This is a genomic window from Nocardioides stalactiti, from assembly GCF_014180715.1.
Classification (GTDB): Bacteria; Actinomycetota; Actinomycetes; order Propionibacteriales; family Nocardioidaceae; genus Nocardioides; species Nocardioides stalactiti.
In genome coordinates this window covers 1-47,649 of the sequence record NZ_JACEFC010000022.1, presented here as the reverse complement: position 1 = coordinate 47,649, position 47,649 = coordinate 1, and the positions used below count along the sequence as shown (strand labels likewise).

Genomic DNA, 47,649 nt, shown 5'->3' with positions numbered 1-47,649 from the left:
TCGGGTCTCCGCCCGTAGAGGAACGACCTCGTCGAGGTCCTCGTCACCGACGTCGTCGTCACCCCCGTCGTCGTCACCCCTGTCTGCGTCCCTGACGCCGCCGGCGGCACCGTCCTCGAACGTGCGGAGCTCGAGCGGCTCGCCCAGGCGCAGCCGCAGCGCGGCCGCGACCTCCTCCTCACCGGGCCGGACGTCGACACCGGTCCGGACCGAGCGCAGGTCGGCGACCGTCCAGGCGAGCCGCTGCACCCGGACCGCGCCGCGCACGCTGAGCCGACCGCCGTAGGTCTGGGTGTCGATCAGCCGCTGCCCGGCCGCGCTGACCGGCCACTCACGCTTGAGCAGCGGGCTCGGCACCTGACTGTTGAGCCGCCAGCTGCGGCCGGCGAAGCGGCGGTGCTGGCGCTCACGCGCCGCGGCGACACGCCGCCGGATCTCGGCCGAGGACTCCGCCGGCCGGAACCGGTCGATCTGCGAGCCCCGCGCCGGGACCACCAGGCGGGTGATGTCGATGCGGTCGGCGATCGGTCCGGACAGGCGCCGACGGTAGTCGCGCCGGACCCGCTCGAGGCACTGGCAGTCGTTGGCACCGGGGGCGGTCGAGTACTCGCCACAGGGACACGGGTTGGCTGCCAGCACCAGCAGGGTCCGGGCCGGCAGGGTCACCGCCTCCTCCTGGCGGGCGACGGTGATGTCACCGCTCTCCAGCGGTTGACGGAGCGCCTCGATGACGTCGATCCGGAAGAGCGGGAACTCGTCGAGGAACAGCACTCCGAGGTGGGCCCGGCTGATCTCGCCGGGACGGACCTGGCCCTGTCCGCCGCCGACGATGCTGGCCTTGCTCGCGTCGTGGTGGGGGGCGGCGTACGGCGGACGGGTCACCATGCCGCGCGCAGGGTCGAGCACGCCGGCCAGCGAGTGGACCGCGGTCAGCTCGAGGGACTCCTCGGCCGTGAGGTCGGGCAGGATCGTCGGGATCCGCTCGGCGATGCTCGTCTTGCCCGCGCCCTTCGCCCCGGACATCAGGATCGCGTGGCCGCCGGCGGCAGCGACCTCGACGGCGTACTTCACGTCGCGCAGCCCGTGGAGGTCGGCGAAGTCGAGCTCGTCGAGGCGTGCCTCGCCCCGCCAGGTGAGCAGGTGGGTGCCGGAGGCAGCGACCACGGGCGGCGCCGCCGGGACCTCCTCGTCCTTGAGGACGGCGACCACCTGGGCCAGGGAGCGGACCCCGATGACCTCGAGGCCGGGCACCATCCGCGCCTCGGCCAGCTGGGGCTCCGGCACGAACACCCGCCGGACGCCGCGCTCGACCGCGGCCAGCACCATCGGGAGCACCCCGGTCGCGGGGCGGAGCCCACCGGTCAGGGTCAGCTCACCGATGAACACGGTGCCGCGCAGTGCCGCCGCCGGCAGCGCCTCGTCGGCCGCGAGCAGCGCGACGGCGATGGCGACGTCGAAGTGGGTGCCCGACTTGGGGAGGTCGGCCGGCGACAGCAGGATCGTGGTGCGCTTGGACGCCGGCCACGTCAGACCGCTGTTGGTCACCGCCATCCGCACCCGGTCCTGCCCCTCGCGCAGGGCGGCGTCGGCCCGGCCGACGAGGGTGATGCCGGCCTGGCCGGTCGAGACGTCGGCCTGCACGTCGATGAGGTGGCCGCGGGCCGCGTTGACGGCCACGGACAGTGCGGTCGAGACCGGCATCAGAACAGCCCTGCCACGTGGTCGACGATCGCGGGACCGCGGCGCGGTCGCAGGACCGCGACCAGGTCGACCCGGATCCCGTCAGGCCGCACGCCCCGCTCCGTGGCCCACCGCTCACCGAGCCGCTTGAGCCGCGCGAGCTTGGCGTCGGTGATCGCCTCGTGGGGCGTCCCCGCCTCCAGGCTGCTGCGGGTCTTGACCTCGCACACCACGAGCGTCGCTCCGTCGCGGAGCAGGACGTCGATCTCACCCTCGTCGCACCGCCAGTTGCGCTCCACCAGCACCATGCCCTGGTCGAGGAGGTGACGAGTCGCCACTGCCTCCCCGTAGGCGCCGAGGGCCTGCCGGGCCTGGGCGGTCGTGCCGGACGGGGTGCCTGCCGTTGCCTCTGTCATGCCCGCCAGCGTCGCCGCGACGGCCGACGGACGACCCAGGCCCGGGGCGGCGTTGTGGAGACGGACCGCCCCGGGCGGGACTGTGGACGCTGACCGGGCTTGCTAGCCGACCAGCAGAGGGTTGCTGCAGTACGGCCGCTGGCCGTAGACGTCGGCGCCGCCGACGTTGAGGCCGAGCAGGTCGAACAGCGGGGAGAGGATCGAGTCGTTGACCGCTGTCAGCACCGGCTGGAGGACGGTGTTGGTCACCCCGGTCACGACGTTGGTGAGCAGGGTCGTCAGCTGGTTGGCGTTGAGCGTGATCGGGATGCCGAGCACCCGCACGGTGACCGTCGGCCCGGTCACCCAGGTGGCCGTCACGTTCGCGGTGTTGAGGCCGAGGTCGCCCGATCCGAGCGGATAGGCCTCGCCCCAGTCCGAGGGGTTGTTCGGCACCCGGATCTGGGCGTTCCGCACCGTCGACGGGTCGCCGGTGCTCGCCGTGAGCTCGAGCCGGCCGGCGAGGGTGATCTGGGCCAGTGCGCTGAGGCCGGGCAGGGTCTGCCCGAGCACGCTGCCGGACAGGTTGACGGAGACCTTGGTCGAGGCACCGACGACCCCGCTGGTCACCTGGACGTCCTCCCCGCTGGGGTCGGCCGCGGTCTCGCTGCCGCACACGATGTCGGTCAGGATCCCGCGGGCGGAGGCGACGTTGACCGCGATGTCGGCGGTCGCGGAGGCGGTCAGGCCGAGGATGTTGGGCAGCGCGGCGACGGGGCCGGAGATGCCGAGCGCGACCTGGGCCGTGTCGGCCTGCGAGCCGATCTTGCCGCACCGCTGCCGCGCCTTCTCGATGAGCGTGAGGCTGGTCGTCAGCCCGGTCCCGGTCAGTGGCAGGTTGGCCGCGAGCGAGGGGATGCTGAGCGCATTGGTCCCGTTGGCGATGAGGACGGTGCCGGCGAGCAGGTCGAACACGTTGATCGTCGCCGTCTCGGCCGCGCCGGCGCCGGGCTCGGCCGTCACCAGGTCGCCCAGCGAGATCGCGATGCCGCCCAGCTGGGCCCCGACCAGGTTGAGGACGTTGAGGTCCGAGGTGCCGTCCGCCTGCAGCACGTTGGCGGCCGCGATGAGCAGCGAGCCCGCGTTGACGTCGGCCGCGAGCAGCTCGTCGACGGACCCCAGCCCGAGCTCGACGGCGAGGTCGAGCAGGCTCACGTCGGCAGCCACGAGACCGTTGTAGCTGAGCGCGTCGAGGTCGATGCCGCCGCCGAGGATGCCCTCGAGGATCGGGTTGAGCAGCGCGGAGCTGCTCGTGTCGAGGCGCGCGGCGTAGGACCCCACGCTGAAGCACGCCGACTCCTCGGCCGTCGCCACGGCGGAGCGCTGGACGTCGCCGCTCGCGACCCCGGTCACCCCGCCGAACGAGAAGCCGAGGTCGGTGCCGGCGATGATGACGACCCCGTTGGGCACCTGCGCGGAGCCGACCTGCACGGGGATGCCCCCGGCCTCGGGGTACGTGCCGTCGGCAGCGACCTGGACCCAGTACGCCGTGACGTCCGGGGGTTCGCCGATGGTCTCGCCGGAGTTGTTGGCGACGCTCCAGTTGAGCTGCGCCGCGGCCGCCGGGTCGTTCGCTCCCCCGGCCTCGATCTGGGCGCGGGTCCGGCCGTCGATGAGCCGACCCATGTCGAGGGCCACCATGTCGGCCACGGTCTGCATGTCACGGCGACCGGCGCGCTGCATGCCGAGGTCGATGGCGAACGCCGCCGTCGCCAGCAGGACCAGGCTCACCAGGACCGCGACGAAGATGCCCGTCGCGCCCCGCTCGTCGCGGTCAGGCCGGTGCACGAGCCGGGCGACCCGCGACCGGATGCTCAACTGACCCTCACCTCGGTGGAGTACTCGAGGTCGTCGGGAAGGATCGCGTTGATCCCCAGGCCGGGGATCAGCGAGTTGTCGCTGTAGGGGTAGTGCAGGGTGACCTTGGCGCACTCCGCACCCGCCGGACCCGAGGAACAGGCACCGATGACGATCGTGCAGGTCCCGCTCGGACCACCGGAGTGGGTGAGACCGCCACCCGCCGTGCAGGCGACGCCGTACGCGCTGAGCGCATCGTTGACCGCGGCTCGCGCAGCGGCGTAGCGCTCGTCGTTGGGCGTGCCGGCCGGCTTCACCGCGGCCGCTCGGCCGCCCTCGGCTGCCGCCTGGCTCATGGCCTGACGGAAGCTCAGCATGTAGCCGAACGCGATGATGCCGAAGACCAGCATCACCAGGATCGGAAGGATCAGGGCGAACTCCAGTGCGGCCGCTCCCTCGTCGTCACGTCGCCGACGAGATCGGCGTCCGCTGGCTCCCCATAGCAGCGCTCGACGCATCGTCCCTCCACTCGCTCCCCGGCGCTCCCTCAAGCGCCGGCTGGGCATCTCCCTTGCCCACCAGCGGAGCGTAACGCCGTCCTTGGTGCGCCGTCACCGGGTCCCGACCAAGTCCACCCGCTCGGGGCCGGGGTCCTAGTCCGTTGGGACTAGGCAGCGCACGAACGGGTCATCCCCACAGGTCGGGCTCCCCGCAGACCGCTCCCACGGCCCACACGTCGGCTCCTCCGAACCGGAGCCCGACCATCCGCGCGACGGGACCGACGAAGGTGTTGTTGATGTTGTCGATGAGCGGCACGAGCGTCTTGCCCATGAACGCGTTGTTGGCGGTCGTCAGGTCGTTGACGATCATGTTCGTCAGCACCAGGACCTGGTTGAGCGGGGCGAGCTTGCCGCCGATCGAGACCTCGGTGACCGTCGGCACGACGTTGCGAGGATCGAGATAGACGGTGCTGCCCGTCTCGTACGGCGTCGTGTCGTTCGGCGGCAGGCCGAGGTTGGCGATCGAGGTGCCCCCCGCGTAGTTGGTCGCGATGTCGAACCGGACCTTGATGTCCAGGGTGACCTTCGCATTCGGCAGCAGGATCCCCAGCAGTCCGGACAGGAGGCCGCCCAGCCCCAAGGCGTTGAGCTCGGATGCCTTGACGTCCCCGGTGACCTCGATGTCCGAGCGCAGCGAGTAGGACGCGGGCTGCGTCTGCACCGCCACCGAGTAGGTGTGCGGATCACTTGCCGTGCCGTCGCCGCAATGAACGTCGGGTGGGGCGACGAGCTGTCCAGTCCCGTCGGCGAGGTTGACGTGCAGGCTCCCCGTGCCCTTGGTGGTCTGCAAGGTCGCCAGGCCCGGGATGCTCAGGCTCGGCAGGTTGACGAAGGTGATCCCGAGATCACCCTCGAGCTGGGCATTGTCAGCGACGCTCTCCGGGGTGTTCGGCTTGCCGCACGCCAGCTGGGCGGCCGAGATCAGCTTGATGCCGCCCGTGAACTGGAAACCGACGCCGGGCACTCCCGCTTGGATGTTCTCCACCTCGATGAAGTGGTCGCCGTTGGCGAGCCGCGCCGAGCCCACGATGTCGAGCACGTTGAGGTCCATGCCGAGCGCCGCGGTGTCGGTGGGCGCCACGTGGAGGACGTTGCCGAGGCTGATCGCTCCCACGACGGCCGAGACCCCCAGGATCTTGTCGAGCGCACTGATCGCGACCGAGTTGGCCGTGCTGTCCTTGGACAGCACCGAGATGAGGGCACTGATCAGGTTCGAGTACGTGATCGTGCCGGTCAGCAGGGCCGTGGGGCTGCCGATCGTGGGGGCGGCGGCCAGGTCGGCCAGGTTCACCTCGGCCGCCGCGAGCGCCTTGTAGCTGACGAGGTCGAGCTTGACCCCGAACAGGTCCTCGAGCGGCTCGAGGACGGTGCTGTCGTCGCTGTTGATCGCGGCGACGAACGAGCCGAGCTTGTAGCAGGCGGACGACGACGCGACGGCGTACGCCGTACGGGTGACCTCACCCTCACCGCCGAAGACCGCGTAGTCGGTGTCGGCGTTCGCGACGACCTTGACCGCTGTCGGCGGGTCCGGCGCGGTGTTCCACACCTCGTTGTCGTAGGAGCCCCAGTCGATCTGGAGGTCGACGTTCTTGCCGAGCGTGTCCGCGTTGCGGTTCAGGCTCTCGCGGACCGCGCTGCCCGGGTTCGCGAGGTTGCCCTCGGCCGTCAGCTGCGCCTGGGTCCGGCCGGTGATCTCCCTCGCCAGGTCGAGGGCGACCGTGTCGGCGAGCGCCTGGAGGTCGGCACGGGTCACCCTCTCCATGCCGAGGTCGACGACGACGGCGGTGATGCCGAGGACCACGACCAGCACCGCGGCCAGGAACACGGCGACGGCTCCGCGCTCGTCCTGGCGACGTGCGCGAACGTTCCGGCGGCTCTCGTCTCCCCAGCGACGGAGCCGACCTCGACGGCACAGCTCCCGGTCCACGTGCGGCCCTCCCTAGCCTCGCTCTCCACCGATCCTTCGGCGAGCGCTTAGTCGACGGTAAGCACTGTTGTCGACTCTTTGCCCCGCATGGACCCAGGTCGTGACCGACAACAGGACCAAAGACCCAGACGACACCGTCCGGGTCCTAGTCCGCGCGCGTCACCAAGGGACGTCGCTCAGCCCCAGAGGTCCGCCTCGCCGCAGACGGCGCCGACGGCGTAGACGTCGGCCCCGCCGAACCGGAGGCCCACCATCCGCGCCACCGGACCGACGTAGTCGGTGTTGAGGTGGTCGATGAGCGGAGCGAGCGTCTTGTTCTTGAAGGCGTTGTTGCCGACCAGGAGCTCGGTGATGATCGGGTTGGTCAGTGCCGTCACGGCGCCGAGCGCCGGGGTCGAGCTCCCGATGCTCACCGCGGTCACCGTCGGGACGATGCTGTTGACGTCGAGGGCGACGGTGCTGCCCGTCTCGACCGGCGTCACGTCGTTCGGCGGGATGCGGAGGTTCGCGACGGAGGTCGTGCCTCCTCCGGTCGAGGCCACGTCGAGGCGGACCTTGATGTTGAGGTTGAGGGTCGAGCTGGGGAGCAGGAAGCCCAGCAGCCCGCTGACCAGGTTGCCGAGCCCGAGCGTCTGGAGCACCGAGAAGCGGACGCTCCCGATGATCTCCAGGTCGGTCCGCAGCGAGTACGTCGCCGGCTGGGTGGAGACCGCGACCGAGTAGGTGTGCGGGTCGGCGGCGGTGCCGGTGCCGCAGTGGACCTCCGGCGGCGCGATCAGCCGGCCCTCGCCGTCGGCGAGGTTCACGATGAGGCTGGCGTCGCCCTTGAGCGTCTGCAGGGTGCCGATGGGATTGCCCAGGTTGAGGCTCGGCAGGTTCACGAACTCGATGCCGAGGGTCCCCGAGAGCTGCGCGTTGCGGGCGACCGACTGGTTCGAGTTCGGCTGGCCGCACGCGAGCTGGGCGGCCGAGATGAGGCTGAGGCCGCCGGTGAAGTGGCTGCCGACGCCCGGCACCTGGGCCTGGAGGTTGGGCACCTCGAGGAAGTGCTGACCGGTCGCCAGCCGTGCCGACCCGACGATGTCGAGGATGTTGAGGCTCATCCCGAGGGCAGCGGTGTCCGTCGGCGCCACGTGGAGGACGTCGCCGAGCGCGATCGCACCGACCGGGCCGGCCACCGCGCGGATCGTGTTGAGCGCCGTGATCGCCGCCGCGTTGGAGCCCGGGCTGTTGGACAGCACCTGGGTCATCGCCAGCAGCAGGTCGGAGTAGGTCACGGTCCCTGTCAGCAGCGCGGTGGGGCTGCCGATCGCCGAGGTCGCCGCGAGCTGGGCAAGGGTGATGTTGGTGTTCGCCAGCGCCTGGTAGCTCACGAGGGAGAGGTTGACGCCGAGCACGTGGTTGAGCGGCGCGAGGACCGTGCTGTCGCCGCTACGGATGGCAGCCACGAAGGTGCCGAGGCGGTAGCACGCCGAGCTCGACGCCACGGCGTACGCCTCCCGGCTGACCTCGCCGGCACCGCCCACGACGGAGTAGTCGGTGTCGGCGCTCGCCACCACCCGCACCGCGCTCGGCGGGTTGGTCGTGGTGTCCCACACCCCGCCGACGTAGGAGCCCCAGTCGACGGACACGTTGAGCTCGCTGCCGAAGACGTCGGGGTTGCGCGCCGCGCTCTTGCGGACCGCGCTGCCGGGGTTGCTGAAGTCGCCCGCCCCCGCGAGCGACGCCTGGGACTGACCGTGGATCTCGTGCGCCAGGTCCATCGCCGTCATGTCGGCGAGCGCCTGCAGGTCGGCCGCGGTCACCCGCTCCAGGCCGAGGTCGATGACCATCGCCGTGATGCCGAGGAGCACGACCAGCACGGCCGCCATGAAGACGGCGACAGCGCCGCGCTCGTCGCGCGCGGAAGCACCCGGGGTGCTCCTTCGCTGACGGCGCACGGCGGACCTCCCTGTCCCTCGACATCGACCCGTTGATCGACGGACAGGCGAAGCGGCAGAGGCAACCCGGCGCTCAGAGCGCTAAACGGGACCCCTGGATCCGGGCGGCATGGTCCGGAAGGACCAGCAGGCGTCAGCCCTTCGGAGGATCGATGTCGGAGGTGGCGAGCTCCTCGACGTTGACGTCCTTGAACGTCAGCACCTTCACGTTCTTGGCGAAGCGGGCCGGCCGGTACATGTCCCAGACCCAGGCGTCGCTGATGGTCACCTCGAAGAAGACCTCGCCGGCCTCGGTGCGCGCCTTCACGTCGACGGAGTTGCAGAGGTAGAAGCGACGATCGGTCTCCACGACGTACTTGAAGATCTTCACGACGTCGCGGTACTCGCGGTAGAGCGTCAGCTCCTGCTCGGTCTCGTACTTCTCGAGCTCCTCGGCACTCACGGGGCCGACTCTAGCGCCGGTCCGTCAGCCGGCTCCTCCAGGCCCGCCGCGCGCCGCACGTTGACGAACCGCATCCGGTGGACGGGCGAGGGCCCGTGCTCGTCGAGGGCGGCGGTGTGGGTCGGCGTGATGTAGCCCTTGTGGGTCTTGAAGTCGTACGCCGGCCAGTCGCCGTCGAGCTCGTCCATGAGCCGGTCCCGGGTCACCTTGGCCAGCACCGACGCGGCCGCGACGCAGGCCGCGACCCGGTCGCCCTTCCACACCGCGAGCCCCGGCGCGCCGAGGCCGTCGACGGGGAACCCGTCGGTGAGGACGTACGACGGCGCGACGTCGAGCTTGGCGACCGCCCGGCGCAGCGCCTCGATGTTGGCGACGTGCATCCCCAACCGGTCGCACTCCTCGTGCGAGATCACCACCACCGACCAGGCGACCGCGCGCCGGACGACCTGGTCGTAGCAGCGCTCCCGCGCCTTGGCGGTGAGGAGCTTGGAGTCGGCCAGCCCCGGCACGATCCCGGCCTTGCCGGACGGCAGGATCGCCGCACCGGCGACGAGCGGGCCGGCGCAGGCGCCGCGTCCGGCCTCGTCGACCCCGGCGATCAGCTCGATCCCGTGGCGCCGCAGCGTGCGTTCGTAGCCGTAGAGACCGGCGTCGCGTCGTACCGTCGATCCGCGGGGCAGCGTCGACATCGATCCGGTCCGGTCAGTCCTCGGCCGGCGGGTCGTCAGGCACGTCGTCGAAGGCGCCGGGGTTGCTGATCCAGTCCCAGCGGTCGCGCGGCCAGACCAGGGCGAACACCTTGCCGACCACGAGATCGGTGTCGACCCACGGGCTCTTGGTACAGGTCTCGACGCCCGCCTGGCACATGTGGGCCCGGGAGTCCGCGGACGCGCCCCGGTTGTCACCGAGGACGAACAGCTTGCCGTCCGGGATCGGGCCGACCGACCAGTTGCAGCCGAAGCCGGTGCCGGCGCCCGCGCACTTCGCCTCGCGCGGCGCGATGTAGTCGGACTCGTCGATCGGCTCGCCGTTGACGAGGATCCGGCCTTCCTCGTCGCAGCACGTGATGACGTCGCCCTCGGTGCCGATGACGCGCTTCACCAGGTGGCCACCGGTCGGGTAGAGACCGATCTTGGACAACAGGTTGGCCAGGCCGGTGGGAGCAGGCTCCTCACCGGTCAGCCAGTCGCCCGGGTCCTCGAAGACGATGACGTCGCCGCGGTCCGGGTCGTCGCCGAACCAGTAGGAGACCTTCTGGACCAGGATCCGGTCGTTGCGGATCAGACCCGGCTCCATCGACTCCGACGGGATGTAGAACGCCTGGACGAAGAACGTCTTGATGACGATCGCGAGCACGAGCGCGATGCCGAGCAGCAGGATGCTCTCCTGCCAGACCGGCAGGTGCTTGCGCTCGCCACTCTCGTCCCGCTGCTTGTCGGCAGGGGTCGGCAGCCGGTCCACAGGATCTCCGTCGACGTCGTCGGTGGCCTCGGAGTCGAGGGCCTCGGAGTCCCCGGGGGCGTCGGTCGTCACAGTTACTGACTCTAGCCAGTACCTGGATCAGAACTCGCGGCGCTCCTTGATCTTGGCAGCCTTGCCGCGCAGGTTGCGCAGGTAGTACAGCTTCGCCCGACGGACGTCACCGCGGGTCACGATCTCGATCTGCTCGAAGATCGGCGAGTGGAGCGGGAAGGTCCGCTCGACACCCACACCGAAGGAGACCTTGCGGACGGTGAACGTCCGGCCGACGCCGCTGCCGTGGATGCGGATCACGACGCCCTGGAAGATCTGGACCCGCGAGCGGCTGCCCTCGATGACCTTCACGTGGACCTTGACGGTGTCACCGGCGCGGAAGGCGGGGATGTCGTCGCGCTTCGAGGCGTTGCCGAGCTCAGCGACGATGGACGGGGAAACGTTGCTCATGATGGCTCCTCGCGAGTGCGCACAGGTCAACCGCGGATAGTGGTGTCGTGTCTCTTCGTGGTGAGGCGGTAGGACGGCTCCCCTGTGGCAGAGCCAGATCGACGCTCCCTGACGAGCAGGGCGGCGTCCACATCACCGACGGACGATCATCGCACAGGTCGAAGAGCGGTCGGTAATCGCGAGGATCTCCTCCGAGGCGGGCTCAGGAGCCGCCCGGGGGCCGTTGGTAGGGCAGCGTCTCGTGCTGGTCCGGGGGGTCGACAGGCTTCGGGGCGGGCGGGGTGGGCCGGCCGCGCACCACCGGCGGCACGTCCTGCCACGGGACGCGGGGCTGGGGCTGCTGGGGCTGCTGCGGTGGCGGTTGCGCGGGCGGCGGCTGGTACGCCGGCTGCGGTGGTGGCTGGTGGGTCGGCTGGACGGGTGCCTGCGGGTAGGGCTGGTACGGCTGCGGGGCGTACGGCTGCGGGGCGTACGGCTGCGGGGCGTACGGCTGCTGGTACGGCTGCGGCGGGTAGGGCTGCTGGTACGCCGGCGCGGCGTACTGCTGAGGCGCCTGCACGTACTGGACGTGAACGCCCTTGCGCTTGCGGCCGGCGCCGCTGAAGAGGACGACCAGGTAGCAAAGGAGCGGCAGGATGGCCGTCACGAACGGGAGCGCGATGAAGAACGCCTGCGTCTCGTCCCCGGTCCCCAGCAGGTTGGACTCGAACGTGACGCGGTCTCCGTACCACTGGAGCTGGTCGCTGAAGTCCCACGACGGGATCGCCTCGCCGAGGTACGACGCCTGCACCAGGTTGGCGGACACCTCGGTGCCGAACGCGACGAGGAGCGCGAGCACGCCGAAGTGCAGCGGCGGGCGCCAAGCGAGGCCGAAGAGCCCCCACAGCGCCACCCAGCAGCCGCTCGCGGCCGCGGAGAGGTAGAGGATCGTCCAGGCCCAGATCTCGCCGTCGGCGTTCTCGTCGGGCCAGCCGAACTCGTCGAGCAGCTGGAGCTGGGCCACCAGGGAGCCGGCGGACGCGGCGCCCCACAGGACGAAGAGCAGGGCGCACACGAGCGCCAGCGGTCGGAGCTTGCGACCCCCTGCGGTGGCCATGGCCTGTTCCTATCGCAGATCACGGCGCTGCGGTGGGCGAATCCCCGGGTCCGCGCTGGGAGGATGCTCCTCGTGAGCGACTGGGTGCCCCACACGCACGAACAGCGCCCCTACCGCCAGCGGGTGGCCAGGGGGCCGCGCGCCGACCGTCAGCTGCGCGAGATCACCGTCTCGCTGCCGCCGCACATCCGCGACCTCGACTTCCCGATCGAACGACCCCTGGCGGCGATGACGACGGCCAGCGCGGGCGACCTCGGTCACCTCGACCTCGTCCACGGACGCACCCTCCAGGCGCTCAACCCCCTGCTGCTGCGCATCGAGGCGGTCGACTCCTCCAAGATCGAGAACGTCGACGCCAGCCTCGCGGACTACGGGCGGGCGCTGCTCGGCGTCGGCGCCAACGCATCGGCGGTGTCGATGGCGTCGGCGACCGGGGCGCTGGTCCGGATGATCCGGCACGCCGAGTCGAGCCGCACGATCACCGCCGACGCCATCCTCAAGGCGCACGAGGACCTCTTCCGCCATCACCCGGACGAGGCGCACCGGGCCGGGAAGTTCCGGACCACGCAGAACTGGGTCGGCGGCAGCGACTACTCCCCCGTCAGCGCCTTCCACGTCCCGCCGCCGCCGGAGACCGTCGCCGACTACCTCGAGGACCTGTTCGCCTACGCCAACCGCGACGACGTACCGACGCTCGTGCAGGCCGCGATCGTGCACGCCCAGTTCGAGTCCATCCACCCGTTCATCGACGGCAACGGCCGGATCGGCCGCGCCCTCATCCACGCGGTCCTCCGCCGCCGGCGGGCCGCCAAGCACATCACCGTTCCGATCGCGTCCGCGCTCGTCGCCCACCGCGACCGCTACTTCGAGTCGCTCAACCGCTACCGCGACGGCGAGGCCGCCCCGATCATCGCGCTGCTCGCCCAGGCGACGAGCGTCGCCACCGCCGAGTCGTGGCGGACCGCAGCACGGGTGAAGGAGCTGCGCGGCGAGTGGCACGACGCCGTCGGCGGCACCCGCCCCGGCACGCCGATCCACCGGCTGCTCGACCTGCTCACCGAGGAGCCGATCGTCAACGTCGAGCTCGTGGTCGAGCGGATCGACGTCCCCGAGCCGGCGGTCCGCGAGGCCATCGAGACCCTCGCCGACGCTCAGGTCCTCACCCAGGCACCCCGCTCCCGCCGGGCCCCGGTCTGGCTCACCCGCTCCGTCCTCGGCGAGGTCGAGGACCTGAGCTCCCGGATCCAGTCCTCCAGCCTCCGTCTGGGTGCATCATGAAGCGGTGCGGGGACGACGGACGAGGGTGGGGGCGGGGGCGCTCGTCCTGGCTGCTGCTGGTCTGACCGCGTCGGCGCAGACGAGCGGCACGGCCGACGGGCCGATCGACGCCGTCGTGGCCCCGGCGCGCGGGGCGACCGACCCGTCGTACCGGGGACGGCACCCTCGGGTCTACCTCGACGCCGACAACCTCGCCCGGCTGCGTGGGCTGCTGCGCGACCGGGACCCGGCGGCGGTGAGGTTCCGCAAGCTCGTGGTCAGCGCGCTCGGCAACGACGACGTCTACGCCTACCAGGCCTGGTACTCCGCGCTGCTCGGCGCGCTCACCGGGGAGCGGCGGTACTGCGACGACGCGGTCGCGCGGGTCCAGCGTCAGGTGCGCGCCGAACGGCGGCGGATCGCTGCGGGCAAGGTGCCGGTGATCGCGGGAGACCAGTACCTCGAGGTCGGACCTCGGGTCGCCGAGATCGCTCTCACCTACGACTGGTGCCACCGCCTCGTTCCTCGCCGCCAGCGGCGGCAGTGGATCGCGTTCGCGAACCAGGCGGTGTGGAACGTGTGGCACCACGAGGACGCCCGGTGGGGTGACCGCGCGGTGCCGTGGCCGGGCTGGTCGGTCGACAACCCGTTCAACAACTACTACTACTCCTTCCTCGAGGCGACACAGCTGCTCGGTCTCGCGACGAGGGGCGAGCACGACGACGCCCGCCGGTGGATCGCGAAGTTCCGCACCGCGAAGATCCAGCGCCAGCTCGTCCCCGCCTTCGACGCCCAGCTGCACGGCGGCGGCTCCCGCGAGGGCACCGGCTACGGCACCGCGATGCGGAGCCTGTGGTGGCTCTACGACGTGTGGGAGTCGAGCACCGGCGAGTCGATCGCCGACCTGACGACCCACGCCCGGCTCTCGATGGCCTACCTGATGCAGGCAACCGTCCCGACGCTCGACCGGATCGCGCCGCTCGGGGACCACGCCCGCGACAGCACGGCCGCCCTCTTCGACTACCACCGCGAGTACGCGCTGGCGCTCGCCCGGCTCTACCCCGACGACGCGCTGACGGCACCGCTGCGGACCTGGCTCGCCGACAGCTCCGTGCCGACGATGACCCAGCAGTTCCAGTACGTCTACGACTTCCTCTACGGCGGCGGGCCGAGCACCCGCGCGCCGCTCGCCACGCTCCACCCGACCTACTACGCCGACGGCGTCGGCCACCTCTTCGCCCGCGACTCCTGGACCACCGACGCCACCTGGCTCCAGCTCGCAATCGGCTCCTACACCGAGTCCCACGCCCACCAGGACCAGCTCTCCTTCCTGCTGTACGACGAGGGCTGGCTCGCCTACGACCCCAACATCGACTCGCACAGCGGGTTGCGCCAGGAGACCGGCGCGCACAACCTGGTCGACGTCACCGGAGTGGTCGACGGAGTCACCCAGTCCCTGCGTCAGTGGGAGGGCGGAGCCACCGAGGTGCTCCGGCTCGCCGACGACCCCGACTTCACCTACGCGGCGGCCGACGCGACCGACCTCTACACCCATCCGAGCACGGGCGACCAGCCGGTCACGCGGATGCAGCGCGAGGTCGTCTACCTCAAGCCCGGCGTCCTCGTGGTCTACGACCGCGTCGAGGCCGATCCCGGGACGTCGTACCGCTGGCTCCTGAGCTCGCCGTTCCAGCCGACCGTCACCGGCAGCACGGCGTCGTGGGACGGCGGACGGCTCGTCGACCACCGCGTCGTCCCCAGCGCGGCGACCTCGTCGGTGACTGCTCTCACCACGGTCGACAGCGACTACTCGGGCGGCTACCGGCTCGCCTGGTCGGTGCCCGGGGGCGACCAGGTCGAGATCCTCAACGTCCTCGTCGTCGACGGGGCCGCGACCGCGGTCACCGACGCCGCGCAGGGCACCAAGGACGGCGTCACCATCACCCTCGCGTCCGGCGGCACCGCGACCGTCCGCTTCGAGCGGGACGCGGTCGGCGGGACGCTCCGTCTCACCGGCTCCGCCGGGTCGTACGACGGCGCGCTGCCCAGCGGCGTCGAGACCCTGCCGCTCTTCACCCCCTGACCCCGGAACGCCGCAGGCCCGCCCCGGGCGTACCGGGACGGGCCTGCGGGTGGTGCGGGTGGTGGATCAGTCGATCGCGTAGCCCGTGCCGTGCAGGGCCAGGTCGATACCGGCGACCTCGTCCTCCTCCTTGGCGCGGAAGCCGATCGTCTTCTCGATCACGGTGCCCAGGACGAAGGCCATGACGAACGAGTAGGCCAGGATCGTGAACGCCGGGATCGCCTGGACCACGAGCTGCTCGAAGTTGCCACCGGTGAAGAGGCCGGTGTCGATGGCGAAGAAGCCGAGGTACAGCGTGCCGATGATGCCGGCGACGAGGTGGATGCCCACGACGTCCAGGGTGTCGTCGACGCCGATCTTGTACTTGAGCTCGATGGCGACGGCGCAGACGGCACCGGCGACGAGGCCGAGGACGATCGCCCACATCGGGGTCAGGTTGGCGCAGGACGGGGTGATCGCGACCAGACCGGCCACGATGCCCGAGGCGGCACCGACCGCGGTCGGCTTGCCCTCCTTGAAGTGCTCCACGACGATCCAGCCGACGAGCGCGGCAGCGGGGCAGACCATGGTGTTGACGAAGATCAGACCGGCCTGGCCGTCCGCGATGGCCGCGCCACCGTTGAAGCCGAACCAGCCGAACCACAGGATCGCGGCGCCGATGAGGACGAGCGGCACGTTGTGCGGCTGCGCCTCCTCCTTGGAGAAGCCGACCTTGCGCTTGCCGAGGACGAGCGCGAGGGCGAGCGCGGCCGCACCGGCGTTGATGTGGACCGCCGTACCACCGGCGAAGTCGATCGTGCCGGTCGAGTAGCCGAAGTTCTCGTCGAGCTTGTTGACCCAGCCGGTGAAGTCACCGGTGGCGTCGAAGGCGAAGACCCACGAGGCGACGGGGAAGTAGACCAGGGTCGCGAAGAGGCCGGCGAAGAGCATCCAGGGCCAGAACCGGGCACGGTCGGCGATCGCGCCGGAGATGAGCGCGACGGTGATGATGGCGAAGGTCGAGCCGAAGATCGCGCCTGCCAGCAGGAGGCCGGAGCCGTCCTCGCCGGCGAATGCGGCCTTGGCGGCGTCCTGCAGGCCGAAGTCGGTGAACGGGTCACCCAGCACCCGCGGGATCCAGTCGTTCTCCGAGCCGTCGACGTAGGCCTGGTTGAACCCGAAGAGGATCCACAGGACACCGACGACGCCGATGCTGCCGAAGCTGAGCATCATCATCGAGATGACGCTCTTCGACTTCACCAGGCCGCCGTAGAAGAACGCCAGCCCGGGCGTCATGAAGAGGACGAGGGCTGCTGTGAGCAGCAGCCAGACAACTGCAAGGTCCATTTGAATAGAACTCCTCGGGAGGTACGGGCCTACCGGAGCACCCGGTACACAGGGGGCCAACGTCGTTGCTGACCGCGTTGCGACCGATACTCACGAGCCGTCGTTTCACCTCACGACGCGACGTGTTTCGCGCGCGTTACAGGTTCGCCCAGCGTGTTTCAGGCGTGGGAACGCTGCTTCACGAGCACCACGGCCCCCGGCGGAGCCGGCAGGTCGGTCCGCAGCCGGAAGCCCGCCTTCTTGTAAATCCGCTGGTTGCGATCGCTGCCCGCTCCCGTGAACAGGGTGTACGACGTCGCCGCCGCCGGAGCGGCCGCCTGGACGTGCTCCAGGAGCGCACGGCCCAGTCCCTGGCCCTGGACGTCGGGGGCGACCATCACCCGGCCGATGTCCCAGGTGGTGCCGTCCGGCTCGAGCCGGCCCCGGACGGCCCCCACCAACCGGCCGGCGCGGCGGACGACGTAGGTGTCCCACTCCCCCAGCCACGCACGGACGTCGTCGAGCGACTCCGCGAAGGCCGGGATGGGCGCGCCGGGGTTGGCCACGGCCTCCTGGACCCAGCAGGCCCGCTGGAGCGTCATCAGCTCGCCGGCGTCGCCGGGGACGGCACGCTCGATCGGGGTGCCGTCGGCCAGCGCGGAGGGCGCCAGCAGATCGGGCCGGCGCTCCGCCGTACGGCGTCGGGCCTGCTCGTGGCGCCAGCGCGCGATCGCGCCGTGGTCGCCGGAGCGCAGCACGTCGGGGACCGAGCGGTCGTCCCACGTGGGCGGCTTGGTGAAGACGGGGTACTCCAGCAGCCCGCCCGCGGCGTGCGACTCCTCGACGAGCGAGGCCGCGTTGCCCATGAACCCCGGCAGCAGCCGGACGACGGCCTCGGTGATCGCAAGCGCCGCGACCTCACCGCCGTTGAGGACGTAGTCGCCCAGGCTGATCTCGCGGGCCTCGGCACGAGTGCGGGCATGGTCGATCACGCGCTGGTCGATGCCCTCGTAGCGCCCGCAGGCGAACACCAGCCGGGAGCGGGTCGCGAGGTCCTCGGCGACCCGCTGGTCGAAGCGCTCCCCGGAGGGCGTCGTGAAGACGATGGTGTCGCCCGGCTCGATCTCGAGCGCGTCGAACGCCGCGCCGAACGGCTCGGGCTTCATCACCATGCCGGCGCCGCCGCCGTAGGGCGTGTCGTCCACGGTGCGGTGCTTGTCGGTCGTCCACGACCGCAGGTCGTGGACGTGGAGCTCGAGGAGACCGCTCTCGACCGCCTTGCCCGGCAGCGAGAGCCGCAGCGGCGCGAGGTAGTCGGGGAAGATCGTGAGGTAGTCGAGCCGCACGGCCCTACTCCCGCTCGGCGTTGTCGGTCTCGGTGTCGTCGGGGAACGGCGCCACCAGGCCGGGCCGGTCGGCGATGACGACCCGTCCGCCGGCGACGTCGACCTCGGGCACCAGCGCGGCCACGAACGGGACCAGCGCGTCACGGCGGTCGAGCGTCCGGATCTGGAGGATGTCCTGGGCGCCGTGGACCAGGCCGGTCACCTCACCGAGGTGGGTGCCGTCGACGTCGTACGCCGCGAGACCGATCAGCTGGTGGTCGTAGAACTCCTCGGGGTCCTCCGGCACCTCGTCGGGATCGATCGTGGCCCGCAGCACGACCCCGCGCGCGGCCTCGGCGGCCGTGCGGTCCGGGATCTCCTCGAAGGCGACCAGAAGGGTCGACTGGTGCCAGCGCAGCCGCCGGACCGTCAGGGTCGGGTGGGAAAAAGCCGAACCCCGGGGCGGCTGCGCGAGCAGCCGTACCCCGGGGACGTAGCGCTTCTCCGGCTCGTCGGTGCGGACATCGACGGTGACCTCACCGCGGATGCCGTGCGGCTTCCCGATGCGACCGACGACGACCTCGAGCGACGCCAATTTCTCAGCGGCGTCCGGGTCGGTCCACGTCGACGAAGTCGATCCGGGTCCCGGTGTTGCCGGCGAGGGCCGAGATCACGGTGCGGAACGCGGAGGCCGTGCGGCCCCCACGTCCGATCACCTTGCCGAGGTCGTCGGGGTGGACCCGGACCTCGAGCACCGATCCGCGGCGCAGCTGCTTGTCGCGCACGACCACGTCGTCGGGGTGGTCGACCACTCCGCGGACGAGGTGCTCCAGCGCGTCAGCCAGCATCTGCTCAGCCCTCGTCCGTCGGCTCAGCGTCCGTGGACTCGGCCTCGGCGGCCGGGGTCTCCTCGGCGGCGGGGGCCTCCTCGGCGGGAGCCTCCTCCGCGGCGGGGGCCTCGGCGGGGGTCTCCTCGGCGGGAGCCTCCTCGACCTTCTTCTCGGCCTTCTTCTTGGTGGTCACCGCGGCGCCCTTGGGCTCGTTGGCGGCCTCCTTGAGGGCCTCGTTGAAGATCTCGAGCTTGTCGCGCTTCGGCTCCTTGACCTTCAGGGTGCCCTCGGCGCCGTCGATGCCCTTGAACTTCTGCCAGTCACCGGTGACCTTGAGGATGGCCTCGACGGCCTCGGTCGGCTGCGCGCCGACGCTCAGCCAGTACTGCGCCCGGTCGGAGGTGACGTCGATGTACGACGGGTCCTCCTTGGGGTGGTACTTGCCGATCTCCTCGATCACCTTGCCGTCGCGCTTCTTGCGCGAGTCGACGATGACGATGCGGTACTGCGGCACCCGGACCTTGCCCAGGCGCTTCAAACGGATCTTGACGGCCACGTTTGTGGTGTCTCCTCTGAGATCTTGTGGTGGGTGACACGCGCCGACAGGTGGGGAACACCGACGTTGCGGGTCGAGGGCGCTGCGCCGACCGGTAGAGAGGGTCCGCTCGACACAGAACTCAGCCGCCCAGTGTGCCAGACGGCACCGCTCCCCCACCAAATCCCGCCGATCGCCCGATCCATCGATCCGGCGAGGGTCCTGGTCCTTCGTGACTAATCCGTTGGGACCGAGAGATGGTGCCCGTGGGGTCGGCGTCGGAGAAGGATCACTTGCAACAACACCGCACCACACCACACCAACACAGACCCCCAGGAAAGGAAGCGGCCGCCATGTTCACCACTCCCACCGCACCGGTCGCCGGATCTCGGGTCGACAACCTCGTCCTCGCCACGGCGATCGTCCGTCACGCCGAGGCGCTGCTCGCCGCCGCCGGCAACAGCCCCCGTGCGCTCGCGCACATCGAGGCGGCGTTCGACGCCGCCCTCGAGATCACGCCGCTCAGCTGCGCGGCCGAGGTCCGCGCGGCCAACGAGCACCTGCTCGCCGCCGAGGCCGAGCTCGCGCGCGGCATCCGCCCCGCCGTCTGACGGTTCAGGGGTAGCGGCGCCCGCGCAGCACGACGTACGACGGCCGCGCGAGCACCCCGAGGTCGTCGACCGGGTTGCTCGGATACACGACGAAGTCGGCCGGGTCGCCCTCGTCGAGACCCGGGTTCCAGCCGAGCCACGCCCGCGCCCGCCACGACGCGGCACCGAGGACGTAGTCCGCCGGCAGGCCCATCGCCGCCATCGCGAGGACCTCCTCGTGGAACACGCCGTGGCGCGCGGTGCCGCCGCCGTCGCTGCCGACGTAGAGGTCGATCCCGGCCTCGTAGGCCGCCATCAGGACGTCGCGCCGCGACCGGTGGAGGGCGCCCATCCGGTCGGCGTAGGCCGGGAACTTGTCGCGCCCCGCGGTCACGTAGTCGGTGAACTTGTCGGTCTGGAGCACCGTCGGCACCAGGGCGGTCCCGTGGGCGACCATCCGCGTGATGTGCTGCTCCTGGAGGCCGGTGCCGTGCTCGATGCAGTCGATGCCGGCGTCGAGGAGCGGCCCCAGCGAGTCGGGACCGAAGCAGTGGGCGGTGACCCTGGCGCCGAGCGCGTGCGCCGTCCCGATCGCACCGGCGACCGCGTCGGCCGGGAACGACGGCGTGAGGTCGCCGTCCTCCCGGGAGATCCAGTCACCGACGAGCTTGACCCAGCCGTCGCCCGCGCGGGCCTGCTCGGCGACGGTGTCGACCAGGTCGTCCGGCTCGACCTCGACGCCGTACCCCTTCAGGTAGCGGCGGGTGCGGGCGACGTGCTTGCCGCACCGGATGAGGCGCGGCAGGTCCTCGCGCTCCTGCACCCAGCGGGTGTCGGCCGGCGAACCGCAGTCGCGGGTCAGCAGGACCCCGTTGTCACGGTCGGCGAGAGCGGTCCGCTCGATCTCCTCGTCGGACACCGCTCCCCCGTCCTCGAGACCGAGGTGGTTGTGGGCGTCGACGAGCCCGGGGACGATCCAGCCCGCGGCGGCGGTGTCGGCGCCCGGCTGCCGCTCGTAGGTCACCCGGCCGTCGACGACGTAGAGGTCGCGCACCTCGCCGTCGGGCAGGACCGGACCGTGGAATCGCAGCGCCGAGGACATGGATCCGAACCTACCGAGGTTCGAGGGCGTCCCACACCGCACCGCTGCGGTCGTGGGTGCCGAGCCCGCGGGTGACGAAGGCGGCCGCGTAGTCGCCGGCGAAGGACCACCAGGCGCTGCTGCCGCCGGCGCCGCCCATCCCGATGTCCTCGGCGTCGACCTGGAAGCCGAGCGTCCAGGTGACGTCGCGGTCGAGCACCCGGTCGCGTCCGGTGGCCGCGGGGCCGATGTAGGCGGCGTGCAGGTCCGGGCCGAGGAGGTCACGGACCGGACCGTCGGCCGCGAGCAGGCCGGCGTAGAAGCGGGCCAGCCCACGGGCCGACGCGTGCAGCGCGATCGCCGGGAAGCTCGTCGTCCGGAACCGCTCGGAGTTGAGGACCGCCGGGTCGAGCAGCCCGGTCGGCCGACCGAGAGCCGGACCCCACCGGGGGTCGGAGAGGTACGACGAGGGCCACGCCTCGTCGTGGGCGACCACGTCGGCGACGCGGCCCCGGTCGGCGGGCGCCACCCGCAGGTGGAGGTCCCAGCCGTGCCCGGCGGCGATCCCGGCGAACCGGTCGGCGAGGTCCTCGCCGGTCGCGCGCCGGAGGACCTCCGCGCAGAGGTGCCCATAGGTCAGGGCGTGCTCGGCGACCGCGGACCCCGGCTCGTGGTCGGGCGCCGCGTCGGCCAGGAGGCCGACGAGCACGGCCTCGTCGTCGTACGGCACGTCGGCCGCGGCCGCCGGGAAGCACGGCAGGCCGGCGGCGTGGGAGAGGACGTGCCGGACGGTGGTCGAGCCCTTGCCGTGCGCGCCGTACTCCGGCCAGAGGTCGGCGACGCGCTGGTCGAGGGCCAGCGCGCCGTCGGCCACGGCGCTCAGCACGGTCAGCGCCGCGAACGGCTTGGCGACGGAGTAGGTCATCACCAGCGTGTCGGCGTCCCACGGGACGGTGCCGTCACGGGTGCCGACATGGTGCTCGACCTCGATCTCGCCGTCGCGGACCACGCAGACCGCGGCACCCGGCTCACCTGCCTGGACGAAGGAGTCGAGGACGCCGGCGACGGGATGCATGCGGGTCAGAGGAGGTCGAGCAGCCAGGTAGGGCTGACGGTCGTTGCGCCCACCCCGGCGACCCGGGCGTCGAGGGCCCGGTCGGCGGTCACCACGGTCACCCGGTGGCCGCGCTCCGCCGCTGCCCGCGCCTCGGCGAGGATCGTGCTGTCGCCGTCCTTGGGCGCGTGGACGGTCCGGACGTGCGCGTCGCGCCCCGGTCGTACGCCGCCCTTGGCCCCGCCCTCGAGCACGAGCACCACCTGGTCCTGCGGCACGTCGGCGACCAGCAGCTGCTCGTGGAGTCGCCGCGCCGCCCCGGCCCGGTCCTTCCACCAGCCGTCCGGCCGGGCGCCGACGACGTTCGCGCCGTCGACGATGAGGACAGTGGTCATGGACCCAGTCTGCCGACTCATCGGGCCGCCACCCACGGGTGGTCCCGTTCCCGAGTGCTAGGGGACGTTGCTCACGGTGTCGCAGGTGGTGACCGTGTCGGTGCCGTCGCCCCCGTTGCAGGAGTCGACCCCGGACCCGCCGACCAGGACGTCGTCGCCCGCCCAACCGAGGAGCAGGTCGTCGCCGTTGCGGCCCGCGAGGCTGTTGTCGGACGCGTTGCCCGTGAGCCGGTCGTTGCCGCCCCCGCCCGCGAGGTTCTCGATCATCCGCAGCTGGTCGGTGCCGGTCCCCGTCCCGGTGTTCTGCGCCGCGGTCGTCCCGAGGGTGACCGCCACCGGCGCCGACGTGGCGGCATAGCTGGCGGTGTCGCTGCCGGCTCCGCCGTCGACGAGGTCGTCGCCCGGCCCGCCCTGGATGGTGTCGTCGCCGGCCAGACCGCAGACGACGTCGTCGCCGCCCAGGGCCGAGATGCTGTCGTTGCCCGGCGTGCCACGGATGACATCGGGTCCGTGGGTCGGGACCTGTCCCGTACCGAGGTCGACGGTGACGACCGCTCCCTGGCACAGCTGCGGGGGGACGGAGAGGGTGAAGGACAGCTCCGGGGGTGAGGTCAGGAAGCCGGCACCTCCGTCGGCGTCGTCGACGGCGTACAGGCGCCAGGTGCCGTTGGGGCTGGTCCCGTTGAAGACCGACAGGTTGTTGCCGTACGGCCGCGCGGGAGCCGGGGCCGGCCAGGCGTCGCGGGAGCCCACGGCGTCGCCCGGGGAGAGAGCCGGGCCGGTGCACGGGCCGTCGTCCGGGGGTGCCGGTGCCTTGTCGTCGAACGTCACGGTCTGCCCGGTGAACGGGTGGGCGCCGCACTTGTCCGACATCAGGACGATGGACTGGCCGCCGGGCCCGACGAGCAGCAGGTCGAGGTCGTCCGGATGGCCGTGGTGGAGGCCGGGGAGTCGTACGTCGAGGTCGGTGATCGCGCCGGCCCGGCCGGTGACGGTGACCGCGCGGGGGTACGGCGAGGACGTGCCCTCCGTGCCGGTGCCGCCAGGCAGCAGGACGCTGGCCGGTGCGGCGGTGATGTTGAGCGTCCACCGGCCGATCGTGGTCGGGTCCGAGGGGAAGTCGTCGCGGACGAAGAGCGACCAGACCCCGTTGGCGTTGATCCCGTTGAAGGCGTCCAAGGAGGTCGCGGTCGGGGCGGCCGGCCAGCCGTCGCTGGCGGCCCCGTTGTCCGTCGGCAGGAACGTCCCGCTCTCGCACGGACCCGCGAAGGGGAGGGTGGCGTCGGCCCTGTCGTCGAACGTCAGCGTCGCGTTCACCAGGTCGGGGACACCGCAGGCGTCCGACATCAGGACCACCCGGGCCCCGTTGGGACCCGTCAGCATGATGTCCATGTCGCCGGCCCAGCCGTGGTGGATGTTCCGGAGGGTGACGCTGACGTGGGTCGTCAGGCCGCCGACGCCTCCGACGGTGATCGGGCGGGTCGTGGTGGCGTCGTCGAGACCCTCGATCGGAGTCTCGTCGCTCCGGCTCACCGCATCGACCGGCGGAGTCGCCGCCAGCACGGAGACCGCGATCCCCAGAACGGCGACGACCAGGGCGGACGAGCGGTGACGGCGCGGGGTGGTCATGGCGTGTCCTCAGCCCTGGTCACTGGGTGTTCTCGACGTTGGTCACCGAGTCGCCGCCGTCGATGTGGGCGACGTCGGTCCCGGGTCCGCCGTTGACGGTGTCGTTGCCGCCGATGCCGTCGCTCGACGAGAGGGTGTCGGTGCCGCCGAGCCCGTTGATGACGTCAGCACCGCCGTGACTCCCCAGGTAGTTGGCGGCGTTGGTCCCGGTCACCGTGTCGTTGCCGTTGCCGGTGAACGCTCCCTCGACCGTCGTGATGCGGTCGTCCTCGAGCATCCAGCCCTGGGCGGAGGTCGGCGCACCGAGGTTGACGCTGACGTTGATCGTGCGCAGGGAGTAGCTCACGCTGTCGCACGCTCCGCTGCCGCCGATCAGGACGTCGCGGTGGTCGACCACTGCGGGCTGCTGGAAGTAGTCGCAGCCGTTGCCGCCGTCGACGGTGTCGGAACCCAGACCGTCGGTGATCGAGTCGCGTCCGTCGCCGCCGTAGAGCCGGTTGTCGCCGCTGGTCCCCACGATCTGGTCACCGCTCCTGCCGCCGCGCGCGTTCTCCACCTCGCGGACGGTGTCGCCCTCGTCGTACTCGCCGCTGTAGGGCGCGCCGTTGAGGTCGATGAAGACGGTGGCGGGCCGGTTCGCGTAGCTCACCTCGTCGGTCCCGTTGCCGCCGTAGATCACGTCGGCGGCGTGATCGACGACGGTCTCCAGCAGGAAGTCGTTGCCCTCCTGGCCGTTGACGAAGTCGGCGCCGAGGCCGCCGGTGAGCTTGTCGTGGCCGTTGCCCCCGAACAGGAGGTCCGGGCCGTCCGAGCCGACGAGGGTGTCGTTGCCGCTGCCGCCCGAGACCACCTCGATGCCCGCTATCCGGTCGGCCTCACCGGTCTCGCCGTCGTCCGCGAACGTCGTGCGGAGATTGACCTTGACGGTCGCCGTCCGGTCGTAGCCGATGCTGTCGATGTCGGGTCCGCCCTCGAAGACGTCGCGCGGGTCCTTGACCGCGTACGTCGTCAGGGTGTCGGCACCCGCGCCGAGATCGACGACGTCGGACCCCGCCCCGTCGAGCACGTGGTCGTTGCCGATGCCGCCGAGGATGCGGTCGTTGCCCGCCTCGCCGCAGATCAGGTCGTGGCCACCGCCCCCGTCGATCGTGTCGGCCACCGCGGACCCGACGATGACGTCGTTGCCGCCGGTCCCGTTGACGGTGCCCGACCCGACGATCGTCGCCGCGCTGCCGAGACAGGTCTCACCCGCCGCCCCCGCGGGTGGCGCCGGCACGACCAGCGCGACGCTCGAGAGGACACCGACCACGAGCAGTCGTCGAGGACGAAGGGAGCGAGCAGGGAGCATGCTCGGACGCTAGGCGCGCTGGGACGGCGCGACCACGTACTCCTACACACAGGCGCGACCGAGCGGCCGTCCCGTCGTCCTACTTGAGGAACTTGGAGAAGTCCTTGGGGAGGTCCAGGTTCGCCGCGGCGGCCTCGTAGTCGATGTCCTCTGCGGGGATGCCGAACGGGTTGGCGGCCTGCGCGGCGGCCCTCTCCTTGGCGGCAGCCGCCTCCTGCGCCGCCTTGGCGGGGTTGCCGGACCTGCGCTGGCCGCCCTTGGACTTCGCCTTCTGGGCCTGCTTGGCCTTGGCGCGCTTGCCGGCGCCCGGGCCACCCATGCCCGGCATGCCCGGCATGCCGGGGACGCCACCGAAGCCACCGCCGCGCGCCATCTGCATCATCATCTTGCGCGCCTCGAAGAAGCGGTCGACGAGGCCGTTGACGTCGGCCACCGTGCGGCCGGAGCCCTTGGCGATGCGGGCGCGGCGCGAGCCGTCGATGATCTTGGGGTTGTCGCGCTCCGCCGGGGTCATCGAGCGGATGATCGCCTCGACCCGGTCGATCTCGCGCTCGTCGAAGTTCTCGAGCTGCTCGCGGATCTGGCCCGCGCCCGGCAGCATCTTGAGGATCTTGGTCATCGAGCCGAGCTTCTTGATCTGCTGCATCTGCGACAGGAAGTCGTCGAGGGTGAACTCGCCGCCCTGGCCGGTCAGCTTCTGCGCGGCCTTGAGCGCCTCCTCCTGGTCGAACGCCTTCTCGGCCTGCTCGATCAGGGTCATGACGTCACCCATGTCGAGGATGCGCGAGGCCATCCGGTCGGGGTGGAAGACGTCGAAGTCGGTCATCTTCTCGCCGGAGGAGGCGAACATGACCGGGCGACCGGTGACCTGGCGGATCGAGAGCGCCGCACCACCGCGGGCGTCGCCGTCGAGCTTGGTCAGGACGACGCCGTCGTACCCGACGCCGTCGAGGAAGGCCTGCGCGGTGACGAGCGCGTCCTGACCGATCATCGCGTCGACGACGAAGAGGACCTCGTCGGGCTGGACCGCGTCGCGGATCGCTGCGGCCTGGCCCATCATCTCCGCGTCGACGCCGAGGCGGCCCGCGGTGTCGACGATGACGACGTCGTGCAGCTTGCGCTTCGCCTCCTCGATCGACGCCCGCGCGACGCCGACCGGGTCGCCGACGCCGTTGCCGGCCTCGGGCGCGTAGACGGGGACGCCGACCTTGTCACCGTTGACCTGGAGCTGCTGGACGGCGTTGGGCCGCTGGAGGTCGCAGGCGACCAGGAGCGGCGACTTGTCCTGCTCCTTGAGCCACAGTGCCAGCTTGGCCGCGAGCGTCGTCTTGCCGGCACCCTGGAGGCCGGCGAGCATGATGACCGTCGGGCCGGTCTTGGCGTAGCGCAGCCGGCGGGTCTCGCCACCGAGGATCTCGACGAGCTCGTCGTTGACGATCTTGACGACCTGCTGGGCGGGGTTCAGCGCCTGGCTGACCTCCTCGCCCCGGGCCCGCTCCTTGACCGCCGCCACGAAGTCCTTGACGACCGGCAGCGCGACGTCGGCCTCGAGCAGCGCGATCCGGATCTCACGAGCGGTCGCGTCGATGTCGGCCTCGGAGAGCCGGCCCTTGCCACGGAGGTTCTTGAAGGTGTCGGCAAGGCGGTCGGACAGGGTGGCGAACAAAGAGGATCCTCAGGGACGGACGTGCAACGGCGCGGGTTCGACCGCCAACTCTAACGGCGATCCGTGAAGCTGCCGGTCGCAGGCATAGGCTGACGGAATGACGTACGTCGTGTTCGGTGCCGCGGGGCTGCTGCTCCTGCTCCTCGTGGTGTGGTCCGGACACCGGATGCTGCGCAACCCCTCGCCGTCCTCGGGCGGCATGTCCGACGGCATGGGCAGCTTCATCGACGTCTTCGACCCGGCGCGGGCCCGCGCCGACCAGGACTTGAAGTCCAAGGACAACCAGGGCGAGGTCATCCCGCGCCCCGAGGACGACGACCTGCCGATCACCATCGACCACGTGGCGATGCGGGCCGTCATCAAGCGTCAGAACCTGCCGAAGGCTCCTCCGCGGGCGGACTGAGCCGTTCGCGCACCACCGCGAGCGCGGCCGCGACCCGCTCGTCGGGGAGCGGCGACCCGTCGGTCTCCTGCACGTAGAACACGTCCACCGCCTGCGGTCCGAGCGTCGAGATGTGCGCGGAACGGACCGAGATCCCGAGCTCGGCGAGGCCCGCCGAGACCAGGTAGACGATGCCCAGCCGGTCGGCCGTGCGGACCTCGATGACGGTCGCCTGGTCGCTCGCCTCAGGACGCACCACGACCGTCGGCGCCAGCTCGTGGCCCGCTGCGCGGGGCGCGAGGCGGGTCGCCGGGTCCACCCGCCGGGCCGCGATGCCGTCGAACATGTTGCGCAGCCGACCCGCGTCGAGGTGGTCGTCGGCGACGTCCCAGACCGAGACGCCGTACTCCCCCTGCGACCAGATGCGCGCGGCGCGCACCTGGAGCCGCTGGAGCGCGAAGGTGGCGGCGCAGTCGGCAAGGAGACCGACCCGGTCGCGGGAGACCGTGGTGACCCGGCAGCCGTCGTCGACCGTCTCGACACTGATCGCGACCGACCCGTCCCGCGCGGCCGCCGGGATCGGGATCTCGTCGTTGACGTGGGCGGCCGCGACGCTGCCGCGCTCCAGTGCGCCGCGGGTACGGCGGGAGAGGTCGCGGATCAGCCCGGCGCGCCACGAGGACCACGCCTTGCCGGAGGTGGCCTTGGCGTCGGCCTCGGTGAGGGCGGTCAGCAGCGCCAGCAGCTCGGCGCTGTCGACGTGCTCGGTGAGCAGCTCGACGGTCGCCGGGTCCTCGGGGTCGCGGGTGGTGGCGGTGGTCGCGAGCAGGAGGTGCCAGCGCACCAGCCGGGCGATCATGTCGACGGCCTCGGGCTCGAAGCCCATCCGGGTCGCGATCGCGCGTGCGATCGGCTCGCCCTCGAGGCTGTGCTCGACGGTGCCGCCCTTGCCGATGTCGTGGAGCAGCGCAGCGACGACGAGGACGTCGGGACGCGCCACGTCGCGGATCAGCGAGGCCGCCTCGACACACGTCTCGACGACGTGCCGGTCGACCGTGAAGCGATGGATGACCGAGGCGTGCGGCAGCAACCGGATCCGCTCCCACTCGGGCAGGATCCCGGCGAGCGCGCCGGTCTCCTCCAGGGTCTCCCACACGCCGAGCAGGCCGGGGCCGGCTGCGAGCAGGCGCACCATCTGCTGCCGGGCCTCGACCGGCCACGGGTCGGGCAGCGGCGGACACTCGCGCACCAGGCGGGCCGCCGTCGGCGGCGCCAGCACCACGTTGCGGCGCGCCGCTTCGGCAGCGGCGCGGAGCAGCAGCACAGGATCCGCCGCGGGCCGAGCACCCCGGTCGAGGACGACCTCGCCCTTCGAGAGCGCGACCCCTGGAGCCAGCCGCTCCAGCTCGGGGCGGCGCGGCTTGGCCGCCGGCGTGCGCCGTACGGCGTCGTCGGCCCGGCGCCAGGCGAGCCGGGACAGGTGGGTGAGCCGACGGCCGAGCTCCCGGACCTGGCGCTGGGCGCTGAGGTCGTCGGGCAGGCCCATCGCCTCGGCGAGCTGCGACCAGTGCTCGGGCGCGATCCGGTCGGTGGCCCGGCCGGTGGCGGTGTGCAGGATGTCGCGCACGTCGAGGAGGTGCTGCCGGGAGCGCTCGAGGTCGGCAGCCGGGATGTCGACGAGCCAGGTGGCCGTCAGGCTCTTGAGGACCGTCGCGTCGCGCAGCCCACCCTCGGCCTCCTTGAGGTCGGGCACCGACATGTGGGCGAGCTCGCCGATCAGCTGGTGCCGGCTGCGGACGATCGCGTGCAGCTCCGGCAGGCACTTGCGCGCGTCGCGCCGCCACTGGGCGAGCACGGCGGCCCGCACCCGCATGCTGAGGCCGGGGTCGCCGGTGACGTGCCGGACGTCGAGGAGCCCGGACGCCACCCGAACGTCCGCAGCGGCTGCGTCGAGCATCTCGCCCAGCGACCGGACGGAGTGGTCGAGCTTCTCCCCCGCGTCCCAGATCGGGTACCAGACCTTCTGAGCCAGCTCCGTCGTGCTCGCGGGGTCGACGCCGTCGTCGGCGACGAGCACCACGTCGAGGTCGGAGTACGGCGCCAGCTCACCCCTGCCGTAGCCCCCCACCGCCACGAGGGAGATCCCGGCGTCGGGCCCACCCGCGGCGTCGTACGCCCGGAGGAGGAGGTCGTCCGCCTGGTCGGTCCTGGCCGCGCGCTCTGCAGCAGTCACTGCTCCAGCGTCACAGAGCTGCAGAGTCCTTGTCGCCGGTGCGGACGCGGATGACGGTCTCGATGGGGCTGACCCAGACCTTGCCGTCACCGATCCGACCGGTCTGCGCGGTCTTGGTGATGATGCCGACGATGTCCTCGGCGTCGTCGTCGTCGACGACGATCTCGATCCGGATCTTCGGGACCAGGGCGATGTCGTACTCCGCGCCGCGGTAGACCTCGGTGTGGCCCTTCTGCCGACCGTAGCCGCTGACCTCGCTGACCGTCATGCCGGTGACACCGAACGTCTCGAGGGCCTCCCGGACGTCCTCCCACTTGTGGGGCTTGATGACCGCGGTGACGAGCTTCATGCGCTGTGTCCTTCCGGAGCGGTGGAGGTGAGGAGCGATGCGCGACGGGCGCCGCCGCCCGTGCCCAGATCGTAGGCCGACTCGCCGTGCTCGACGAAGTCGATCCCCTCTACCTCGTCCTCGGGGTCGAGTCGGAGGCCGATCGTGTACTTGATGGCGAGGCCGACGACGAGCGTCGCGACCGCCGACCAGACCATGGCGAAGAGGGCGACGACGACCTGGACGAGCAGCTGCTTGCCGTCGCCGCCGGTCAGCAGACCGAGGTCGTTGGACGCCAGGAACCCGACGCCGACGGTGCCGACGAGACCACCGACGAGGTGGACGCCGACGACGTCGAGCGAGTCGTCGTAGCCGAAGCGGTACTTGAGGCCCACGGCGAGGGCGCAGACGGCGCCGGCGACGAGGCCGAGCACGATCGCGCTCCAGGGCACGAGGTTGCCGCAGGCGGGGGTGATCGCGACCAGGCCGGCGACCACACCGGAAGCGGCGCCGAGCGAGGTGCCCTTGCCGTCACGGATCCGCTCGACCAGCAGCCAGCTCATCATTGCTGCGCAGGTCGCGAGCGTCGTGTTGAGCCAGACCAGGCCGGTCTCGGTCTCGTAGGCGTCGAGGTTGACGATCGAGCCGACGTTGAAGCCGAACCAGCCGAACCACAGCAGGCCGGCGCCGATCATGGTGAGCGTCAGGTTGTGCGGCTTCATCGGCTCCTTGCCGAAGCCGAGGCGCTTGCCGAGGAGCAGCACCAGGACGAGGCCCGCGACACCGGCATTGATGTGGACGACCGTGCCACCGGCGTAGTCGATCGGCGCGACCTCGGCGGCTCCGTCGCCGGAGAAGATCAGGTCGGCGAGCCCGCCCTCGACGCCGCTGAGGAAGCCCCCGCCCCACACCATGTGCGCGAGCGGGAAGTAGGACAGCGTCACCCAGATCGGCAGGAAAACCAGCCAGGCCGAGAACTTCAGCCGGTCGGCGACCGCGCCGCTGATGAGCGCGGCGGTGATGACCGCGAAGGTGAGCTGGAAGGCGACGAAGACGTAGTTCGCCGGATCGGTCGTCTCGAGCCCGAACTGGTGGAACGGGTTGGCGAAGAGCTTCGCGATCTCCTTGCCCGTCTCACCGTCGACGTCGGCGAAGGTGGTGCTGTAGGACATCGACCAGCCCCAGAGGGCGTAGACGATGCCGACGACGCCGAGCGCCGAGAACGACATCATCATCATGTTGAGGACCGACTTGGTCCTGCTCATGCCGCCGTAGAAGAGCGCCAGTCCGGGTGCCGTCATGAGCAGCACCATCGATGCCGAGACCAGCATCCAGGTGTAGTAGCCGTCCATGGCCCTCACCTTGGTCGGACGACGTTTCGCCGCCGTCCGCCGGTTGTTTCAGGCAGGAAACGAGTTCCGACCGGGCGTTACGACCGCGTTTCCGGCCGTACCTGGACGAGGAAACTGGTGCTGGGACGACGCAATTGCGTCGTCCCAGCACCAGTTTCACCGTTCGGACGGTGAAACTGTCGCGCCCCTCAGCCCAACAGCGCGTCGACGAAGGCGGCCGCGTCGAACGGCGCCAGGTCGTCGGGGCCCTCGCCGAGGCCGACCAGCTTGACCGGTACGCCGAGCTGGCGCTGGACGGCGACCACGATGCCGCCCTTGGCCGACCCGTCGAGCTTGGTGAGCGCGATGCCGGTGACGTCGACGACCTCGGAGAAGACCTTGGCCTGGATGAGGCCGTTCTGGCCCGTCGTGGCGTCGAGGACGAGCAGCACCTCGGTGACCGGCGCCTGTTTCTCGATGACCCGCTTCACCTTGCCGAGCTCGTCCATGAGGCCCTGCTTGTTCTGGAGGCGACCGGCGGTGTCGACGACGACCGTGTCGACACCGCGGTCGACGCCCTCCTTGACGGCGTCGAACGCCACGCTCGCCGGGTCGCCGCCCTCGGGCCCACGGATCACCTCGACGCCGACCCGCTCGCCCCAGGTGCCGAGCTGGTCGGCCGCGGCGGCCCGGAAGGTGTCGGCGGCGGCGAGGAGCACGCTGCGCTCCTCGGCGACCAGGATCCGCGCCAGCTTGCCCACCGTGGTGGTCTTGCCGGTGCCGTTGACGCCGACCACGAGCACGACGCCCGGGTCACCGTCGGAGCCGCTCACGTGCAGGGCGCGGTCCATCGTCGGGTCGACGAGGTTGATGAGCTCCTCGCGGAGCACGGCGCGGGCGTCGGCGCCGCTGGCGCCTCCCTCGACCCGCAGCCGGGTGCGCAGCCGCTCGACGAGCTCCTGGGTCGGCTGCACGCCGATGTCGGCGCCGAGGAGCAGGTCCTCGATCGCCTCCCAGGTGTCCTCGTCGAGCTGGTCGCGGCTCAGCAGCCCGAGCAGTCCGCGGCCGAGCGCGTTGGAGCCCGCGAGTCGCTGCCGGAGGCGGACCAGCCTTGAGGCCGGGCGCTCGGGCCGGTCGAGGGTCGGGGTGACCGTGGCCGGCGGCACCTCGACCCCGGGCACGGTCTCGCCAGGCTCGGCGACCCCCGTCTCCGGGGGTGCCAGGACATCGGCAGGGGCGACCCGCGGGGCCTCGACGGTCGCCCTGGCGCGGCCCCTGACGAGGCCGAGCCCGCCGACGACGACGACGAGCGCGAGGACCGCGATCCCGATGACGAGGTAGAGCCACTCCATGGCGCTCATCCTCGCAGGGCGCTGATCAGCGCATGCGCAGGAGGTCGACCTCGTCCTCGCCGAGCACCGGGGCGGCGTCGACGGCCTTGCCCATGGCGTCGCCGAGCCACGGCACGGCGGGCATGGACTCCCCGCGGTGGGGATAGGCGACGTAGGCGACCACAAGACCCGAGACGACCAGGCAGACGATCATGGCGAGGACGATGGGAAGCACGGCGTACGACTCCTCCGAGATAGGGGACCGACAGGCGTGGGGGGTCGTCTGCGACGGTACCCGCCAGGACCCGGTCGACCCCCATCGCGGCGCCCGCCGGCGGGCATCGCGTTGGTCACACCGACCGGTCGCGCTCCTGCCACCACGCGTAGTCGAGGAGCTCGCTGGGCCGGGTGAGCACCTTCCGCGCCCGCGCCTGGACGTACTGGGAGCCCTCCCGGCGACGCTTGAAGTGGATCGTCTCCGGCACGACCCGGTGGACGTAGCCGCCGCGGTAGGTCTCGAGCATCCAGTGCCAGTCCTCGTAGGCGTAGCCGTCGGCGACCGCGCGCGCCGAGAACGGGTGGTCGACGTACGCCGACCGGGGCGCGAGGCACAGCGCGTCCCACGGGTTCGCGATCCGGAGCAGTGCCGGGTCGAAGTCCGGGTCGGTCTGGTCGGGGAGGAAGTAGAGGTTCTGCTGGTTCTCGAAGAACCAGTTGAGCTCGGGGTGGCCGATGACCTGCGGGGCGCCGGCGCACATCCGGTGGGCGTCGGCGAGCCAGTTCTCGCTCCAGAGGTCGTCGCCGTCCAGGAACGCGACGTGGCCGGCGGTCGTGAGGCCGACCGCGTGGTTGCGGACCTTGCCCTGGTCGGCGTACGACACCTCGGCGACGCGCGCTCCGTGCTCGTCGGCCTCCGCGAAGACCTCCCGCGTGGCGGCGGTCGGGTTGTCGAGGACGACGAGCACCTCGACGCCGATCCCCTCGGCGCGGGCGACGCCCACGGCGTCGAGGAGGCTGCGGAACGACAGGCCCGCCATCACGCCCTCGGCGTGGGCGGTGATGATCGCGGCGACGTCGGGGGTCCGCTCAGGCACGAGCCCCGCCTCCCCCGGCGAGCGCGTCGAGACCGTGGGCGCCCACCTCGGCGGCGCTGACCAGGCGGCACCTCGCCGCGGACGTCAGCAGGTAGCGGGCGACGAGGTCGTCGCGCTGCGCGTCGGTGTCGGTCACGACCCGGTCGAGCCGGTCGAAGCACGCCTGGAAGTCGCCGGCCACCGAAGCCGCGCCGTCCTCCTCGGTCGCCTCGCGGAGCACGGCCACCAGAGAGGTCTCGTGCCGCAGCGTCGTGGCGTACGACGTCAGCAGCCGCCACCCGAGGGCGCTGTCGGCCACGACCACCCGCCGCGGGCGAAGGCCGCGGACCAGGTCGAGCAGCCCGAGCAGCCGACGCGCGTCGGTCATCCCCGCGAACGGCCCGCTCAGGTCGACGGTGCGGGTCGCCCCGGCGAGGAGCGCGGGGGCGGGCGCGTCCGTCGTCACGACGAGGACGGTGGCGTCGGGTTCCTGGGTCCGCAACGCGGCGACGACGGCACGCACGCCGGGCCCCGGCTCAGCGCCGCCGGGCACGACGACCATCGTGTCGGCGCGCACCAGCCCCACGCTCCGTCGTACCTGCTCGGCGGCGGCGGTCGGCCTCACCATCGGGTGGGTGTGCGGTGGCCAGCTGACCCAGCGCTCCTTGGGCGTCTGCGCCACGAGCGGCTCGATGGCCGCCGCCTTGGCCACGAGGGTCCGCATCCGCTCGGTGTCGAGCCCGGCGAGCTTCGCGGCACCGCGCTGGACGCCCTCCTCGAGCCAGCTGGTGCGGGACAGGTCGAACTCCGCGGCCCGGTGCAGGAGGCCCGCGACCAGCGGCGGGTCCTGGCGCTCCCGCGCGTCCCTGTCGGGGACGCCCCCGTAGTTGGGGCCGAACGGCGTCGGCGAGCGCCCCGGGGCGTAGCAGCCCGCCCGCAGGTACTGCGCGAACCCCCACTCGGGGCCCTGGGCGAGGTCGGGGTGGCGCGCGACGTAGAACGCTTCGTCGAAGAGCACCGTCGGCACGACCCGCTCGTCCCAACCGACGGTGAGCCAGTGGACGAACGGCGTCTCGCCGGCGGCCACGCCCAGGCCGCGCTCCGCGAGCCGTTCGAGGTAGACCCCTTCGTTGAACAGGCCGGACAGCCGCGCGCCCGCCTGCTGCCCGTGCTCCAGGTAGTGGCGGACGGCGGCGTCGACGTCGTCGGCCAGCGACGGGTCCCCGACCTGCGCGGCGTAGAACCGTGGGTGGGCGGCCGCCCGCATCCGCCGGGCGAGCGCTGGGCGCTCACGACCCGCAGCGGCGCCCGTGTCCTCGGACTCGATGGCGGGCGGCGCCTCGTCGGGGCGGCGGCGGAGCCGGATCGACCTCATCGGCTTTGCTCCTCTGCGGTGGTCGACGGCGCGGCGATGCTAGCATCGCCAACCTGTCCCGCTCAGAGAAGAGCGGCCCACCGCAGACAGCCCGGCAACCTGACCGCTGGCTCCACCCGGCCCCTCGACCTCGGGAGTTCTCGACCTTGGACTACAGCGACGCGCTCGACGAGACGCTCGCGCTCCTGAGGACGATCGAGCGCGACTGGTCACCGGCGGTCCTGGCCAACGCCTTCGGCCCCGAGGCGATGGTGATGACCGACCTGATCGCGCGCCACGGCCTCGACATCGAGATCTTCAGCATCGACACCGGCCGACTGCCCGAGGAGACCCACGCGCTGGCTCACAGCGTGCACCGGCGCTACGGCGGGATCATCAACATGGTCTCCCCCGACCCCGACGACGTGCTCGCGTGGACGAAGGAGAACGGCCAGAACGGCTTCTACGAGAGCGTCGTGCTGCGCGAGGGCTGCTGCGCGGTCCGCAAGGTCGCCCCGCTGCGCCGGATGCTCGAGGGCAAGCGTGCCTGGATGGCGGGCCTGCGCCGCGAGCACGGCGAGACCCGCCGCGACCTCGACGTGATGGCGTGGGACGAGACCAACGGCCTCCAGAAGTTCAACCCGATGCTCGACTGGACGACCGATCAGGTGTGGGCCTACATCCACGACCACTCCGTGCCGTTCAACGAGCTCTACGACAAGGGCTACACCAGCATCGGTTGCGCTCCGTGCACGCGAGCGATCAGTCCCGGCGAGGACCAGCGCGCCGGTCGCTGGTGGTGGGAGGTCGACTCCATCAAGGAGTGCGGGATCCACCTGAACCCGGTGACAGGCAGGTTCGAGAGAGCTGCTTCGACCCCATTGACAGACAACGAGCTACCCGTGGCGCAGAATGGTCGCGCCTCGGGGCAGCGGGACGCTGCACCGACCACACCATCAGTGATGAACGACGGAGGAGACGCAATGCGGGTACTGATCCTTGGAGGGGACGGGTTCTGCGGCTGGCCGACGGCGTTGCACCTGTCGGCGCTGGGCCACGAGGTGGCGATCGTCGACAACCTGTCCCGTCGCAAGATCGACATCGAGCTCGAGGTCTCCTCGCTCACGCCGATCCGCCCCATGGGTGAGCGTCTCCGGGCCTGGAAGGAGGTGTCCGGCAAGGACATCGCCTTCCACGACATCGACGTCGCGGTCAACTACCAGCGCCTCCTCGACCTGCTCGAGGACTGGCAGCCCGAAGCCGTCGTGCACTTCGCCGAGCAGCGGGCGGCGCCGTACTCGATGAAGTCGAGCCGCCACAAGCGCTACACGGTCAGCAACAACCTCAACGCGACCAACAACCTGCTGGCGGCCGTCGTGGAGTCGGGTCTCGACATCCACGTCGTCCACCTCGGCACGATGGGCGTCTACGGCTACGGCACCGCGGGCATGCAGATCCCCGAGGGCTACCTGACCGTGCAGGTCGACGCCGGCGAGAACGGCCTGGTGGAGCAGGAGATCCTCTACCCCGCCAACCCGGGCTCGATCTATCACATGACGAAGACCCAGGACCAGCTCCTCTTCGCCTACTACGCCAAGAACGACAAGGTCCGGGCGACCGACCTCCACCAGGGCATCGTGTGGGGCACCCAGACCAAGGAGACCCGTCTCGACGAGCGGCTCATCAACCGCTTCGACTACGACGGCGACTACGGCACGGTCCTCAACCGGTTCCTCATGCAGGCAGCCATCGGCTACCCGCTGACGGTGCACGGGACGGGCGGCCAGACCCGCGCGTTCATCCACATCCAGGACACCGTGAAGTGCATCCAGCTGGCGATCGAGAACCCGCCGGCCCGCGGTGACCGGGTGTCGGTCTTCAACCAGATGACCGAGACCCACCGGGTCCGCGACCTGGCGAAGATGATCTCCGACCGCACCGGCGTCGAGATCGCGTTGATGCCCAACCCGCGCAACGAGGCCGACGAGAACGAGCTCCACGTCGCCAACGAGCGCTTCCTGCACCTCGGTCTCACCCCCATCACCCTCAGCGAGGGCCTGATGGAGGAGGTCACCGAGATCACCAAGAAGTACGCCGACCGGTGCGACCGGAAGAAGATCCCGTGCGTCTCCGTGTGGAGCGCGGAGGCGGCCGCCGCCAAGGCGGGCGTCCCCGTCGGCTGACACCGGCAACCGGACGACATCGACGGCCGGTGCCCGCGTGAGCGGGTGCCGGCCGTCGCCGTTCTCAGCGCAGCGCGGCCGGGCGGTGCTTGCGGAAGCTGATCGTCGCTGGCGCGACCTTGTGGACGTGACCGGCCGCGAGCAGCGCCCTGCTCCATGCGCCCGCGAGGTCCTGCCGGGCGTCGCCCCCCTCGGGGAACGGCACGGCCGCGAAGGTGTCCGCGGCCGCGAACGCCTGCGCCTCCCACCAGCCGCCGAGCGCGGCGACGCCCGGTGCGAGCGCCGGGTCCGCCTGGTCGGGCGGGAAGTACAGCTCGCGTCCGTGCTCGTAGAACCAGTGGATCTCGGGGTGCACGACCGCGCCGGGGTGCGCCGCGCAGACCCGGTGCGCCTCGACCAACCAGTTGGCCGACCACAGCGCGGAAGCGTCGAGGAACGCCACGTGCTGCCCGCCGGCCAGCGCGACCGCCCGGTTGCGGACCGTGCCCGCGTCGCCGGCGAGGACCTCGCGTCGTACGCCGTGGGTCGCGACCTCGCTCAGCGCCTCGCGCGTCGCGGGCGAGGCGTCGCCGAGCACGACGAGGCTCTCGACGGTGAGCCCTGCCTCGCGCGCCGCCGCGGTGGCCTCGAGGAGGCTGTGCAGCGCGATGCCGGCCTGCGGGCCCTCGTCGTGGGCGAGGAGGACGGCCGTGATGTCGGGCGGGGTCGCCAGGGGACTCACCGGGCCTCCTGGATGCCGAGGACCCGGGTGAGCGCCACCCGGTAGGCCTCGGCGTCGAACCGCTCGTGGACCTCGGCGCGCAGCCGGCGGGTCCGCTCGGTCGCGGCGGCGGGGTCGGCGAGCAGGTCCTGGATGGCGGCGACGTAGGCGTCCGGGTCGTCGACGGCCTCCACGGGGTGCCCGGTCGTGGGCGTGATCACCTCGGGGACGCCCCCGACCGCGCTCGCGACGATCGGCAGCCCGCTCTGGGCGCCCTCGAGGACGACGTTGGGGATGCCGTCCCAGCCGGAGGTGTAGAGCAGCAGGTCGACCTCGTCGAGCGGCAGCGTGTGGAACCCGTCGTAGACGCCGCGGAGGGTGATGTTGGGGGGCAGGTGCGCCGGGTCGAGGTCGATGTCCTGGAGGACCGGCTTGCCCCACGCCTCGATCCGCAGGTCGGGCATCCGCCGGGCCACCTCGACCACGAGGTCGAAGCGCTTCTGCCGGTCGAACCGACCGGCCCACAGCGCGGTCAGCGGCAGACCGCTCGCGCGCCGACGCTCGAACACCCCGGTGACGTCGACGCTCGCGTCCGCGAGGGGGGTCGGCAGGAAATGGAGCCGCTCACGGGTCACGGCCGGCATCAGGTAGCGCTCGACCAGCTCGGTGCGCAGGGTCTCGCTGTCGAACAGGACCCACGCGAAGTGCGCCAGGCTCTGCTGGAGCGGCCCGACGGGATAGCCGTAGCGGTGGCCGTGCTCGTCGACCTCCCAGGTGAAGAGGTAGGCGCCGAGGTCGAGCTCTGCGGCGACCTCCGCCCCGGCCTCGGCCGCGAGCTGCCACCCCAGCAGGCTGTTGACGATGACGACGCGGCGGGCGCCGACCGAGCGGAGCAGGGAGAGCAGCACGTCACGCCGGGCCGGCTGCGGCAGGCCGGTGAGGTGCCGGGTGAGGTCGAGGACGGGCACGTCCTCGGGGAACAGGTGCGGCCGCTCGAAGACGGGCAGGTCGGTCGCGACGACGGCGACGCTCCCCGGCCCCGCGGTCGCCCGGACCGCCTGGGTGACGACCGCGGAGATCCGTGCCGCGCCGCTCATCCGGCAGTGCGGCACCAGGACGACCGTGTCGATGCTGTCCCCCGGCCCCAGACCGAGCGCGTGGCGGGCCGCCGCCACCTCGTCGGCCCGGCGGACCGCTGGGTGGGCGTGCGGGACGACCTGGGTGGGCTGCTCGGCGCGCAGCGGGCCGTGGATGCCCGGCTCCAGCGCGGCGGCCCGGGCCACCATCTCGACGAGCACGGGGTCCTCGAGCCGTCGGCGCCGGTCGAGGACGGCCCGCACGCCCTCCTCCAACCAGCTGGTACGGCGCAGGTCGTGCTCGTCGGCCCGGTGGAGGAGCGAGGGCAGCAGCAGCGGGTCCTGGCGCTTGGCCGCGTCCTCGTCGGCCAGTCCGTCGTGGTGGCGCCCGGCCGGGCTCGGCTGCGACGACGGCTGGTAGCAGCCGCGGGTCAGGTAGTGGTGGAGGACCCAGCGCGGGTGGGAGCGCAGGGCCGGGTGGTGCTCGAGGTACCACGCCTCGTCGAAGAGTGGTGTCGGCACGATCCTGTGGTCCCAGCCGACGGTGAGCCAGTGCAGGAACGGCACCTCCCCGTCGGGCACCGCGAGGTCCCGTTCGGCGAGGCGCTCGTCGTACCACTCGGGGTTGAAGAACGCGGAGACCCGCAGGCCTGCCGCGGCACCCGTCGCGAGGAAGTGCCCGACCACCGCGTCCACGCCCGGCTCCTCGCCGAGGACCGCCCGCTCGTCCGGCGTGAGCTGGGCCAGGTAGAGGCGCGGGTGGGCGCACCAGCCGAGCCGCTCCCGGACCACCGGCCCCAGGTCGGACGGGGCGGACGGGGCGACTTGCAGGCGCTCCTGCTCGCCCCGCTGCCTCAGTCGCCTCACCCCGGCAACCCTAGTGGCGCTCGCGGCCGATCCGTGCGAGGTGCTCCACCTGGTCGATCGCCATCGCCGGCAGCTTGCGGACGATCGAGCGGCGGTTGCTGCTCTCCTGGCCCAACGAGGTGTCGCGGCGGCGCTTGAAGATGATCGTGTCGCGTACCAGCACGTGCTCCCAGCCGGCCGCCATCGTCTCGATGGAGAACTGCCAGTCCTGGAACGACAGGCCGTTCGGGATGTCGCGCGAGGTGTAGGGGATCGCGACGTGCGCCTCGCGCGGGGTGAGGCACAACGAGTCGTGGTAGTTGCGCAGGTAGGCGAAGTGGGGTGTGAAGAGCGGCGAGGACTGGTCGATGTGGACCAGCACCGAGTTGCCCCCGTCGAACATCACGTTGAGCTCGGGGTGCGCGATGACCCGTCGCCCCTCCTGCTCGGCCGACTGAAGCGCCCCGACGCCCTCGGCGAGCCAGTTCTCGCTGAAGAGGTCGTCGGCGTCGAGGAACGCCAGGTAGCGCCCCTCGGACCGACCCACGGCCGCGTTGCGCACGCGCCCCAGGTCGCCCTCGGCGAACTCCCAGCGCTGCCAGTGGTCGAAGCGCGACTGGGCGAAGTAGGCCTTGGTCTCCTCGGTCGCGCCGTCGAGGGCGATGATCGTCTCGACCGAGTAACCACGGTCGCGAGCCGCGGCGACCGCGAGGTCGGCCGAGCGCATGGTGGGTCCGCAGACGACGGTCTCGCTGTGGGCGGTCACCACCACGGAGAGGTCAGTCATCCGCCGGCTCCTCGTGCGGCGCGAGCAGCCGTCCGACGATCTCGGCGAGCGTCGCGTCCTCGGCCACGGATCGCACCTTCGCGGCCACGTGGTCAGGCAGCTGGTGGTCCTCGACGAGCCGGACCGCGGTCGCTGCGGTGTCGGTGAGCACCCCGTCGACGAGCTCGACGTGCCGGTAGAAGTAGCGCGCGGAGGTACCCGTCTCCGGGCCGAGCGGGCCGCGCTCGAGGGCGGTGAAGCCCAGGTAGAGCCGTTCGGAGGCCCGCAGCGCCCGTCCGTACGGCGTCAGCGCCTCGAGGAGCAGCCGGGACCCGACGCCGACGATCGCGTCGACGCACAGCGACCGCAGCAGCTCCACCAGCACCTGCTGGGCCATCAGTGGCCCGAGGCTGGCGGCAGTGCGGGCGAAGTCGACCCGGCGGACCCCGGGCGGCGTCGCTGCGGTCGGGACGGTCGTGGAGGTCGTGACGACGACGATCTCGTGCGCCTCGACCTCGACCTGGAGCGCGGCGACCAGGCGTGCGGCGAGCGGGTCGGCCGGGTCCTCCACGACGACCACGACACGGCCGCGGGCGAAGCCCAGGGCCTTCTGGCTCGCGTGCAGCGCGCTGAGCTGGTCGGCCACGACCAGCCAGGGGATCGGCATCATCCGCGGACGCGCGATCTCGGGCCACAGGTCGCCGATGAGCGGCTCGACCTCGACCGCCTTGGCGAACATCTCGCCGAGCTTGCCGTGGTGGAGGCGCTTGTGGACGTCCGAGCGCCGCTCGGCGAGGAGCCGGACGACCTCCTCCTCGGAGATCCCCAGCACCCGCGCGAGCTTGTCGGTGCCCATGACCGGCTCGCCGATCTCGCCCGCGGCCCGGCCGTCCCGCAGCCACGCCGCGTAGGGGTGGATGCTGCTCTGGCGCCGCTCGGGCTGACGCTTGAGGTAGGAGTCGGTCGAGAAGTTGGCCTCGGGCGTGAACTTCGCCTGCGGCCCCTGGCTGAGGAAGTGCCGCACCGGGTCGACCTCGGGGTCGGCCATGACCGCGGGTGCCTGGAGCAGGTAGTGGGCGACGTCGAAGTGGTCGCGCACCAGGTCGTACTCGCGGTCCTCGCCGGGCGGCTGCTGACGGCTCAACGCCTCGCCGACGCGCAGGTCGAACTCGGGACCGAGGTTGCTGGGCGGGACGACGGGCTCGCCGTCGGGCCAGCGGGAGGTGGACGTGTCCGCGGGATGGCCGTTCTGCTCCCCCCGACGCCGGCGGCGGAGTCGGAGTCGACCGGGCGCGGCTTCGCTCACAGGCGGCCCTCGCTACGGGCCAGGAACCATTCCCAGGTACGGCGGATGCCCTGGTCGAGAGAGGTGACGGGGTCGAACCCGAAGCCCTCGCGGGCCTTGTCGACCTCGCACCAGGTCTGGACGACCTCGCCGGCACGGAAGGCCTCGTAGCGGACGTCGAGCTCACGGCCGGTGGCCGCGCGCATCAGCTCCAGCAGCTCGTTGACGGTGGTGGGCTTGCCGCTGCCGAGCTGGTAGGCACCGGTCGCGTCGCTGTCGATCGCGACCCGGATGCCCTCGACGAGGTCGCCGACGTAGAGGAAGTCGCGCGCCTGGCTGCCGTCGCCGTAGACGACGAGCTCCTCACCGGCGAGGACCTGCTTGAAGAAATGGGCGACGACCGAGCCCTTGTGGAACGAGCGCGGCCCGTAGATGTTGGAGAACCGCAGCGCGCAGCCCTTCATCCCGTACGACGCGGAGTAGGCACTGAGGTAGCCCTCGAGCATCAGCTTGCTGGCGCCGTACGGCGAGGTCGGCTGGGCCGCCATCCGCTCGTGGACCGGCGGCGGGACGTCGCCGACGATCGCGCCGCCCGTCGAGGCCGCGACGATCCGGCCGATGCCGAGCGCCCGGCACTCCTCGAGGAGGTTGAACGTGCCGATGACGTTGTTCTCGAAGTTGAAGGCCGGGTCCTCGATGGACGGGATGACCCGGGTGTCGGCGGCGAGGTGGACCACCGCGTCCTGGCCCTCGAGCGCACCGCGCAGGTCCTCCCGGCTGCGCAGGTCGCCGTGGACGAAGCGCACCTGTTCGAGGTCGAGGTTGGCGCGGTCGCCGAGCGCCTCGTTGTCGAGGACGCTGACCTCGTAGTCACCGTGGGCGGTGAGGTGATCGGCCAGATGCACGCCGATGAAGCCTGCGCCCCCCGTGATGAGCACGCGCTTCATATGCGATCCCTTCTGTCGTGCGGCAGCGGGACACCTTAACAATCGGCGCCGTCGCCCACGCTAACGACCGCCCTTCTGTGGAGTGACCGAATCCGGAAACTTCAAACAGGTTCCTCCGATCGGATGATCGGTGCCGCTTGCGGCTATTCTGCCGACGCCTGACCGCCTGTGGAGCAAGGAGCCGACCGTGGAGCCCGCCGTGGACAAGAATCCCGTCACCTGGCGGGAGATGCGCGCGTTCTTCCCCCATCGCGTCCTTGCCAACCACGTGCACGCTCTTCCCGAACACGGGATCGTCTACGTGAAGAACCCGAAGGCGGCCTGCTCGACGGTGCTCCTGTGGCTCGACCGCCTCCACACCCAGGACCACGACTTCAGCCCCGGCAACGTCCACACCGACAACCGGCTGCCGCAGGTGTCGGACGTCGGACGGAGGAAGATCGCCCGGATGCTGTCCGGCGAGGGCTACAGCTTCACGTTCGTCCGCGACCCGCTGCGCCGCTTCCAGTCGGCCTACCAGGACAAGCTCGTCACCTCGAAGCGGTGGCGCACCCAGATCCAGACCGCGCTCGGCCAGGAGCCCGACCCCGAGCGCGCGGTCAGCATCGACGACTTCGTGGCCGGCATCGAGGCCCAGGACCCGATCGGCGAGATGGACCCGCACTGGCGTCCCCAGCACGTCAACGTGATGACGTCCCTCATCACCTACGACCACATCGGCCGCATCGAGACCTTCGACACCGACCTCGAGATCATCCGCAAGGAGGCCGGGCTCCCGCCCGTCCCCGTGGAGGTCCGCAACGTGGCCAAGAAGCCGAGCGCCGGCATCCTGGCGGATCGCCCCGACCTCGAGGAGCGGGTCCGGGCGATCTACGCCGAGGACTTCCGGATCTTCGGGTACTAGACCGACGGCAGGCCGTAGCCGAGCTTCGCCTCGCGCTTGGCGCCCTCGCAGCGACGGCTCGTCGAGGCGAAGTGGTTGCCCTTGCGCTTGTTGAAGCAACGGTAGATCGGGATCGACGCCGAGTCTCCGGCCGTGGGCCGGACGTAGCCGACCCGACGGTAGGCCCGCTCCCCCGTCGCGCAGGCCTTCGCCCGCAGCCGGTAGTCACCCTTCTTGACGCACTCGAAGAGGTCGACCCAGCCGTTGCGGTGCTTGCTGAGCACGTAGACGTTGCTCGACTTGGCCTTGAACGACTTCTGGATCGGCCTCTCGGTCGACGTACGACGACGCCCGTCGGACTTGCGCACGTACGTCGTCAGGGCGACCCGATTCATGCTCACCGAGGCCGGGACCAGGGTCACCAGCCGGCGCATCAGGTAGCGCTCGGGGAAGTCGCCGCCCGGGAAGAGCTTCACGTAGTAGATGTAGAACGTCTGCCCGGAGGTGTTCGAGTCGCCGTTGGTCGCGACGATCGACGGGTACGCGTAGAGCTGCTTCGCCTTGGGTGTGCGGTTCCACGTGTCGACCAGCGGGTCGTGCTGGGTCGACACCGCCGGATAGATCTGGACCGAGCCGGCCCACGCGCCTTCCGACGCCGGGTTGGCGGGGTCGATCGGTGCGACGCCGGCAGCGGTGTTGGAGATCCAGAGCCGGAAGCCGCGCGATCCCGAGGCATAGAGCGCGACGTTGCGGTGCAGGAAGGTGTTGGGGACGATGACCCGCGCCATCGGGTCGATCGTCTTGAGCGGGCTGGACTCGCCGCCGAGCCCCTCGTTGCCCGTCCCGCCGAAGTCACACCGCTTGGCGGCCAGCGCGGAGGGCTTGTAGCAGTGCCACTTCTTCCACGTGCCCCGTGCACCGGCGTCGCTGACCGACGAGCGAGCGACGTGGAGGCTCCGCGAAGTATCGACGCTGCCGTAGTTGCTGGCCGCGTAGTAGAAGTACAGGTAGTCGCCGTAGCGGATCAGCCGCCCCATGGTGGCGTCCTCGGTCTTGGGCCCGTTCATCCGGTCGTCCTGCGTGAGGACCTGACCTGTCTTGCGCCAGGTCCGCCCGGCGTCGGTGGAGACCGCTCGACCCACCGAGGCCACCACCGAGTCGTCGGAGAAGACGCAACGGTCGTCGTCCCCCGCACCCGCACCCTCGGCGTGGTAGAGCGCGACCCAGGTGTTCGCGGTCTGCTTGTAGACCGAACCGATCAGCCAGGCTCCGCACTTGTCGAAGGTCCGCGCCTGGCCGCGCTCGAGGATCATCCTCGGGTCCTTGATCGACTTGTTGTCGGTCGTCGACACCCGGTAGGAGTCGTTGTTGCTGATGAAGCCGAGGAGCGTGCCGGTCGAGTCACGCTCGGAGAAGTAGGGGAAGTCAGTCAGGCCGGTCGGGCCGTAGACGCGCTCCTCCGGACCGACCTGGACGGTGAAGCCCGTCAGCGGATCGGCCCCGGCAGCCCGGGCCACCGGGCGCTCGGCCCCCGACGGACCGGCGCCGACGACGGAACCAGTGGTGGCGACACACGCCAGCAGAGCACCCAGGGCGATCCCCCGGCGGCTCGTGAGACGGGCGCGCAGCAAGGCAGCGCGCAGCAGTGGACGCAGCATCGGACGAAGGCCTCCCAGACTTCGGCACAGCCACCCTCCCGGCGACTGGTCCTCAGTCTACGTAGTCCGTGGGCGGTCTGGACCGGATTGGCGCAAGGGTCCGGAAGTTGTCGATCCAGCCCTGCGTCCGATCGGCTCCGCGACGGCCCTCAAGCCCTCAGAGGGACTCCAGGCCATAGCCCAGCAGGGCTTCCTTCTTGTAGCCGAGGCAGGTGCTGTCGGTCGACGCGAAGTGGTTCTTCTTGCGTCGGTTGAAGCAGCGGTAGATAGCGGTGGGCGTCTCGATCCCGACGCTGTCGCTGATCCAGCCGATCCGCCGGTAGGCCTTCTCACCGGTCAGGCACTTGTCCTTGCGGAGGATGAAGTCGCCCTTCTTGGCGCACTCGATCACCTGGGTGTAGCCGGCGGCCGGCTTGGCCAGCAGGTAGCCCTCCTGGTCGTTGGCCTTGAAGGAGTTCTGGATCGGGCGCTCGGTCGACGTACGCCGACGACCGTCGGTCTTGCGGTAGTACGTCGTCAGGGCGACCCGGTTGAGCCGCGAGACGTCGTTGCTGAGCGTCACCTTGCGCCGCATCAGGTAGCGCTCGGGGAAGTCGCCGCCCGGGAACAGCTTCACGTAGTAGAGGTAGAACTCCTGGCCCGAGGTGCTCGAGTCGCCCGTCACGGACACGATCGACGGGTAGGCGTAGAGCTGCTTCGCCTTGGGCGTGCGGTTCCAGGTGTCGACCAGCGGGTCGTGCTGGGTGGAGACCGGCGGATAGATCTCGACCGAGCCTGCCCAGGCACGCTCGTCACTGCTCGGGTCCGCAGGGTCCAGGGGAACCTCGGTCTCGGGGCCGTTGGAGACCCACAGCCGGAAGCCTCGCGTGCCGGAGGCGTAGAGCGCCACGTTGTGCTTCAGGAAGGTGTTGGGGATGATCACCCGCGCCATCGGGTCGATGAGCTCGAGCGGGGTCGACTCGCCACCGAGGCCCGCGTTGCCCGAGCCGCCGAAGTCACAGCGGCGCGGCTCGACGAGGGACGGCTTGTAGCAGTGCCACTTGCGCCAGGTGCCCTTGGCACCCAGGTCGGCGACGGGCGACCGCGCCACGTGGAGGCGACGGATCAGCTCGTCGCCGTGGTTGCCGGTGCTGGCGGCGTAGAAGAAGTAGAGGAAGTCGCCGTACTGGACGAGCCGGCCCATCGTCGCGTCCTCGGACTTCGGCCCGTTGAAGCGCTTGTCCTGGGTGAGCACCTGACCGGTCTTCTGCCAGGTCTTGCCGGCGTCGTGGGACACCGCGCGGCCGACCGAGGCGACGACGCTGTCGTCGTTGAAGATGCAGCGGTTGTTGTCGCCCTTGCCGGCGCCCTCGGCGTGGTAGAGCGCGTACCACTTGCTGGTCCCGGGCTTCTTGTAGACCGAGCCGGCCAGCCAGGCGCCGCACTTGTCGAACTGCCCCGGCTTGCCGCGCTTGATGATGACCTTGGGGTCCCGGATCGTCTTGTTGTTCTTGGTGCTGACCCGGTAGGAGTCGTTGTTGCTGATGAAGCCGATCAGCTTGCCGCCAGCGGTGCGCTCGGAGAAGTACGGGAAGTCCGTCAGGCCGCTGGGCCCGAAGACCCGCTCCTCCGGACCGACCTGGACCGTGAAGCCGAACAGCGGCGAGGTGGCCCGGGCGGAGCGCTCCTCGGAGTCCTCCGCCCCCGACGGCGCGGCGACCGAGCCGAGGGTGGCGACGCACGCCAGCAGCGACCCCGCGACCACGGCACGGCGAGCCGTCGAGCGGGTGCGAACCCGGACAGCGGACAGGACGGAGTGCGGCAGCATTTCGGCGAAAGCCTCCCCGGGACGTGGCCCCGTGATGGTTGGACAAAGTCCCGCCCTCCCCGCGGTTGCTCACCACGTGGAGCGACGGTCCGGGCGGTGGCACCAGAATAGGTGACGGCTGGCAAAGTCTCCCTCATGAGTCCCGCTGTGTCGGCCGTCCGGCGCGAGACCGTCGCGCCTGTCGACGTCGTGCTCCACATCGGGAGCGACAAGACCGGCACCACCACGGTCCAGCAGGCCCTGCGCCGGAGCCGCCAGGTGCTCGCCGATCACGGCGTCCTCTACCCGCGCTCCCCGGGCCGGGTCCGGCACGTGGAGCTCGGCCTCGCGGCCCGGTCGGACGAGAACCTCCCGAAGCACCGCGACTACCTGCGGGGCGACTATCCCCCGCCCCCGGCCTTCCGGCGCCGGCTGCGTCGCCGGCTCGCCCGCGAGGTCGCTGCCGCGGCGCCGACGACCGTGCTGCTGTCCGACGAGGCGCTTTTCCGGATGCCGGCCGACGCCGTCGAGCGGGTCCGCGACCTGGTCGCGGGAGCCGCCGGCGGGCG

Annotated in this window: 43 protein-coding genes; 7 read left to right on the top strand and 36 right to left on the bottom strand. The window is 71.3% G+C overall.

The genetic code is table 11. The features are described 5' to 3' along the window. The 11 genes from H0487_RS06795 to H0487_RS06745 form a co-directional block, all read right to left on the bottom strand. A partial coding sequence (locus H0487_RS06795; protein WP_183093472.1) for a YifB family Mg chelatase-like AAA ATPase occupies positions 1-1,701 on the bottom strand: 1,701 nt, incomplete at its 3' end. Next, a complete protein-coding gene (locus H0487_RS06790; RefSeq protein ID WP_183093471.1) occupies positions 1,701-2,096 on the bottom strand; it encodes a YraN family protein in 396 nt (131 codons plus the stop codon). The genes H0487_RS06790 and H0487_RS06795, both read right to left, overlap by 1 nt. A 102-nt stretch (positions 2,097-2,198) precedes the next feature. Next, positions 2,199-3,953 (bottom strand): Tad domain-containing protein, encoded by a 1,755-nt coding sequence (locus tag H0487_RS06785; RefSeq protein WP_183093470.1) that lies wholly within the window; start codon positions 3,951-3,953, stop codon positions 2,199-2,201. Then, positions 3,950-4,450 carry a TadE family protein gene (locus H0487_RS06780; RefSeq protein WP_183093469.1) on the bottom strand — a complete coding sequence of 167 codons (501 nt, stop codon included), beginning with the start codon at positions 4,448-4,450 and terminating at the stop codon, positions 3,950-3,952. Before H0487_RS06780 ends, H0487_RS06785 begins: the two co-directional genes overlap by 4 nt. Positions 4,451-4,619: 169 nt before the next feature. Beyond that, positions 4,620-6,419, bottom strand: coding sequence for a pilus assembly protein TadG-related protein (locus H0487_RS06775; RefSeq protein WP_183093468.1), 1,800 nt, complete (start codon positions 6,417-6,419; stop codon positions 4,620-4,622). A 176-nt stretch (positions 6,420-6,595) separates the two neighbouring features. Further along, a complete protein-coding gene (locus tag H0487_RS06770; RefSeq protein ID WP_183093467.1) occupies positions 6,596-8,359 on the bottom strand; it encodes a Tad domain-containing protein in 1,764 nt (587 codons plus the stop codon). 133 nt (positions 8,360-8,492) lie between these two features. Then, positions 8,493-8,801, bottom strand: coding sequence for a DUF2469 domain-containing protein (locus H0487_RS06765; RefSeq protein ID WP_183093466.1), 309 nt, complete (start codon positions 8,799-8,801; stop codon positions 8,493-8,495). Further along, entirely contained in the window at positions 8,798-9,490 is a 693-nt protein-coding gene (locus H0487_RS06760) for a ribonuclease HII (RefSeq protein WP_183093465.1), read from the bottom strand. The genes H0487_RS06765 and H0487_RS06760 overlap by 4 nt, the downstream gene beginning before the upstream one ends. Positions 9,491-9,503: 13 nt before the next feature. After that, entirely contained in the window at positions 9,504-10,334 is an 831-nt protein-coding gene (lepB, locus tag H0487_RS06755; RefSeq protein WP_312855849.1) for a signal peptidase I, read from the bottom strand. A 27-nt stretch (positions 10,335-10,361) separates the two neighbouring features. Continuing rightward, on the bottom strand, positions 10,362-10,724 hold the full coding sequence (gene rplS, locus H0487_RS06750; RefSeq protein WP_183093464.1) for a 50S ribosomal protein L19: 363 nt from the start codon (positions 10,722-10,724) through the stop codon (positions 10,362-10,364). Between the two features lie 202 nt (positions 10,725-10,926). Further along, entirely contained in the window at positions 10,927-11,820 is an 894-nt protein-coding gene (locus tag H0487_RS06745; protein ID WP_183093463.1) for a hypothetical protein, read from the bottom strand. A 72-nt stretch (positions 11,821-11,892) separates the two neighbouring features. Between H0487_RS06745 and H0487_RS06740 the strand changes: the two genes are divergently transcribed. Next, on the top strand, positions 11,893-13,098 hold the full coding sequence (locus H0487_RS06740; protein ID WP_376766668.1) for a Fic family protein: 1,206 nt from the start codon (positions 11,893-11,895) through the stop codon (positions 13,096-13,098). 4 nt (positions 13,099-13,102) lie between these two features. Next, complete coding sequence (locus H0487_RS24235; RefSeq protein WP_183093461.1) at positions 13,103-15,160, top strand: heparinase II/III domain-containing protein; 2,058 nt, start codon at positions 13,103-13,105, stop codon at positions 15,158-15,160. Positions 15,161-15,226: 66 nt separating this feature from the next. Here H0487_RS24235 and H0487_RS06730 read toward each other — a convergent pair whose 3' ends face one another. The 5 genes from H0487_RS06730 to rpsP form a co-directional block, all read right to left on the bottom strand. Next, positions 15,227-16,486, bottom strand: coding sequence for an ammonium transporter (locus H0487_RS06730; protein ID WP_183093460.1), 1,260 nt, complete (start codon positions 16,484-16,486; stop codon positions 15,227-15,229). Positions 16,487-16,644: 158 nt separating this feature from the next. Further along, positions 16,645-17,811, bottom strand: coding sequence for a tRNA (guanosine(37)-N1)-methyltransferase TrmD (gene trmD / locus H0487_RS24230; protein WP_183093459.1), 1,167 nt, complete (start codon positions 17,809-17,811; stop codon positions 16,645-16,647). Between the two features lie 4 nt (positions 17,812-17,815). Further along, the gene (rimM, locus tag H0487_RS06720; protein ID WP_183093458.1) at positions 17,816-18,385 is read right to left on the bottom strand and encodes a ribosome maturation factor RimM; all 570 of its coding nucleotides are present in this window, start codon (positions 18,383-18,385) and stop codon (positions 17,816-17,818) included. A gap of 4 nt (positions 18,386-18,389) precedes the next feature. Continuing rightward, the gene (locus H0487_RS06715) at positions 18,390-18,638 is read right to left on the bottom strand and encodes an RNA-binding protein (protein ID WP_183093457.1); all 249 of its coding nucleotides are present in this window, start codon (positions 18,636-18,638) and stop codon (positions 18,390-18,392) included. Between the two features lie 4 nt (positions 18,639-18,642). Continuing rightward, positions 18,643-19,176 carry a 30S ribosomal protein S16 gene (rpsP, locus tag H0487_RS06710; RefSeq protein WP_183093456.1) on the bottom strand — a complete coding sequence of 178 codons (534 nt, stop codon included), beginning with the start codon at positions 19,174-19,176 and terminating at the stop codon, positions 18,643-18,645. Between the two features lie 332 nt (positions 19,177-19,508). On the opposite strand from rpsP, the gene H0487_RS06705 reads away from it, so the two are divergent. After that, complete coding sequence (locus tag H0487_RS06705; protein WP_183093455.1) at positions 19,509-19,766, top strand: hypothetical protein; 258 nt, start codon at positions 19,509-19,511, stop codon at positions 19,764-19,766. Between the two features lie 4 nt (positions 19,767-19,770). Here H0487_RS06705 and H0487_RS06700 read toward each other — a convergent pair whose 3' ends face one another. The 6 genes from H0487_RS06700 to ffh all read right to left on the bottom strand — a co-directional run bounded on the left by H0487_RS06700 (position 19,771) and on the right by ffh (position 26,918). Continuing rightward, positions 19,771-20,847 (bottom strand): amidohydrolase family protein, encoded by a 1,077-nt coding sequence (locus H0487_RS06700; RefSeq protein ID WP_183093454.1) that lies wholly within the window; start codon positions 20,845-20,847, stop codon positions 19,771-19,773. A 10-nt stretch (positions 20,848-20,857) separates the two neighbouring features. Further along, positions 20,858-21,901, bottom strand: a complete 1,044-nt coding sequence (locus tag H0487_RS06695; protein WP_183093453.1) for a serine hydrolase domain-containing protein — start codon at positions 21,899-21,901, stop codon at positions 20,858-20,860. Between the two features lie 5 nt (positions 21,902-21,906). Then, complete coding sequence (locus tag H0487_RS06690) at positions 21,907-22,275, bottom strand: NYN domain-containing protein (RefSeq protein ID WP_183093452.1); 369 nt, start codon at positions 22,273-22,275, stop codon at positions 21,907-21,909. Positions 22,276-22,332: 57 nt separating this feature from the next. Further along, positions 22,333-23,904 carry a proprotein convertase P-domain-containing protein gene (locus H0487_RS06685; protein WP_183093451.1) on the bottom strand — a complete coding sequence of 524 codons (1,572 nt, stop codon included), beginning with the start codon at positions 23,902-23,904 and terminating at the stop codon, positions 22,333-22,335. Positions 23,905-23,923: 19 nt separating this feature from the next. Further along, positions 23,924-25,252: a calcium-binding protein gene (locus tag H0487_RS06680; protein WP_183093450.1), complete on the bottom strand. Its 1,329-nt coding sequence runs from the start codon at positions 25,250-25,252 to the stop codon at positions 23,924-23,926. A 79-nt stretch (positions 25,253-25,331) separates the two neighbouring features. After that, positions 25,332-26,918, bottom strand: coding sequence for a signal recognition particle protein (gene ffh, locus H0487_RS06675; protein WP_183093449.1), 1,587 nt, complete (start codon positions 26,916-26,918; stop codon positions 25,332-25,334). Positions 26,919-27,015: 97 nt separating this feature from the next. Between ffh and H0487_RS06670 the strand changes: the two genes are divergently transcribed. Continuing rightward, entirely contained in the window at positions 27,016-27,321 is a 306-nt protein-coding gene (locus H0487_RS06670; RefSeq protein WP_183093448.1) for a hypothetical protein, read from the top strand. Here the strand turns inward: H0487_RS06670 and H0487_RS06665 are convergent. From H0487_RS06665 to H0487_RS06635, 7 genes are all read right to left on the bottom strand, one after another. Then, positions 27,278-29,533 (bottom strand): [protein-PII] uridylyltransferase, encoded by a 2,256-nt coding sequence (locus tag H0487_RS06665; protein ID WP_183093447.1) that lies wholly within the window; start codon positions 29,531-29,533, stop codon positions 27,278-27,280. The genes H0487_RS06670 and H0487_RS06665 overlap by 44 nt on opposite strands. A 10-nt stretch (positions 29,534-29,543) precedes the next feature. Next, positions 29,544-29,882, bottom strand: a complete 339-nt coding sequence (locus tag H0487_RS06660; protein ID WP_183093446.1) for a P-II family nitrogen regulator — start codon at positions 29,880-29,882, stop codon at positions 29,544-29,546. Then, positions 29,879-31,213, bottom strand: coding sequence for an ammonium transporter (locus H0487_RS06655; RefSeq protein WP_220793150.1), 1,335 nt, complete (start codon positions 31,211-31,213; stop codon positions 29,879-29,881). The genes H0487_RS06660 and H0487_RS06655 overlap by 4 nt, the downstream gene beginning before the upstream one ends. Positions 31,214-31,401: 188 nt before the next feature. Further along, positions 31,402-32,553 carry a signal recognition particle-docking protein FtsY gene (gene ftsY / locus H0487_RS06650; protein ID WP_183093445.1) on the bottom strand — a complete coding sequence of 384 codons (1,152 nt, stop codon included), beginning with the start codon at positions 32,551-32,553 and terminating at the stop codon, positions 31,402-31,404. 16 nt (positions 32,554-32,569) lie between these two features. After that, a complete protein-coding gene (locus tag H0487_RS06645) occupies positions 32,570-32,758 on the bottom strand; it encodes a hypothetical protein (RefSeq protein WP_183093444.1) in 189 nt (62 codons plus the stop codon). Between the two features lie 115 nt (positions 32,759-32,873). Next, complete coding sequence (locus H0487_RS06640) at positions 32,874-33,617, bottom strand: glycosyltransferase family 2 protein (RefSeq protein WP_183093443.1); 744 nt, start codon at positions 33,615-33,617, stop codon at positions 32,874-32,876. Continuing rightward, a complete protein-coding gene (locus H0487_RS06635; protein ID WP_183093442.1) occupies positions 33,610-34,971 on the bottom strand; it encodes a hypothetical protein in 1,362 nt (453 codons plus the stop codon). Before H0487_RS06635 ends, H0487_RS06640 begins: the two co-directional genes overlap by 8 nt. A gap of 146 nt (positions 34,972-35,117) precedes the next feature. Between H0487_RS06635 and H0487_RS06630 the strand changes: the two genes are divergently transcribed. Beyond that, positions 35,118-37,133, top strand: a complete 2,016-nt coding sequence (locus H0487_RS06630; RefSeq protein WP_183093441.1) for a phosphoadenylyl-sulfate reductase — start codon at positions 35,118-35,120, stop codon at positions 37,131-37,133. Positions 37,134-37,197: 64 nt separating this feature from the next. On the opposite strand, the gene H0487_RS06625 is transcribed toward H0487_RS06630, so the two are convergent. Genes H0487_RS06625 through H0487_RS06605 form a run of 5 tightly spaced genes read right to left on the bottom strand, consistent with a single transcriptional unit; the run spans position 37,198 to position 42,753 of the window. Beyond that, positions 37,198-37,854, bottom strand: coding sequence for a glycosyltransferase family A protein (locus tag H0487_RS06625; protein WP_183093440.1), 657 nt, complete (start codon positions 37,852-37,854; stop codon positions 37,198-37,200). Beyond that, on the bottom strand, positions 37,851-39,776 hold the full coding sequence (locus H0487_RS06620; RefSeq protein ID WP_183093439.1) for a glycosyltransferase family 4 protein: 1,926 nt from the start codon (positions 39,774-39,776) through the stop codon (positions 37,851-37,853). Before H0487_RS06620 ends, H0487_RS06625 begins: the two co-directional genes overlap by 4 nt. A gap of 10 nt (positions 39,777-39,786) precedes the next feature. Continuing rightward, on the bottom strand, positions 39,787-40,542 hold the full coding sequence (locus H0487_RS06615; RefSeq protein WP_183093438.1) for a glycosyltransferase family 2 protein: 756 nt from the start codon (positions 40,540-40,542) through the stop codon (positions 39,787-39,789). After that, on the bottom strand, positions 40,535-41,827 hold the full coding sequence (locus H0487_RS06610; RefSeq protein WP_183093437.1) for a hypothetical protein: 1,293 nt from the start codon (positions 41,825-41,827) through the stop codon (positions 40,535-40,537). Before H0487_RS06610 ends, H0487_RS06615 begins: the two co-directional genes overlap by 8 nt. After that, positions 41,824-42,753 (bottom strand): NAD-dependent epimerase/dehydratase family protein, encoded by a 930-nt coding sequence (locus tag H0487_RS06605; protein ID WP_183093436.1) that lies wholly within the window; start codon positions 42,751-42,753, stop codon positions 41,824-41,826. Before H0487_RS06605 ends, H0487_RS06610 begins: the two co-directional genes overlap by 4 nt. A gap of 187 nt (positions 42,754-42,940) precedes the next feature. On the opposite strand from H0487_RS06605, the gene H0487_RS06600 reads away from it, so the two are divergent. Further along, a complete protein-coding gene (locus H0487_RS06600; protein WP_183093435.1) occupies positions 42,941-43,657 on the top strand; it encodes a sulfotransferase family protein in 717 nt (238 codons plus the stop codon). On the opposite strand, the gene H0487_RS06595 is transcribed toward H0487_RS06600, so the two are convergent. Beyond that, positions 43,654-45,294 carry a hypothetical protein gene (locus H0487_RS06595; protein WP_183093434.1) on the bottom strand — a complete coding sequence of 547 codons (1,641 nt, stop codon included), beginning with the start codon at positions 45,292-45,294 and terminating at the stop codon, positions 43,654-43,656. The genes H0487_RS06600 and H0487_RS06595 overlap by 4 nt on opposite strands. 157 nt (positions 45,295-45,451) lie before the next feature. Further along, complete coding sequence (locus tag H0487_RS06590; RefSeq protein WP_183093433.1) at positions 45,452-47,101, bottom strand: hypothetical protein; 1,650 nt, start codon at positions 47,099-47,101, stop codon at positions 45,452-45,454. 135 nt (positions 47,102-47,236) lie between these two features. Here H0487_RS06590 and H0487_RS06585 point away from each other — a divergent pair. Continuing rightward, positions 47,237-47,649 (top strand): hypothetical protein (locus H0487_RS06585; protein ID WP_220793149.1); only part of this gene is annotated, 413 nt, incomplete at its 3' end.

Excerpts from the sequence above, each read along its gene's own strand:
- H0487_RS06605 (WP_183093436.1), bottom strand. The coding sequence starts at position 42,753 with ATGAAGCGCGTGCTCATCACGGGGGGCGCAGGCTTCATCGGCGTGCAT.
- H0487_RS06700 (WP_183093454.1), bottom strand. The coding sequence starts at position 20,847 with ATGTCCTCGGCGCTGCGATTCCACGGTCCGGTCCTGCCCGACGGCGAG.
- H0487_RS06690 (WP_183093452.1), bottom strand. The coding sequence starts at position 22,275 with ATGACCACTGTCCTCATCGTCGACGGCGCGAACGTCGTCGGCGCCCGG.
- H0487_RS06680 (WP_183093450.1), bottom strand. The coding sequence starts at position 25,252 with ATGCTCCCTGCTCGCTCCCTTCGTCCTCGACGACTGCTCGTGGTCGGT.
- H0487_RS06790 (WP_183093471.1), bottom strand. The coding sequence starts at position 2,096 with ATGACAGAGGCAACGGCAGGCACCCCGTCCGGCACGACCGCCCAGGCC.
- H0487_RS06660 (WP_183093446.1), bottom strand. The coding sequence starts at position 29,882 with ATGAAGCTCGTCACCGCGGTCATCAAGCCCCACAAGTGGGAGGACGTC.
- H0487_RS06760 (WP_183093465.1), bottom strand. The coding sequence starts at position 9,490 with ATGTCGACGCTGCCCCGCGGATCGACGGTACGACGCGACGCCGGTCTC.
- H0487_RS06745 (WP_183093463.1), bottom strand. The coding sequence starts at position 11,820 with ATGGCCACCGCAGGGGGTCGCAAGCTCCGACCGCTGGCGCTCGTGTGC.
- H0487_RS06705 (WP_183093455.1), top strand. The coding sequence starts at position 19,509 with ATGTTCACCACTCCCACCGCACCGGTCGCCGGATCTCGGGTCGACAAC.
- H0487_RS06715 (WP_183093457.1), bottom strand. The coding sequence starts at position 18,638 with ATGCTGGCTGACGCGCTGGAGCACCTCGTCCGCGGAGTGGTCGACCAC.
- H0487_RS06780 (WP_183093469.1), bottom strand. The coding sequence starts at position 4,450 with ATGCGTCGAGCGCTGCTATGGGGAGCCAGCGGACGCCGATCTCGTCGG.
- H0487_RS06590 (WP_183093433.1), bottom strand. The coding sequence starts at position 47,101 with ATGCTGCCGCACTCCGTCCTGTCCGCTGTCCGGGTTCGCACCCGCTCG.
- H0487_RS06595 (WP_183093434.1), bottom strand. The coding sequence starts at position 45,294 with ATGCTGCGTCCACTGCTGCGCGCTGCCTTGCTGCGCGCCCGTCTCACG.
- H0487_RS06615 (WP_183093438.1), bottom strand. The coding sequence starts at position 40,542 with ATGACTGACCTCTCCGTGGTGGTGACCGCCCACAGCGAGACCGTCGTC.
- H0487_RS06635 (WP_183093442.1), bottom strand. The coding sequence starts at position 34,971 with ATGAGGTCGATCCGGCTCCGCCGCCGCCCCGACGAGGCGCCGCCCGCC.
- rplS (WP_183093464.1), bottom strand. The coding sequence starts at position 10,724 with ATGAGCAACGTTTCCCCGTCCATCGTCGCTGAGCTCGGCAACGCCTCG.
- H0487_RS06685 (WP_183093451.1), bottom strand. The coding sequence starts at position 23,904 with ATGACCACCCCGCGCCGTCACCGCTCGTCCGCCCTGGTCGTCGCCGTT.
- H0487_RS06670 (WP_183093448.1), top strand. The coding sequence starts at position 27,016 with ATGACGTACGTCGTGTTCGGTGCCGCGGGGCTGCTGCTCCTGCTCCTC.
- H0487_RS06695 (WP_183093453.1), bottom strand. The coding sequence starts at position 21,901 with ATGCATCCCGTCGCCGGCGTCCTCGACTCCTTCGTCCAGGCAGGTGAG.
- ftsY (WP_183093445.1), bottom strand. The coding sequence starts at position 32,553 with ATGAGCGCCATGGAGTGGCTCTACCTCGTCATCGGGATCGCGGTCCTC.
- H0487_RS06655 (WP_220793150.1), bottom strand. The coding sequence starts at position 31,213 with ATGGACGGCTACTACACCTGGATGCTGGTCTCGGCATCGATGGTGCTG.
- H0487_RS06730 (WP_183093460.1), bottom strand. The coding sequence starts at position 16,486 with ATGGACCTTGCAGTTGTCTGGCTGCTGCTCACAGCAGCCCTCGTCCTC.